Annotated in this window: 52 protein-coding genes, 1 tRNA gene and 1 pseudogene (1 of these 54 running past the window's edge); 13 read left to right on the forward strand and 41 right to left on the reverse strand. The window is 72.1% G+C overall.

Going from position 1 to position 56,858, the window contains the following annotated elements:
- Positions 1 to 140 precede the first annotated feature (140 nt).
- From ACFYML_RS24325 to ACFYML_RS24340, 4 genes and pseudogenes are all read right to left on the reverse strand, one after another.
- Complete coding sequence (locus ACFYML_RS24325) at positions 141 to 734, reverse strand: ATP/GTP-binding protein (protein WP_242796714.1); 594 nt, start codon at positions 732 to 734, stop codon at positions 141 to 143.
- Between the two features lies 1 nt (position 735).
- Complete coding sequence (locus ACFYML_RS24330) at positions 736 to 1,113, reverse strand: DUF742 domain-containing protein (RefSeq protein ID WP_357437898.1); 378 nt, start codon at positions 1,111 to 1,113, stop codon at positions 736 to 738.
- Between the two features lie 100 nt (positions 1,114 to 1,213).
- Positions 1,214 to 1,618, reverse strand: coding sequence for a roadblock/LC7 domain-containing protein (locus ACFYML_RS24335; RefSeq protein ID WP_073839925.1), 405 nt, complete (start codon positions 1,616 to 1,618; stop codon positions 1,214 to 1,216).
- Positions 1,615 to 5,108: pseudogene (locus ACFYML_RS24340) on the reverse strand (nitrate- and nitrite sensing domain-containing protein). The gene ACFYML_RS24335 and the pseudogene ACFYML_RS24340 overlap by 4 nt, the downstream one beginning before the upstream one ends.
- 502 nt (positions 5,109 to 5,610) lie before the next feature.
- Here ACFYML_RS24340 and ACFYML_RS24345 point away from each other — a divergent pair.
- The gene (locus ACFYML_RS24345; RefSeq protein ID WP_387422834.1) at positions 5,611 to 5,910 is read left to right on the forward strand and encodes a hypothetical protein; all 300 of its coding nucleotides are present in this window, start codon (positions 5,611 to 5,613) and stop codon (positions 5,908 to 5,910) included.
- Here the strand turns inward: ACFYML_RS24345 and ACFYML_RS24350 are convergent, their stop codons facing one another.
- A complete protein-coding gene (locus ACFYML_RS24350; protein WP_387422835.1) occupies positions 5,911 to 6,987 on the reverse strand; it encodes an adenosine deaminase in 1,077 nt (358 codons plus the stop codon). It abuts the gene before it with no gap.
- A gap of 45 nt (positions 6,988 to 7,032) precedes the next feature.
- Entirely contained in the window at positions 7,033 to 7,446 is a 414-nt protein-coding gene (locus ACFYML_RS24355) for a PPOX class F420-dependent oxidoreductase (RefSeq protein WP_387422836.1), read from the reverse strand.
- A 57-nt stretch (positions 7,447 to 7,503) separates the two neighbouring features.
- Here ACFYML_RS24355 and ACFYML_RS24360 point away from each other — a divergent pair, with 57 nt between their 5' ends.
- On the forward strand, positions 7,504 to 7,980 hold the full coding sequence (locus ACFYML_RS24360; RefSeq protein ID WP_073839929.1) for a MarR family winged helix-turn-helix transcriptional regulator: 477 nt from the start codon (positions 7,504 to 7,506) through the stop codon (positions 7,978 to 7,980).
- 1 nt (position 7,981) lies between these two features.
- A complete protein-coding gene (locus tag ACFYML_RS24365) occupies positions 7,982 to 8,902 on the forward strand; it encodes a putative RNA methyltransferase (protein ID WP_387422837.1) in 921 nt (306 codons plus the stop codon).
- 7 nt (positions 8,903 to 8,909) lie between these two features.
- Here ACFYML_RS24365 and ACFYML_RS24370 read toward each other — a convergent pair whose 3' ends face one another.
- The 9 genes from ACFYML_RS24370 to ACFYML_RS24410 all read right to left on the reverse strand — a co-directional run bounded on the left by ACFYML_RS24370 (position 8,910) and on the right by ACFYML_RS24410 (position 19,066).
- A complete protein-coding gene (locus tag ACFYML_RS24370) occupies positions 8,910 to 9,590 on the reverse strand; it encodes a DUF4272 domain-containing protein (RefSeq protein WP_387422838.1) in 681 nt (226 codons plus the stop codon).
- 114 nt (positions 9,591 to 9,704) lie between these two features.
- On the reverse strand, positions 9,705 to 10,985 hold the full coding sequence (locus ACFYML_RS24375; RefSeq protein ID WP_387422839.1) for a thymidine phosphorylase: 1,281 nt from the start codon (positions 10,983 to 10,985) through the stop codon (positions 9,705 to 9,707).
- Positions 10,986 to 11,125: 140 nt separating this feature from the next.
- Positions 11,126 to 11,833, reverse strand: a complete 708-nt coding sequence (locus ACFYML_RS24380; protein WP_357437549.1) for a cytidine deaminase — start codon at positions 11,831 to 11,833, stop codon at positions 11,126 to 11,128.
- Between the two features lie 12 nt (positions 11,834 to 11,845).
- Positions 11,846 to 13,126 (reverse strand): ABC transporter permease, encoded by a 1,281-nt coding sequence (locus ACFYML_RS24385; RefSeq protein ID WP_387422840.1) that lies wholly within the window; start codon positions 13,124 to 13,126, stop codon positions 11,846 to 11,848.
- Positions 13,127 to 13,129: 3 nt separating this feature from the next.
- Positions 13,130 to 14,485, reverse strand: coding sequence for an ABC transporter permease (locus ACFYML_RS24390; protein WP_073839935.1), 1,356 nt, complete (start codon positions 14,483 to 14,485; stop codon positions 13,130 to 13,132).
- A gap of 76 nt (positions 14,486 to 14,561) precedes the next feature.
- A complete protein-coding gene (locus ACFYML_RS24395) occupies positions 14,562 to 16,115 on the reverse strand; it encodes an ABC transporter ATP-binding protein (RefSeq protein ID WP_387422958.1) in 1,554 nt (517 codons plus the stop codon).
- 196 nt (positions 16,116 to 16,311) lie between these two features.
- Positions 16,312 to 17,382, reverse strand: a complete 1,071-nt coding sequence (locus tag ACFYML_RS24400; RefSeq protein ID WP_387422959.1) for a BMP family protein — start codon at positions 17,380 to 17,382, stop codon at positions 16,312 to 16,314.
- Positions 17,383 to 17,659: 277 nt separating this feature from the next.
- On the reverse strand, positions 17,660 to 18,001 hold the full coding sequence (locus tag ACFYML_RS24405; protein WP_387422841.1) for a hypothetical protein: 342 nt from the start codon (positions 17,999 to 18,001) through the stop codon (positions 17,660 to 17,662).
- 57 nt (positions 18,002 to 18,058) lie between these two features.
- The gene (locus tag ACFYML_RS24410; protein ID WP_387422842.1) at positions 18,059 to 19,066 is read right to left on the reverse strand and encodes a hypothetical protein; all 1,008 of its coding nucleotides are present in this window, start codon (positions 19,064 to 19,066) and stop codon (positions 18,059 to 18,061) included.
- A gap of 96 nt (positions 19,067 to 19,162) precedes the next feature.
- On the opposite strand from ACFYML_RS24410, the gene ACFYML_RS24415 reads away from it, so the two are divergent.
- A complete protein-coding gene (locus tag ACFYML_RS24415; protein ID WP_387422843.1) occupies positions 19,163 to 19,777 on the forward strand; it encodes a TetR/AcrR family transcriptional regulator in 615 nt (204 codons plus the stop codon).
- Between the two features lie 52 nt (positions 19,778 to 19,829).
- On the opposite strand, the gene ACFYML_RS24420 is transcribed toward ACFYML_RS24415, so the two are convergent.
- The 4 genes from ACFYML_RS24420 to ACFYML_RS24435 form a co-directional block, all read right to left on the reverse strand.
- Positions 19,830 to 21,641: a glycoside hydrolase family 13 protein gene (locus ACFYML_RS24420; RefSeq protein ID WP_387422844.1), complete on the reverse strand. Its 1,812-nt coding sequence runs from the start codon at positions 21,639 to 21,641 to the stop codon at positions 19,830 to 19,832.
- Between the two features lie 182 nt (positions 21,642 to 21,823).
- The gene (locus ACFYML_RS24425; RefSeq protein ID WP_387422845.1) at positions 21,824 to 22,723 is read right to left on the reverse strand and encodes a sugar ABC transporter permease; all 900 of its coding nucleotides are present in this window, start codon (positions 22,721 to 22,723) and stop codon (positions 21,824 to 21,826) included.
- The gene (locus ACFYML_RS24430; protein WP_387422846.1) at positions 22,720 to 24,363 is read right to left on the reverse strand and encodes an ABC transporter permease subunit; all 1,644 of its coding nucleotides are present in this window, start codon (positions 24,361 to 24,363) and stop codon (positions 22,720 to 22,722) included. Before ACFYML_RS24430 ends, ACFYML_RS24425 begins: the two co-directional genes overlap by 4 nt.
- Complete coding sequence (locus tag ACFYML_RS24435; RefSeq protein ID WP_387422847.1) at positions 24,363 to 25,613, reverse strand: extracellular solute-binding protein; 1,251 nt, start codon at positions 25,611 to 25,613, stop codon at positions 24,363 to 24,365. Before ACFYML_RS24435 ends, ACFYML_RS24430 begins: the two co-directional genes overlap by 1 nt.
- A gap of 197 nt (positions 25,614 to 25,810) precedes the next feature.
- On the opposite strand from ACFYML_RS24435, the gene ACFYML_RS24440 reads away from it, so the two are divergent.
- From ACFYML_RS24440 to ACFYML_RS24450, 3 genes are all read left to right on the forward strand, one after another.
- Positions 25,811 to 26,896, forward strand: a complete 1,086-nt coding sequence (locus ACFYML_RS24440; RefSeq protein WP_387422848.1) for a LacI family DNA-binding transcriptional regulator — start codon at positions 25,811 to 25,813, stop codon at positions 26,894 to 26,896.
- Positions 26,897 to 27,235: 339 nt separating this feature from the next.
- On the forward strand, positions 27,236 to 28,870 hold the full coding sequence (locus tag ACFYML_RS24445) for a glycoside hydrolase family 13 protein (protein WP_387422849.1): 1,635 nt from the start codon (positions 27,236 to 27,238) through the stop codon (positions 28,868 to 28,870).
- Between the two features lie 186 nt (positions 28,871 to 29,056).
- Entirely contained in the window at positions 29,057 to 29,422 is a 366-nt protein-coding gene (locus ACFYML_RS24450) for a VOC family protein (RefSeq protein ID WP_387422850.1), read from the forward strand.
- Between the two features lie 6 nt (positions 29,423 to 29,428).
- Here the strand turns inward: ACFYML_RS24450 and ACFYML_RS24455 are convergent, their stop codons facing one another.
- The 6 genes from ACFYML_RS24455 to ACFYML_RS24480 form a co-directional block, all read right to left on the reverse strand.
- Positions 29,429 to 29,872 (reverse strand): hypothetical protein, encoded by a 444-nt coding sequence (locus ACFYML_RS24455; protein WP_073839946.1) that lies wholly within the window; start codon positions 29,870 to 29,872, stop codon positions 29,429 to 29,431.
- A gap of 144 nt (positions 29,873 to 30,016) precedes the next feature.
- Positions 30,017 to 30,385, reverse strand: coding sequence for a GntR family transcriptional regulator (locus ACFYML_RS24460; protein WP_387422851.1), 369 nt, complete (start codon positions 30,383 to 30,385; stop codon positions 30,017 to 30,019).
- Position 30,386: 1 nt separating this feature from the next.
- Complete coding sequence (locus ACFYML_RS24465; protein WP_387422852.1) at positions 30,387 to 31,322, reverse strand: YhjD/YihY/BrkB family envelope integrity protein; 936 nt, start codon at positions 31,320 to 31,322, stop codon at positions 30,387 to 30,389.
- Positions 31,323 to 31,375: 53 nt separating this feature from the next.
- A complete protein-coding gene (locus tag ACFYML_RS24470; protein WP_387422853.1) occupies positions 31,376 to 31,921 on the reverse strand; it encodes a 2'-5' RNA ligase family protein in 546 nt (181 codons plus the stop codon).
- A gap of 60 nt (positions 31,922 to 31,981) precedes the next feature.
- Complete coding sequence (trpS, locus tag ACFYML_RS24475) at positions 31,982 to 33,007, reverse strand: tryptophan--tRNA ligase (RefSeq protein ID WP_387422854.1); 1,026 nt, start codon at positions 33,005 to 33,007, stop codon at positions 31,982 to 31,984.
- A gap of 33 nt (positions 33,008 to 33,040) precedes the next feature.
- Positions 33,041 to 34,051: a hemolysin family protein gene (locus tag ACFYML_RS24480; RefSeq protein WP_387422855.1), complete on the reverse strand. Its 1,011-nt coding sequence runs from the start codon at positions 34,049 to 34,051 to the stop codon at positions 33,041 to 33,043.
- A gap of 228 nt (positions 34,052 to 34,279) precedes the next feature.
- Between ACFYML_RS24480 and galE the strand changes: the two genes are divergently transcribed.
- Together galE and galK are read left to right on the forward strand one after the other, a co-directional pair.
- Entirely contained in the window at positions 34,280 to 35,209 is a 930-nt protein-coding gene (gene galE, locus ACFYML_RS24485) for a UDP-glucose 4-epimerase GalE (protein WP_387422960.1), read from the forward strand.
- A complete protein-coding gene (gene galK, locus ACFYML_RS24490) occupies positions 35,206 to 36,399 on the forward strand; it encodes a galactokinase (protein WP_387422856.1) in 1,194 nt (397 codons plus the stop codon). Before galE ends, galK begins: the two co-directional genes overlap by 4 nt.
- A gap of 133 nt (positions 36,400 to 36,532) precedes the next feature.
- On the opposite strand, the gene cysN is transcribed toward galK, so the two are convergent.
- The 9 genes from cysN to ACFYML_RS24535 all read right to left on the reverse strand — a co-directional run bounded on the left by cysN (position 36,533) and on the right by ACFYML_RS24535 (position 44,785).
- Positions 36,533 to 37,843, reverse strand: coding sequence for a sulfate adenylyltransferase subunit CysN (gene cysN, locus ACFYML_RS24495; RefSeq protein WP_387422857.1), 1,311 nt, complete (start codon positions 37,841 to 37,843; stop codon positions 36,533 to 36,535).
- Complete coding sequence (cysD, locus tag ACFYML_RS24500; protein WP_387422858.1) at positions 37,843 to 38,754, reverse strand: sulfate adenylyltransferase subunit CysD; 912 nt, start codon at positions 38,752 to 38,754, stop codon at positions 37,843 to 37,845. The genes cysN and cysD overlap by 1 nt, the downstream gene beginning before the upstream one ends.
- Before the next feature lie 75 nt (positions 38,755 to 38,829).
- Positions 38,830 to 39,663 (reverse strand): 3'(2'),5'-bisphosphate nucleotidase CysQ, encoded by an 834-nt coding sequence (locus ACFYML_RS24505; RefSeq protein ID WP_357437487.1) that lies wholly within the window; start codon positions 39,661 to 39,663, stop codon positions 38,830 to 38,832.
- A gap of 92 nt (positions 39,664 to 39,755) precedes the next feature.
- Complete coding sequence (gene pth / locus ACFYML_RS24510; protein ID WP_387273115.1) at positions 39,756 to 40,346, reverse strand: aminoacyl-tRNA hydrolase; 591 nt, start codon at positions 40,344 to 40,346, stop codon at positions 39,756 to 39,758.
- Positions 40,347 to 40,565: 219 nt separating this feature from the next.
- Entirely contained in the window at positions 40,566 to 41,264 is a 699-nt protein-coding gene (locus ACFYML_RS24515) for a 50S ribosomal protein L25/general stress protein Ctc (protein WP_387422859.1), read from the reverse strand.
- Positions 41,265 to 41,561: 297 nt separating this feature from the next.
- On the reverse strand, positions 41,562 to 42,542 hold the full coding sequence (locus tag ACFYML_RS24520; RefSeq protein WP_387422860.1) for a ribose-phosphate diphosphokinase: 981 nt from the start codon (positions 42,540 to 42,542) through the stop codon (positions 41,562 to 41,564).
- Positions 42,543 to 42,595: 53 nt separating this feature from the next.
- The gene (gene glmU, locus ACFYML_RS24525) at positions 42,596 to 44,122 is read right to left on the reverse strand and encodes a bifunctional UDP-N-acetylglucosamine diphosphorylase/glucosamine-1-phosphate N-acetyltransferase GlmU (protein ID WP_387422861.1); all 1,527 of its coding nucleotides are present in this window, start codon (positions 44,120 to 44,122) and stop codon (positions 42,596 to 42,598) included.
- 104 nt (positions 44,123 to 44,226) lie between these two features.
- A tRNA-Gln gene (locus ACFYML_RS24530) sits at positions 44,227 to 44,298 on the reverse strand.
- A gap of 232 nt (positions 44,299 to 44,530) precedes the next feature.
- Complete coding sequence (locus ACFYML_RS24535) at positions 44,531 to 44,785, reverse strand: hypothetical protein (protein ID WP_387422862.1); 255 nt, start codon at positions 44,783 to 44,785, stop codon at positions 44,531 to 44,533.
- 225 nt (positions 44,786 to 45,010) lie between these two features.
- On the opposite strand from ACFYML_RS24535, the gene ACFYML_RS24540 reads away from it, so the two are divergent.
- The gene (locus tag ACFYML_RS24540; RefSeq protein ID WP_387422863.1) at positions 45,011 to 45,991 is read left to right on the forward strand and encodes an acyl-CoA desaturase; all 981 of its coding nucleotides are present in this window, start codon (positions 45,011 to 45,013) and stop codon (positions 45,989 to 45,991) included.
- Positions 45,992 to 46,180: 189 nt separating this feature from the next.
- Positions 46,181 to 46,867, forward strand: a complete 687-nt coding sequence (locus tag ACFYML_RS24545; RefSeq protein ID WP_073839963.1) for a TetR/AcrR family transcriptional regulator — start codon at positions 46,181 to 46,183, stop codon at positions 46,865 to 46,867.
- 12 nt (positions 46,868 to 46,879) lie between these two features.
- On the opposite strand, the gene ACFYML_RS24550 is transcribed toward ACFYML_RS24545, so the two are convergent.
- The 6 genes from ACFYML_RS24550 to ACFYML_RS24575 all read right to left on the reverse strand — a co-directional run bounded on the left by ACFYML_RS24550 (position 46,880) and on the right by ACFYML_RS24575 (position 53,003).
- A complete protein-coding gene (locus ACFYML_RS24550; RefSeq protein ID WP_387422864.1) occupies positions 46,880 to 47,353 on the reverse strand; it encodes a DUF4383 domain-containing protein in 474 nt (157 codons plus the stop codon).
- 112 nt (positions 47,354 to 47,465) lie between these two features.
- Entirely contained in the window at positions 47,466 to 47,921 is a 456-nt protein-coding gene (locus tag ACFYML_RS24555; protein ID WP_387422865.1) for a DUF4383 domain-containing protein, read from the reverse strand.
- Between the two features lie 93 nt (positions 47,922 to 48,014).
- The gene (locus tag ACFYML_RS24560) at positions 48,015 to 49,814 is read right to left on the reverse strand and encodes an ABC-F family ATP-binding cassette domain-containing protein (protein WP_387422866.1); all 1,800 of its coding nucleotides are present in this window, start codon (positions 49,812 to 49,814) and stop codon (positions 48,015 to 48,017) included.
- Between the two features lie 305 nt (positions 49,815 to 50,119).
- Positions 50,120 to 51,073, reverse strand: coding sequence for a 4-(cytidine 5'-diphospho)-2-C-methyl-D-erythritol kinase (locus tag ACFYML_RS24565; protein ID WP_387422867.1), 954 nt, complete (start codon positions 51,071 to 51,073; stop codon positions 50,120 to 50,122).
- An 84-nt stretch (positions 51,074 to 51,157) separates the two neighbouring features.
- Complete coding sequence (gene rsmA / locus ACFYML_RS24570; RefSeq protein ID WP_387422868.1) at positions 51,158 to 52,027, reverse strand: 16S rRNA (adenine(1518)-N(6)/adenine(1519)-N(6))-dimethyltransferase RsmA; 870 nt, start codon at positions 52,025 to 52,027, stop codon at positions 51,158 to 51,160.
- Positions 52,028 to 52,094: 67 nt separating this feature from the next.
- A complete protein-coding gene (locus ACFYML_RS24575; protein WP_387422869.1) occupies positions 52,095 to 53,003 on the reverse strand; it encodes a TatD family hydrolase in 909 nt (302 codons plus the stop codon).
- A gap of 158 nt (positions 53,004 to 53,161) precedes the next feature.
- Here ACFYML_RS24575 and ACFYML_RS24580 point away from each other — a divergent pair, with 158 nt between their 5' ends.
- A complete protein-coding gene (locus ACFYML_RS24580; protein WP_387422870.1) occupies positions 53,162 to 54,400 on the forward strand; it encodes a hypothetical protein in 1,239 nt (412 codons plus the stop codon).
- Positions 54,401 to 54,458: 58 nt separating this feature from the next.
- The gene (locus ACFYML_RS24585; protein WP_387273083.1) at positions 54,459 to 55,310 is read left to right on the forward strand and encodes an alpha/beta fold hydrolase; all 852 of its coding nucleotides are present in this window, start codon (positions 54,459 to 54,461) and stop codon (positions 55,308 to 55,310) included.
- A gap of 60 nt (positions 55,311 to 55,370) precedes the next feature.
- Here ACFYML_RS24585 and metG read toward each other — a convergent pair whose 3' ends face one another.
- Positions 55,371 to 56,858: the 3' portion of a methionine--tRNA ligase gene (gene metG, locus ACFYML_RS24590; RefSeq protein ID WP_387422871.1), read on the reverse strand. Its footprint extends 315 nt past the window's final position; the window shows 1,488 of its 1,803 coding nt (coding positions 316-1,803); the start codon falls outside the window, past its right edge — the gene reads right to left on this strand; it ends in the stop codon at positions 55,371 to 55,373.

A 56,858-nucleotide genomic window follows, 5' to 3' on the forward strand; every position in this document is an offset into this window, starting at 1 on the left:
GGGGGGGGGCCCCCGCGCTGTTTGGGGGGGGGGGGCGCGCCCCGCGGGGGGGGGGGGGCGGGGGGCGGGGGGCCCCCCCCGGGGGGCGGGGGCCCCCGCGGGGGGGCCCCCCCCCCCCCCCCCCGCTTCTGTAACGCCGGTCAGGCGGGGGCTACCGCCCGGGAACGCCGCATGGTCAGCACATACTCGACCAGCGAGATCAGCACATGCTTGGTCGACTCCCGGTTGCGGGCGTCGCAGGCCACCACCGGCACCTCGCTGGAGATGGCCAGCGCGTCCCGGACGTCCTGCGGGTCGTGGTACTGCATGCCGTCGAAGCAGTTGATGGCCACCAGGTACGGCAGCCGCCGGTGCTCGAAGAAGTCGATCGCGGCGAAGCAGTCGGCCAGCCGGCGGGTGTCGACCAGCACCACGGCACCGATGGCACCCCGGACCAGCTCGTCCCACATGAACCAGAACCGCGTCTGACCCGGCGTACCGAACAGGTACAGGATCAGGTCGCGATCGATCGAGATACGACCGAAGTCCATCGCCACCGTGGTCGTCGTCTTGCCCGGCACCTGCCGGGTGTCGTCGACGCCCACGCCGGCGGAGGTCATGATCGCCTCGGTGGTCAGCGGCGTGATCTCCGAGACCGAACCGACCAGCGTCGTCTTGCCGACGCCGAACCCACCGGCAATAACGATCTTCGCCGACGTCACGCGCCCACTCGGGGCCGGCGGCCGGTGCGACATGTCAGAGCCTGCGAAGTCCACTCAGCACCCTCTCCAGCAGTTCAGTGCCCACCGCGTCGTCGGAGTCGTCCAGAATGGTCGGCTCGTGGACCGCGACCAGGCCGTCCGTCGCCATGTCGGCGATGAGCACCCGGGCCACGCCGAGCGGAAGCTGCATCCGCGCCGCGATCTCGGCGAGCGACTGCACGCGTCCGTCACACAGCGCAGCGATGTACTGGTGCTCACGACCCTGGCCGCCATTGCCATTGGCAACGGCCCGGCCGCGCACCGTCGTCTCGACGAGCGCCTCCAGAGCGATCTCGAGTCGGGGACGGGTACGACCGCGGGTCACGGCGTATGGACGGACCAGCGCTCCGGTCGGCTCGTCACGATCGGCCATGTCGCCGCTCACCTCCTTCGTACCCGGCACCGGCTCGCCCCGGTGGAACTCGTCGTTGTCGTAGTCGTTCCCGCTTCTGACCCACCGGTCAGCGCGTCGATCAGCCCATCATCCCGACAGCCGTACGCGGCTGCGGGGTCAGGGCGTCGCCCACCCGGTCGACGAGCAGGGCCATCTCGTAGCCGACCTGCCCCACGTCGGAGCTGCGTGCGGCGAGTACCGCGAACGACGAGCCGTCCGAGATGGACATCAGGAACAGGAAGCCGTTGTCCATCTCGACGACGGTCTGCAGCACCGCCCCGCCCTCGAAGCAGCGCGCCGCGCCCTGGGTCAGGCTGACCAGGCCGGACGCGATCGCCGCGAGCTGGTCAGCGCGGTCCCGCGGAAGGTCACGGGACGAGGCGAGAAGCAGGCCGTCGGCGGAGACCGCGACCGCGTGCGCCACACCGGGCACCCGGTCGGCGAAGTTGGCGAGCAGCCATCCGAGATCCTGCGTACTAGTCATCGTTGTTGCTCCTTCTGTCCGCTCCCGGCCACGCGCCTGAGCCAGACTGCGAGGACTGCTGACCGTCCGGAGTGCCCTCCGAGCCGGCCGAGTTGCTGTCGGTCGGGTTGTTACGCCCCCGCTGCACGCCCCGGTGGTAGGCCGACAGCAGGCCCCGTACGCCTTCCGGCGTCCGGCGCTGCACCGAGGCGGACGGCTTCTCGATACCGCCCGGCACGAGCTGCGCCATCGGCACCCGCTTGGGGAGGCCCTTCTGGGTGGTCTCGGCGACCGGGACCTCGGTGGCCGCCGAGGCGGCCCGCCAGCCGTCGTCGGCCGCGGTCTGCCAGCCGGGAGACGGCTGTTGCGGCCGCCGGCTCGGCAGTGCTTCGGTGTGACCGGGACGGACGCCTTCGTTCGCCGATCCGTTGTCGCGAGGTGCTCCGCCAGCCGTCGGAGTGTGTGCCATCGGTGTGTTACCTGTCGTCCCGGGTGTTGTCTGCTGGACGGCCTGACCGGCGGCGTCGACCTTGGCGAACTGCTGGGTGGCCGCACCGTTCGCCGCCGGGCCCTGCGTTGCGGCGGTCTCCTCCGGCCCGGGCTTGCGGGTGCGGAACCAGGCCGACTCCAGCTCCCGGAAGATCGGCAGCTCCATCGTCTCGTCCGCGTACCGCTGGCGGTTGGCCGTCGACTGCGGCGTGGTCGGCCGCGGCGCGGGGGCCGACGCGGGCCGGCTGAGCGCCGGCGGCGTCTCCGGCCGGGCGACCCGGGGCAACTCGGTGGTCATGTCCAGGCCGGCGGCGAGGCGTTCCGGCACCGGCGGTGCGGCGGCCGGGTCCGGCGCGGGAACCGGCGGCCACGCCGGCGGGGCGCCGAAGCTGGGCGCGGGGGTCGGCGGGGCCGGACGCGGCAGGTGGCTCGCCGGCGGCACGGAGACCGGCTGGCCGGGGGCGGGCGAGGCCGACACCGGCTGCGCCGAGACCGGCGCGGCCGAGACGGGGTGGCCCGAGACCGGCGAGGCCGAAACGGGTGCGCCGGATACCGGCGGCAGGGGCGGCGCGGAGACCGGCGGGAACGGCGGGCCGGAGACCGGCGGCGGGCTGTACGGCCACGCCTCCGGGCTGCTCGGCAGCTGCCGGGGGATGGGCGGCTGCTGGCCGGTGCTGGCCGGGTCGCCGTCGGCCGGGCTGCGCCGCTGCGGCAGCGGGTCGACCGGCTGGCCGTTCGACGTGCGGGGGGTGTAGCCGTCACCACCGGAGACGCCGCTGGCCCCGGTCAGGTCGGACCAGGCCGGCATCGAGCGCGCGCCACCCGGGCCGGCCGGGGTGCCGGCGCCGTTGCGCGGCGCCGCGTCGAAGGCCCGCCCACCAAATGTCACCTGGTTGCCGGACGAGCCCGGGCGCGGGGCCGGCGGGGTCTGCGGGCCGTTGTTGAGCGCGGCCACGGCGCCGAATGCGGCGGCCAGGCCGCCGCCCTGCTGCGGGCCGGCCGCGCCGGCCGGGAGGGCGGGCGCCGGGTGGCCCCGGCCGGAGAGGGCGCGCGGCACCAGGACCGAGGTCGGCAGCGCGACGTCGGCCACCATGCCCCGGTCGCCGCCGGGCCGCAGCTCGACCTTGACGCCGTGCCGGGCGGCGAGCCGCGCGACCACGACCAGGCCCATCATCCGGGAGACCGCGACGTCCACCTGCGGCGGAGTGGCGAGCCGCTCGTTCAGCTCGCGCAGCTGCTCGGCGCTGATGCCGATGCCCCGGTCCTCCACGTACAGCGTCGCGCGGTCGCCCACCCGGCGGGCCTCCACCATGACGTGGGAGTCCGGCGGGGAGAACGCGGTGGCGTTGTCGAAGAGCTCGGCGACCAGGTGCACCAGGTCGTTGACCGCGTGCGCGGCGACCTCGATGTCCCGGTCGATCACGCCGAACTCGATCCGGGTGTAGTGCTCGACCTCGGACTGGGCGGCGCGGAGCACGTCGATGAGGGCGGCCGGCTCGCGCTGCACGCGGGTGGAGTCGGCACCGGCGAGAACCAGCAGGTTCTCGTCGTTGCGGCGCATCCGGGTGGCGAGGTGGTCGAGCTGGAACAGCTCGGCCAGCCGGTCCGGGTCCTCCTCGCCGCGCTCCAGCCGGTCGAGGTGGCCGATCAGCCGGTCGACCAGGATCTGTGACCGGCGGGCCAGGTTGACGAACATCGTCGCGACGGACGCCCGGAGGGCAGCCTGCTCGGCGGCGGTCCGGACGGCCTCCAGGTGGACGGCGTTGAACGCCTCGGTCACCTGGCCGAACTCGTCCTTGCTGCGGACCGGCAGCGGCTCGGCGATCTGGTTGGCCAACTGCACCGGGGTGAGCTGCCCGGTGACCTGCGGGTCCCGCAGCCGGGCCACCGCCTGCGGGAGGCCGTACTGGGCCACCGAGAGGGCGCCCTGCCGCAGGTCGCGCAGCGAGCGGGCCATCGAGCGGGCGACCAGGTACGCGAAGAGGATGGCCAGCAGCAGCATGCTGAACAGCAGCACGGTCTCCAGGATCACCTGGCGCTTGGTGTCCGAGCGCAGGCTGTCGGCCTGCCGGACCACGTTGCCGTCGAGCCGCCTCTCCACGGTACGGAGCAGCTTGGCGTTGGCCACCATGGCCTTGTCCCACTGGTCCGTGTTGACCTGGACATCGGACAGTTTCGCGGCGCTGCTGATCTGACGCTGGTAGTTGAGCGACTCGCGCAGGTCGGGGCCGGAGACGGTCTGCTCGTAGAACGCGGCGTCGGCCTGGTTGGCGATCGCCTTGAAGTTCTCCTGCGCCTGGATCCCGCCGGTCCCGGTGGCGATGAACTTGTCGCGTAGCGCCGGGGTGAGGGCCCTGCCCAGCAGGGCCTGGTGAACGACCAGGCGGCGCTGGGACAGCCACTCCTTCTCCCGGGCGACGGCGGCACCGGCCCGCATCCGGTCGCTCAGGTCGTTGTCGCCGGCGAGCTGGGTGGCCGAGTCCCGGATCGAGATGAGGTCGTTGATCAGTCCCTCGTACGCCTGCTGCGCGTCGCTGATGGTCATCTTGCCGTTGAGCACCTGGCTCCGGGTCCCCGGCAGGTCGGAGAGACTCTTGTCGATCTTGCCGAGCAGGCGATCGAAGTTCGCCGGCAGGCCGTCGATCGCGTTCCGCTCCTGCCGGTAGGGCGTCTTCACCTGGTCGACGCGCTGGTTGGCCCGGTTGTAGGCCTCCTCGTACTGGGCCCTGGTCTGGACCTGGCTCGAGCCGAGCCACAGCACCGCGTTGACCCGCTCGTCCTGCAGGGTGTCGACCAGATCACCCGAGTAGCCGATCAGATTGGCCAGGTTGCCTGCCCGGTTGGCATTGTTGAGCGTCCCCAGGTGGTCGACCAGACCACTGGTGCCGACCACGACCGTGGCGATGGTCGGCACGATCATGATCAGACCGAGCTTGGACCAGATCGGCATGTCGCGGAGCCGGCTGGCCGGCCGGCGCAGCCGCGACAGGAAGGAGCCCGCCGTCGTTGGCCGTTTGCTCACGTCACCGCCCTCGCATTACCGCGTCCGGACGTCGCCGTTGGGCAACGCCGAGCGACCGACCCGGCGGGTCGGACCTCCGAGATTCCATCACGCCGCCCGGCAAACGGAAAGCCCAGGTTGTCCGTCGCCGTTGGTGTGATGAGATGTTGATGCAATTTGGCAGCAATCTGTCTGGCCGGAGTCACTGAAAGTAATGGAACACCCTCACCGCGTCGTCCTCCTCGCTGGACCTTCCGGCTCCGGAAAGTCGTACATAGCCGAGCGAACCGGACTTCCTGTGCTCTGCCTTGACGACTTCTACAAGGACGGCGATGACCCTACGTTGCCGCGCCGGAACGGACAGGCCGACTGGGAGTCGCCCCTGTCGTGGGACGCGGACGCAGCGGTGGACACGATTGCCCGACTGGCCCGGGACGGCAAGGCCGAAGTGCCGGTTTATGCGATCGGCGCAGACCGTAAGGTGGCCACCCAGCCATTTGATCTCGCCGGATCGCCACTTTTCGTGGCCGAAGGGATCTTCGCCGCCGAGATCGTCGACGAGTGCCGGCGCCGCGGCCTGCTCGCCGGGGCGTACGCGCTGCGCCGGCCGCGGGGGGCGACCTTCGTCCGCCGACTCGCCCGCGACCTCTCCGAGCAGCGCAAGGCGCCCCGGGTGCTGATCCGGCGCGGGGTGGCGCTGCTCCGCGCGGAGCCCGCGGTGCTGCGCCGGCAGACCAGGCTGGGCGCCGAGGCGGCCCGGGCCGGCGAGGTGCTGCGCCGGGTGGCCGCGCTGCTCGCCGGCCACCCGCACCAGCATCCGTGATCAGCCGATCAGCTTGGCGTACGCCGGCTTGATCACCTCGTCGATGATCGCCAGCCGCTCGTCGAACGGGATGAAGGCGCTCTTCATCGCGTTGATGGTGAACCACTGGAGTTCCTTCCAGCCGTAGCCGAAGGCCTCCACCAGCAGCGCCATCTCCCGGGACATCGAGGTGCCGCTCATCAACCGGTTGTCGGTGTTGACGGTCACCCGGAAGCGCAGGTCGCGCAGCAGCCCGATCGGGTGCTCGGCGATCGACGGCGCCGCCCCGGTCTGCACGTTCGACGACGGGCAGAGCTCCAGCGGGATCCGCTTGTCCCGGACATAGGCGGCCAGCCGGCCCAGCACCGGCGGCGACCCGGGGGTGATGTCGTCGACGATCCGGACGCCGTGCCCGAGCCGGTCGGCGCCGCACCACTGGATCGCCTGCCAGATCGACGGCAGCCCGAACGCCTCGCCGGCGTGGATGGTGAAGTGGAAGTTCTCCCGCTGGAGGTACTCGAAGGCGTCCAGGTGCCGGGTGGGCGGGAAGCCCGCCTCCGCGCCGGCGATGTCGAAGCCGACCACCCCGGTGTCCCGGTGCCGGACGGCCAGCTCGGCGATCTCCTGGGAGCGGGCGGCGTGCCGCATCGCGGTGAGCAGCGTGCCGATCCGGATCGGGGTGCCCGCCTCGGCGGCCAGGGCGCTGCCTTCGACGAAGCCGGCCACCACGGCCTCGACCACCTCGTCCAGGGTCAGGTTCCGCTCCAGGTGCTGCTCGGGGGCGAACCGGACCTCCGCGTAGACCACCCCGTCGGAGGCCAGGTCCAGCGCGCACTCGCGGGCCACCCGGCGCAGTGCGGGCGCGGTCTGCATGACTCCCACGGTGTGCGCGAAGGTCTCCAGGTATCGCTCCAGCGAGCCCGAGTTGGCCGACTCGACGAACCAGCGGCCCAGCGCCTCCGGGTCGGTGGTGGGCAGCTCGTGGCCGACCTCGGCGGCCAGCTCGACGACCGTCGCCGGCCGCAGACCGCCGTCCAGGTGATCGTGCAGCAGCGCCTTCGGGACCTTGATGATGTCCTCGTACCGGATTGCGACCATGCACAGACCCTAGTCACCGACCGCGCGGCGCGGGACGGGGCCGGCTCAGGGCCGCCAGCCGTACAGCCGCTCGACGGCGAGGCGGAGCACCAGGCGGCCGTCCGCGACCATCGCGGCCCGGTAGGCCGTCCAGTCCGGGTGCTCGCCCCGGATCCGCTGGTAGACCTCCACCAGCTCGTCGACCGTGGCGTCGTCGGTCGCCGCGGCCGGCGGGGTGACGGTCACGGTTCCCTCCGCGACCGCGTACGCCCCACCGTCCGGGGTGGTGACGTGGAAGCTCGCCCTCGGATCGCGCCGCAGGTTGCGTACCTTCGCCCGGTCGCCGGTGGTGGAGCAGCGGATCAGCCCCGGCTCGGCCAGGTAGTCCACGTTCGACAGCTGGGGCCGGCCGTCCCGGCGCAGGGTCACCAGCACCCCGCGCCCCCGCTCGCCGAACAGCTCCCAGAGTTCGGTTGACATGTCATCGACCGTAGGGCGACTTCGGTGACATGTCAACCAGTCGGGTAGGATCGCCGTATGGACGAACCACGCTGGCTGGACGAGCGGGAGGACCGCGCCTGGCGCGGCTACCGCCGGATGCGCCGGCTGCTCGACCTGACGCTGGCCCGCGAGCTGATGCAGGACGCGGGCCTCTCCGAGCCGGACTACGACGTCCTCTCCGACCTCTCCGAGGCGCCCGAGCAACGGCTACGGCTCAGCGAGCTCGCCGACCGCATGCTCTGGTCCCGCAGCCGGCTCTCCCACCACCTGTCCCGGATGCAGCAGCGCGGCCTGGTCACCCGCGAGGAGTGTCCCTCGGACGGTCGCGGATCGATCGTCGCGCTGACCCCGGCCGGCCGGGCCGCCATCGCGGCCGCCGCGCCGGGCCACGTCGCCGCCGTCCGCCGGCACCTGATCGACCTGCTCACCCCGGAGGAGGTCACCGCGCTGGGCGCGCTCACCCAGCGGGTGGTCGACCGCCTCGCCGGGCGTCCGGCCGTCCCGGAGGCCTGACATGGACCATCGCATCCTCGACCGGTTGCGCTGCCCGGTCTGCGCCGAACCGCTCGCGGAGACCACCGCCGGCACCACCCGGGCGCTGCGCTGCCCGCGCCGGCACAGCTTCGACCTCGCCCGCCAGGGGTACGTCAACCTGCTCGCCGGGCGCACGCCGCACTCCGGGGACAGCGCCGACATGGTCGCCGCCCGGGCCGACTTCCTCGCCGCCGGCCACTACGACACCGTCGCCACCGCGCTCGCCGCAGCCGCCGCCGAGGTGGTCGACCGGGTACGCGGCACCACGGACGCGGCGACGACGCGGGATGACCGTCGCGCGGACGACACCAGCGCGGCGGCGGCGCCGAGCCCGCTCGTGGTGGACGCCGGCGCGGGGACCGGCTGGTACCTCGCGGCGGTGCTGGCGGCGCTCCCCGACGCCGTCGGCCTGGCCCTGGACGTCGCCAAGCCGGCGCTGCGCCGGGCGGCCCGCGCCCATCCGCGCGCCGCGGCGGCGCTCGCCGACACCTGGCAGCGGCTCCCGCTGGCCGACGCCTCGGCCGCCGTGCTGCTCAACGTCTTCGCGCCGCGCAACGGCCCGGAGTTCCACCGGGTGCTGGACCCAGCGGGCGCGCTGCTGGTGGTCACCCCCGCCGAGGACCACCTGGCCGAACTGGTGGCCGCGCTGGACCTGCTCCGGGTCGACCCGGTCAAGGCCGACCGGGTGGCGGGCAGCCTCGGCAGCCACTTCGTCGAGGAGTCGGCGACCGTGCACCGGGCCCGGCTCGCGCTCACCCGGCCCGAGGTGGCCACCCTGGTCGGGATGGGCCCCAGCGCCTGGCACACCGACCCGTCCCGGCTCGCCGAGCGCATCGCCGCGCTGCCCGAGCCGGTGCCGGTGACCCTCGCGATCCGCCTCGGCCGGTACCGGCCGTGCTGACCGTCTCCTAGGTGGAGAGGTCGACCTCTTCCCAGCCGGGCGGCTCGTCGTGGTACGGCCCGCGCAGCACCACCGCCCACTCCAGCGCCCACCGGCGCTGTCCGATGGCGTTCGCGTCGACCAGCCCGGGCAGCGCCCGCCCGGCCTGCTCCGTCTCCAGGTACGCCCAGTCCAGGCAGTAGTGCAGGTCGAGCAGGGCGGCGGCGTCGGCCGGGTGCTGCGGGGCGGCCAGGATCCGGGCCCGCCACTGCGGGAAGGTCTCCCCCGCGACGAGATTGGGCATCCGCTCCACCAGCCGCTCGTCCACCGGCACCGTGGGGTCCAGTTCCTTGGCCAGTCCGAGCACCCAGGCCAGCGAGAAGAGCGCGTCGTGGTGCAGCACGAACGAACGGTGGTCGCCCTTGCCACCCATCACGAACTGCCACTCCGGCGGGGTCACCAGGTCAACCAGGTGCGACTCCAGCAGCCAGCTCATGGCGGCCTGCGCCGGCATCCCGAAGCACCGGGCCAGGATCACGTGCAGGATCGCGATCCGGGCCTCGATCTCGGCGGTGGGGCGCAGCTCGATCTCGTCGCCCGGTTCCCACACCAGCGGGAACTGTGGCGGCGGCAGCGGCAGGCCCAGCCGGGACAGCTCGTCGAGGCTCGCCTCACGGACGGCCCGCGGGTCAGGGGCGGGTACGCGCACGGCTCAGGGTCCTGTCTGCTCGCATCGGCTCATCGCCGGTCGCTATCCCCCCCTTGGCCAGGGAGGATAGCGGCTCGGCGGGCTCAGCACCACGGCCGGAGCCGGGCCGGACTCTCAGCCGATCCGGTCGATCACCAGCGGTGCCGCGGCCGGCGCGTCCGGCGCGATGCGGACCGCCCGCTGCGCCTCGGCGAGCGCGGCCGGAATCCGCTCCGCGTGCTCGGCGCGCAGCTCGTAGAGGGGCTCGCCGACGCGTACCCGGTCGCCGGGGCGCTTGTGCAGCACCACGCCGGCCGGGATGCTCACCGGGTCCTCCTTGCGGGCCCGGCCGGCCCCGAGCCGCCAGGCAGCCACGCCGATCGCGTACGCGTCCACCTCGGCGACGTAGCCGTCCTCGGCGGCGCGGACCACCTCGACCTCGTTGGCCGTCGGCATCGGGGCGTCCGGGTCGCCGCCCTGTGCCCGGATCATCGTCCGCCAGGCGTCCATCGCCCGGCCGTCGCGCAGCGCCGCCGCCGGATCGGCGTCCGGCAGGCCGGCCGCGTCGAGCATCTCCCGGGCCAGCGCCAGGGTCAGCTCGACCACGTCGGCCGGGCCGCCGCCGGCGAGCACCTCGACCGACTCGGTCACCTCGACCGCGTTGCCCACGGCCAAACCGAGCGGGGTGGACATGTCGGTGAGCAGGGCCACGGTTCGCACGCCGTGCGCCTTGCCCAGCTGCACCATGGTCCGGGCCAGTTCGCGGGCGTCGTCCACGTTCTTCATGAACGCGCCCGAGCCGACCTTGACGTCGAGCACCAGCGCGCCGGTCCCCTCGGCGATCTTCTTGCTCATGATCGAGCTGGCGATCAGCGGGATCGCCTCCACGGTGCCGGTGACGTCGCGCAGCGCGTACAGCTTGCGGTCGGCCGGGGCCAGCCCGTCGCCGGCCGCGCAGATCACCGCGCCGACGTCGCGGAGCTGGGCGATGAACTCGTCGTTGCTCAGCGCGGCCCGCCAGCCGGGGATCGACTCCAGCTTGTCGAGCGTGCCGCCGGTGTGGCCGAGACCCCGGCCGCTCAGCTGCGGCACCGCCGCCCCGCAGGCGGCGACGAGCGGGGTCAGCGGCAGGGTGATCTTGTCGCCGACGCCGCCGGTGGAGTGCTTGTCCGCGGTCGGCCGGGCCACGGTGGAGAGGTCCAGCCGCTCGCCGCTGGCGATCATCGCGGCGGTCCACCGCGCGATCTCCGGCCCGGTCATGCCGCGCAGCAGGATCGCCATGGCCAGCGCCGACATCTGCTCGTCGGCGACCAGCCCCTTGGTGTACGCGTCGACGACCCAGTCGATCTGCCCGTCGCTCAGCACACCCCCGTCCCGCTTGGTCCGGATGACATCAACCGCCGTAAAAGCACTCACCAGAAGTTCCTATCAATAGTTCGACAGCCGCGTCGGGCACGAAAACCGACGGCGGTGACCACCGAGGGATCGGGCCGACCGTGACCGGCGGAGGGATCAAGCCTGACCGCCCGGAGCCGGGCAGGGTCGGCCCGATCCCCCTAGCTCGACTCCCAGCGAACCGGGATCTCCAGAGGAGGCTCACCTTCACCAGCCCAGAAGATCGTGCCCGACGCGTCCACCACCACCACACGCGGTGTCCGCGCCAGCCCCCAGGTGATCGCCTCCGCCGGCTCGTCCCAGGTCGGGCCCTCCTCCAGCACACCGGTCTCGGCGCCCTCGGTGTCCCCGGCCGACCGCTCCCAGTACGCCGTCCAGACCTGCTGCCCGGCGGAGAGGTCCGGGTGCACGAAGACCGTGCCCCGCCCCCGCCAGGCGGCCAGCCGCTCCGGCACCACCGGCACCGGCGTCTCGCCGGTCACCGCCTCCAGGTCCTCGACGCCGAACGCGTGCGGCAGCAGCTCGGTCATCCGCAGCGGGCCGCCCTTCGCCTCGATCAGGCACTCCGGGCCGCCGTTCTCCCAGAGCAGCTGCCGGCACCGACCGCACGGCATCAGCGGCTCGCCGGTGGCGTCGACGCAGGAGAGGGCGACGATCCGGCCGCCGCCGGTGGCGTGCAGCGAGGAGACCACGCCGCACTCGGCGCAGAGAACCACGCCGTAGGCGGCGTTCTCCACGTTGCAGCCGACCACCACCCGGCCGTCGTCGACCAGGGCCGCCGCCCCGACCGGGAACTTCGAGTACGGCACGTACGCGTGCCGCATCACCTCGGTGGCGGCGGCCCGCAGCCGCTCCCAGTCGATCTCCACGTGCTACCTCCGTCAGCCCTTGATGTACGGCTTGCCGTCCGCCGCCGGCGCCCGGACCCTGCCGACCAGGCCGGCCACGGCCAGGATCGTCGCCAGGTACGGCAGCATCGCCAGGAACTGGCTGGGGATGCTGCTGCCGATCGCGCCGAGGTAGGTGGCGAGCTGGTCGGCGAAGCCGAAGAAGAGCGCCGCGAGCAGCGCGCCGGTCGGGCTCCACCGGCCGAAGATCAGCGCGGCCAGGGCGATGAAGCCCTTACCGCCGATCATGTTCTTGGTGAACGAGAAGAGCGCCAGGGTGTACGAGGCGCCACCCACGCCGGCCACCAGCCCCGCCATGATCACGTTGCGGTACCGCAGCCGCAGCACCTTCACGCCCAGGGTATCGGCGGCGGTGGGGTGCTCGCCCACTGACCGGGTCCGCAGCCCCCACCGGGTACGGAACAGCGCGAAGTGGATGACCAGCACCAGCAGCAGCCCGAGGTAGAGGAAGATGTTGCTGCGGAACAGCGCCGGACCGATCAGCGGGATGTCCTTGAGCAGCGGGATCTCCCAGGTGCCGAACCGGGGGGCGCTGTTGTACTTGGTCGCGTCGGTCTGCATCAGCCGCTCGTAGAGGAAGCCGGTGATGCCGACCGCGAGCAGGTTGAGCACGATGCCCATGACCACCTGGTCGACCAGGTAGCGGATGGCGAACACGGCGAGCAGCAGGGAGATGAACGCGCCGCCGATCGCGGCGGCCACCAGACCGACCCAGACGCTGCCGGAGATGCTGCCGAAGAGCGCGCCGGAGAAGGCGCCCATCAGCAGCTGGCCCTCGATCGCCACGTTGACCACGCCGGACCGCTCGCAGAGCACGCCGGCCAGCGCGCCGAAGATCAGCGGCAGCGCCAGGACGAAGGTGTTGCGGACGACGTTGACCAGCGGCATGAAGTTGCTCCCCGCGGGCGCCGCGGAGACCTGCCAGCAGAGGAAGCTGAGCACGAAACCGACCAGCCCGACGCCGAGCAGCAGGGTGAACCAGCGCTTCGGCACTCCGGCCAGCAGCGCGGCGCCGGCCGCGGCGGCGATCAGCCCGAACAGGATCGCCCCGACCGTACCGTTGATCTCCAGCGCCGCGCCGCCCTCGGTCTCGCTGAGCGTGAACCGGGCCTGCTGATCGGTGGCGAGCGCGCCGAAGAGCACCGCCGCGAGCAGACCCAGCGCCAGCACCACGGCGCCGGCCTTGCGGGTACGCGTCCAGAAACCCTCGTCGACCGCGGTGACGGCGACCTCGGGGACAGCCATGGTGGACATGCCTCACCAGCCCTTCGCGAGGCTCGTCTGCAGCCGGGCCGCGCGGGCCGCCCGGAGCTGGAAGATCGCCTTCACCAGGGCCGGCGCGGCGATGAAGATGACGATGAGCGCCTGGAGCACGGTGACCAGCTCCAGCGAGATCCCGGAGTACGACTGCATCCGGTTGCCGCCGGCCTGGAGCGCGCCGAAGAGCAGCGCGGCCATCAGCACACCCCACGGCTTCACCCGGCCGAGCAGCGCGACCAGGATGCCGTCGAAGCCGATCTGGGCGACCACCTGCGGGGTGAGCGCGTCCGCGGTGGAACCGAGCACCATGTTCGAGCCGCCGAGCCCGGCCAGCACGCCGGCGATCACCATGACCAGCACGAACGTCTTGGTGACGCTGATGCCGGCGGTGCGGGCGGCGTCCGGGTTGGCGCCGACCGCGCGCAGCTCGAAGCCGAGCGTCGAGCGGTTCAGCAGCCAGGCCACGAACCAGGTGGCCAGCACCGCGAGCAGGATGCCCGCGTGCACCCGCAGGTTGTCGCCGAGCAGCCGGGGCAGCTGGGCGGAGGCCTCGACCGGCTTGCTGATCGCGTCGGCCCGCCGCGGGTTCTGCACCCCGTTCTGGATGATGATCCAGGACAGGAAGTAGACCGCGACGTAGTTGAGCATGATCGTGTTGATCACCTCGTGGGCCCCGGTCCGCGCCTTGAGGATGCCCGGGATGAAGCCCCAGATCGCGCCGCCGGCCGCACCGGCGATCAGCGCGACGAGCAGGTGCACCCCCGGCGGCAGCGGCAGCGCGAAGCCGGCCGCCGCGGCCAGGATGACGCCGATGGTCGCCTGCCCCTGGGCGCCGATGTTGAACAGGCCGCCCCGGAAGGCGAGCGCCACCGACAGGCCGGTGAAGACCAGGGGCGCGGTGTAGGTGAGCGTCTCCGAGATCGGGCTCAGCGCGGCGGTGAAGCCGGACGCCTCCGGGTCGAAGATCGCGCCCTTGAACAGGTTCGCGTACGCCTCGCTGACCACGGTCCAACTGGAGTTGATCGCGTCCGAGGGCCGGGCGGTGATGTAGCCGTAGGTGGCCAGCACCGCCGGGTCGGACACGATGATCAGCACCGCGCCGACCAGCATCGCCAGCAGCACCGCGAGCACCGTCACGGTGACCGTGTTCGCCGCCCAGAGGTTGTCCAGGAACAGCCGGCCGAGCGAGGGGCGGGGCTCGGCCGGGGGCTCCTTGGTGGCGGTGGCGGCCACCGCACGCTCGGAGTCGCCCGCGGGCGCGGTCGGGTTCGCCCGCGCCTCGCTCCGCGCCTCCTGCGCCTCGGTCGCCGGCTCCTTGTCCGGGGAGCCCGACACCGGGTTCGGGTTGCTCATGCCGCCACCTCGCTGCGCTCGGCGCCGGCATGAGGCACCACTGCGCTGTACTGATGATTCGCTCGCTGGCGCTCGCTCATGCGTTGTCCTCGTTGCCAGGGCCCTCGGGGGCCGCCGCGGCGGTGTCCGGGGTGATGCCCGCCATCAGCAGGCCGATCTCCTCGCGCGGGGTGTCCGGGCTGACGACGCCGATGATCCGGCCGCGGTACATCACCGCGATCCGGTCGGCCAGCCCGATCACCTCGTCCAGCTCGCTGGAGACCACCATGACGGCGGTGCCGATGTCCCGCTCGCGGATCACCCGGCTGTGGATGAACTCGATCGAGCCGACGTCCACGCCCCGGGTCGGCTGCGCGGCGATGAAGAGCTTCAGCGGCCGGGACAGCTCCCGGGCCACGATCACCTTCTGCTGGTTGCCGCCGGAGAGCGTGCCCACTGGCGCGTCCGCCGAGGAGGTACGGACGTCGAACTGTTCGATCCGCTCCTTGGCCGACTGCGCGATGGCGTCCGGCTTGAGCGACAGGCCCTTGCCGAAGGGCGGCCGGTCGTAGATGTCCAGCACCAGGTTCTCCGCGACGGAGAACTCCTTGACCAGGCCGTCGACGCTGCGGTCCTCCGGCACGTACCCGACGCCGGCGCGGAGCACCTTCTTGGTCGGCCAGCCGTGCACGGCCTCGCCGTCCAGGGTCACCGTGCCGGCGAGCACCGGCCGCAGGCCCATGACGGCCTCGATCAGCTCGGTCTGGCCGTTTCCCTGCACGCCCGCGATGCCGAGCACCTCACCGGCGTGCACGGTCAGGTCCACGCCGTCGACCGCGCGCACCTGCCGGTCGTCGTCCACCACCAGGCCGGCGACCTCGAGGATCGGCTTGCCCGGGGTGGCCGGCTTCTTGTCGACGGTCAGCCGGACGCTGCGGCCCACCATCAGCGCGGCCAGCTCGTCCCGGCTGGCGCTCGGCGAGGCCGTGCCCACGGTCTTCCCGCGGCGGATCACCGTGATCCGGTCCGCGATCGCCTTGACCTCACCCAGCTTGTGGGTGATGAAGACGATCGACTTGCCGGCGGCCTTGAGCGACCGCATGACCGCGAGCAGTTCCTCGGTCTCCTGCGGGGTGAGCACCGCGGTCGGCTCGTCGAGGATCAGCAGGTCGACCTCGCGGGTGAGGGCCTTGACGATCTCCACCCGCTGCTGGATGCCGACCGGCAGGTCCTCGATCACCGCGTCCGGGTCGACCCGCAGGTTGTACCGCTCGGAGACCTCGGCGACCTCGCGCCGGGCCCGCCGCCGGTCCAGGAAGCCGGTGAAGCCGCCCTTGACCTGCTCGGCGCCGAGCATGACGTTCTCCGCCACGGTGAAGACCGGCACCAGCATGAAGTGCTGGTGCACCATGCCGATGCCGGCGGCGATGGCGTCCGACGGGCCCTTCAGCTTCAGCGGCCGGCCGTCGACCAGGATCTCGCCCTCGTCGGGCTGGTAGAGCCCGTAGAGCACGTTCATCAGGGTCGACTTGCCGGCGCCGTTCTCGCCGAGCAGGGCGTGGATCTCTCCAGGCTCCACCGTCAGGTCGATGTGGTCGTTGGCGACCAGATCACCGAACCGTTTGGTGATGCCGCGCAGTTCGAGTCTCAGCGCAACCTCCTGGAGTGCGAGCGATGGTGCAGCGTAGCCGCTGCCGCGACGGCCGCCTGACCGGGCCGGGGATGGTGCGGACCGGCCGCCCCGGCGGGCGCGGGAGATGTCCCCACGTGCGCCGAGGCGGCCGGATCGTCGTGCGTGGTGCCCGCCGGCCTCCGCGGCCGATGATCCGCGGCGGCCGGCGAACGGGTCACTTGGTCGGCTGGGCCTTCGAGGTGACCGTGATGGTGCCGGCGGCGATGTCCGCCTTGATCTTGTCGACCTCGGCCTTCAGGTCCGCCGGGACCTTGCTGTCGAAGTCGTGGAACGGGGCGATCGACACGCCGTTGTTGGCCAGGGTGCCGACGAAGCCCGGCGTGGCCTGGAGCTTCTCGCCACCGGCGGCCTTGAGCACGGCGTCCTTGACGGCGTCCTGGATGTTCTTGACGACCGTGGTCACCAGCGCCGGGCAGTTCGGGGTGCTCTTGCAGCCGTCGGTGTCGACCCAGATGACCGAGTACTTGCCACCGGAGGCCTGGGCCGCGGCGGTGGTGCCGAGGCCGGCGCCGCCGGCGACCGGCATGATGATGTCCGCGCCCTGGGCGACCAGCGCGTCGGACACCTTCTTGCCCTCGTCCTGCTTGGTGAAGTCGTTGGTGAAGGAGCCCTTCTGGGTCGCCTTGTCCCAACCGAGCACCTGGACGTTCTTGCTCTTGGTCTTGTTGAAGTACGCGACGCCGTCGGCGAAGCCGTCCATGAAGATGGTCACCGGCGGGATCGGTAGACCGCCGTAGGTGCCGACCTTGCCGGTCTTGCTCATCCCGGCCGCGAGGTAGCCGGCCTGGAAGGCGGCCTGCGCGGTGTCGAACTGCATCGGGTAGACGTTGGCCACACCCGGGTTCGAGTCGACGATGCCGAACTGCTGGTTCGGGTTCGCGGTCGCGGCCTTCTTGGTGGCGTCCGACATCAGGCCACCGACGGCCAGGATGAAGTCGCACTTCTGGTTGACGAACCCGGTCAGGTTGACCTCGTAGTCCGCCTCGGCCTTCGACGCGACGTACTTGATGTCGATGTTGTCGTTGGCCTTCTTGGCCTCCTGGAGACCCGCCCAGGCGGAGGTGTTGAACGACTTGTCGTCGATGCCACCGACGTCGGTCACCATGCAGGCGCTGTACTTCTTGGCACCGCTACCGGCGCCGTTGTTGTCCTTGGGGGCCTCACCACACGCGGCGGCGCCCAGCACGAGGCCACCCGCCACGAAGGCGGAGGCGACGATCCGCATCCCACGCACAGAGCGCAAGACGTCTCCTTCCCATTGCACACCGCGTTGTGCGCGGTGGCAGCCCTTTCGCCGGCCTGCGGTGTGCCCGCCGGCGTCCCACGTTACGGACGGGAGCGTACGCCCGCGCCCACCCACCGGCCGACAATCGTGCACGACTGTTGGGCGTCCGTTACCCCGGTGTAACCGTTGGGTGGGGCAGATCACTTCCCGTGCCGACGGGCCTCCGGAGAGGCGTCACCAAAGTCCGTTTTCCGGTGGCGTTCACACTGCTGACGGGCTACCGCCAGAAGACCGCCACCGCCGCGTTGACCAGCGTCAACGCGATGATGGCGAGGAAGTGGCCACGGTTGACCGACTCCCGTTTGCGGGAGAAGAAGACCATGACGAAGATCAGCAGCGCGAGCACCAACTTGGTAACAAGTTTGGCGGGTGCCGGCTCGTGCCCGTCGCGCAGCGGGGCGGACAGACCGATTCCGGTCAGCACCTGGATCACCGAGCCCCAGAGCATGGCCGCGTTGATCCGCAGCCGGCCGCTGACGTACTGGGCGATCGAGCCGCCGAGCAGCATCGCGAACCCGATCAGATGGACGTAGAGAAGTACCAGCCGAAGAGCTTCCACGCCGACCATCCTGCCCCAGCAACGACGGCTTGTAGTAGTCGGCCCCGGCAGCTGCCGTCATACCGTGACCTTGGTCGGCCGCGCTCCCGGCGCCGCGCTGCGCCCGTCGGCTCCGGCCCGCCGGCGACTGACCAGGACCAGACCGATACCGACCACCGCGTACCCTGCCAGCACGGCAAGGGGCCGGCTGCCGCCCGCGCCGTCGAAGAACGCCGCCGCGCGCAGCAGCGTGCCGCCGGCTCCGACCGGCAGGTACTGTCCGACGGCTCCCCACGGCTGGGGTAGCAGCTCCGGCGCCGCGCTGACCGCGGAGAGCGGGTTCCCGACCAGGAAGACCAGCAGCGCGCCGAGCCCGATGCCGGGACCGCCCAGCGCCGCCCCGAGTCCGGCCACGGTGCCGGCCGCGGCCAGCGCGAACAGCCCGATCGCGCCCGCCTCGCGCCACAGGTCCCCGGCCAGGATGCCGAGCCAGCCGTGCAGCACCGCCACCCCGGCCAGGCCGGCGAGGGCGGCGTAGGACACCAGCCCCAACAGCCGGGCGCCGCGGCGGGTCACCAGGAAGACCAGCAGTGCACCGGCCAGCATGCTGGTCAGCGCGAACGGCAGGAACCCGGCGGCGAACCCGGCGCCGCGCGGGTCGTCCGGGTCGGCCGGGACGACCTGCTCCACCGGCACCGGGCGGCCGCCGGAGAGCTGCGCGGCGGCCTCGGTGAGCAGCGCGGCCACCGTCGGGCTCGCCGCGGGGGCGGTGTGCAGCGCGATCCCGTCCGGACCGGCGACGAAGGCGGCGTACACCTCGCGGTCGCGGAGCGCCCGGTCGGCCGCCGCCGCGTCCGGCAGCGTGGTCACCTCGAACGCGCCGGGCCGGGCGGTGGCCAGCCGGGCGGCGAGTTCGGTGGTCGCGGGCGCCGGCCCGGCGACGGCGACCGGCAGGTCACGGGGGGCGAGATGCGCCGCCGGAGCGGCGAAGAGCGGTACGAGCAGCGCCTGGGCCGCCACCGCGAGGGCGGCCAGCAGGACGGCGAACAGCCAGGGCGAGCGGACCCGGGACGGGTGAGCGGACATCTCCGCCTCCTAAAACGAACGTTCATTCTCTTAGGTTGAGGATGCGCCCCGGTCGACCTCCGGTCAAGAACGAACGTTCGCTTTACACTGTCGGTCGTGCCACGCGTATCGGACGAACACCTCGCGGCCCGCCGCCAGCAGATCCTCGACGCGGCCCGGAGGTGCTTCCTGCGCGACGGCTTCCACAACACCTCGATGCAGGACGTGATCCGTGAGGCCGGGCTCTCGGTCGGGGCGGTCTACCGCTACTTCCCCAGCAAGTACGACCTGGTCACCGCGATCGCCCAGTCCGTGATCGGCGGGGCGGACCAGGTCTTCGCCGAGCTGGCCCGCCACGAGCCGCCGCTGCCGCTGACCGAGGCGCTGGCCCGGGCCCTGGCCTACGTCGACTCCCAGAGCGGCCCGGACGGCGTGCTGCGGCTGGCCATCCAGGTCTGGAGCGAGGCGCAGCGGGACCCGGCGCTGGCCGACTTCGTCCGGACGACGTACCGCGGTTTCCGGAACCACTTCGTGGCGATCGCCCGGCGGGCGCGCGAAACCGGCGAACTGCCGGCGGACACCGACCCGGAGGCGGCCGGGGCGGCCCTGTTCGGCCTGGTCCCCGGCTACTTCATGCAGCGCATCCTGACCGGTCAGCCGGACCGCCACACCTATCTGGCCGGCGTCCGCACGCTCCTCACCGGCAGCGCCACGTCACCCGTCAGCGGTTAGCAGGCGCCCCCTGGGCAACGGAATCCGTTGACAGGAGGCCGGTGCTCACACCTCAGGCGAGCCGCCAGACCTGGAAGGTGGGGCCGTCGGCGGGCAGCATCACCACGCCGTCGGCGGCGGGCCGCAGGGCGGGTGCGCCGCCGTACGCGTTCTCCCCGGCAGGCAGGCCGGCCAGCCGCACCGGGGTGCCGGCCGCACGGCGGGCCAGCACCAGCACCGTGCCGGTGGGCGCCTCGCGCAGGAAGACCAGGGTGTCGGCGTCCGCGTGCACCCAGCGCAGGCCGCCGTGCCGCAGCGCCGGCTCGCCGCGGCGCAGCGCCAGCAACGACCGGTACGCCTCGAACGTGCGCCGGTCCCAGCTCTCCGGCCGGTGCCACGGCATCGGGGTACGCGACCCCTCCCCGTTCGTGCCGGTCAGCCCCAGTTCGTCGCCGGCGAAGACCACCGGGGTGCCCGGCATGGTGGCGAGCAGCCCGGCGGCCACCTCCTGCCGGGCCGCGTCACCGACCACGGTCCGGATCCGGGCCGAGTCGTGCGAGCCGAGCAGCTGCCACGAGTGCACGTACGACCGCCAGGAGATCAGCGACCGGTAGCTGTTCATAGTGGCGAGCACGGTGCCCGCGTCCCGCCGCCGCACCCCGCCCGGGGTGCCGAGGAAGTTCGGCAGCGGGTCGTCGCCGTGGCGCAGCCAGGACCAGACCGGGTCGGTGAAGCCGACGTAGTTCATCGTGCCGTGCCAGCCGTCCCGGTCCAGGTCGCCGGTGTGGTCGTGGCCGTGCTCGGCCAGCAGCAGCCCGTCCGCCCGGGTCTCGGCCACCACCTCGCGCAGCAGGCGCGCCACCTCGTGGGTGTACGCGTCGGCGCCCCGCCGGCCGGTCATGTTCGCCACGTCCACCCGCCAGCCGTCCAGCCCGTACGGCGGGCGCAGCCAGCGGCGCAGCAGCGAGTCCTCGGCGGTGGCGAAGCGCCGGCGCAGCTCGGCGCTGCCCCAGTTGAGCTTCGGCAGCGACTTGACCCCGTTCCAGGACTCGTAGTCGGCGGTCGCCTCGTCGAAGTAGTACAGCTCCCGCTCCGGCGCGGTGACGTCGGAGGCGGCGGCGGTGAACCAGTGGTGGGCGTCGCCGGTGTGGTTGCTGGTGATGTCGCCGAGCAGCCGCCAGCCCCGGGCGCGCACGGCGTCGGCCAGCCGGGCGAGGGCGGCGTCCCCGCCGAGCAGCGGGTCGACGGTGTCGAAGCTGGACGCGTCGTACCGGTGGTTGGAGCGGGCCGGGAAGATCGGGGTGAGGTAGACGGTGTTGACGCCGAGCCGGTCCAGGTGGTCCAGGTGCTCGGTGACGCCGTCCAGGTCACCGCCGTAGAACTGGCGCGGCGTCTCCGGCCCGCGCCCGATGACGGGGGTGTCCCAGTCGCAGGGGATCGCCCACTCCGGTGGGGTCCGGCCGTCGGCGGCGGCGGACCGGGCGAACCGGTCCGGGAAGATCTGGTAGATCACCGCGTCCCGGGCCCAGGCCGGCGGCGGAGCGTAGCTGACCAACTTGAAGTCGCCGTGGTCCGGCACGTCGTGGTCGACCAGGCCGGCGGCGTTGAGCCACCGGTGGCCCGCGCGCCCGTCGAGCAGGAACCGGTAGTTGCTGACCGGATTACGGACCTCGACGTCGGCCCGCCACCACACGTCACCGCCCTCGGTGCGGTCGACCACGGCCTCGGCGAACCGCGGCTCGCCGTCGCCGGTGGTCCGGACGTGCACCTGGCGGACGTCGGTGCCGACCGGCACCCGGACGAAGACCGGGACGCGCCGCCCGAGCGCGGGCTCCTGCTCCGGCACGTAGGTGGCGGATCCGTCGTGGTGCGGCTGGAGGGACATGGCGAACCTTTCGCGTCGTACCGACGGGGAGAGGGAGGGGCCGCCCGCCGCGGCCGGTTCCTTGACCGCGGCGGTCGTCCCGTGACTGCTCCGGTGTACGTCGACCCGACGCCCTTGCCGCAGCGTGCTTCGGAGTGGCACCACTCGCCTCGGGCAGGACGGCGAGCGGCCACCTATCCGATTTATCCCTTGACCGCTCCGGCCGTCAGGCCGGAGACGATGTAGCGCTGGAGCAGTTGGAACACCAGCACCGTGGGAACCGCGGTGAGCAGGGTTCCCGCCGCGAACATCCCGAAGTTGTTGTTCCGCTCGCCGGCGACCAGACCGAACATGCCGACCGCCAGCGTCTTCGACTCGGTGTTGGTGAGGAACACGTTGGCGATCATGAACTCGTTGATCGTGCCGATGAACGACAGCAGCGCGGTCACCGCCAGGATCGGCGCCACCAGCGGCAGCATGATCCGGAAGAAGACCTGGGCGTGCGTGGCCCCGTCCATGGTGGCCGACTCGTCCAACTCCTTCGGCAGCGTGTCGAAGAAGCCCTTCATCAACCAGGTGTTGACGCCCAGCGCACCACCCATGTAGAGCAGGAACAGCCCCCACGGGGTGTTGAAGCCGATCGCCGGCCACAGGTCGGTGACCGTGGTGAAGATCAGGAAGATCGCCACGATCGCCAGGAACTGCGGGAACATCTGGATCAGCAGCAGCGTGAGCAGGCCGAACCGCCGGCCGGCGAAGCGCATCCGGGAGAACGCGTACGCCGCGAGCGCCGAGAGGAAGATCGACACGAAGGCGGCCATCCCGGCGATCAGCAGCGAGTTGAGGAACCAGTGGGCGAAGGCGGTCTTGCGGAACAGGTTCGCGAAGTTCTCGAACGACGCGCCGGTCGGCAGCAACTCGGTCGAGGAGAGGGTGCCGAGCGGGTTGAGCGCCGCCGAGAGCACGAACAGGATCGGGAAGAGGCTGAACATCACCGCCAGCACGCCGACCACATGTCGCCAGCCCACCTGCGCGAACCAGCGGTTGCGCCGCCGGCCGGTGGCGTTGCGGTCGGCCACCGGGGCGTCCGCGAGCGTCGTCACGAGTACACCTCCTCCTGCTTACGGGTACGCCGGAAGCTGATCGCCGACACGGTCGCCACGATCGCGAAGATGAAGATCGAGACTGCGGCGGCCATCCCGAACTCGGCGCCCTGGGCACCGAAGGCCAGCCGGTAGGTGTAGGTGATGAGCAGGTCGGTCGCGCCGTTGGTGGGGTTGTCCGGCGCGAACGGGCCACCCTCGGTGGTCATCCAGATCGCGTTGATGTTGTTGAAGTTGTACGCGAACGACGCGATCAGCAGCGGCGAGAGCGCGACCAGCAGCAGCGGCAGGGTGACCGCCCGGAACGACTGCCACGGCGAGGCGCCGTCGACCGAGGTGGCCTCGGTCAGCTCCCGGGGAATCGCCTGGAGCGCGCCGGTGGCCACCAGGAACATGTACGGATAGCCCAGCCAGAGCTGCACCAGCAGCACCGCGGCCCGCGCCGTCCAGGCCTCGCCGAACCAGTCGACGCCGAGGCCGAAGAGGTTGTTGACCAAGCCGAAGTCGGTGTTGAACATGTCCCGCCAGACCAGCAGCATCGCGAACGACGGCATGGCGTACGGCAGGATCAGCAGCACCCGGTAGAAGTTGGTGCCGCGCATCCGGGGCGAGTGCAGGGCGAGCGCGATGGCCATGCCGAGCAGGAAGGTGAGCCCGGTCGAGCCGATCGCGAAGGCGAAGTTCCAGAGCAGCGTGCCGAAGAACGGGCCGGAGATGTTGGGGTCGGTCAGCACCCGGCTGAAGTTCTTCAACCCCACGTTGACCTTCCAGCCCTGGGCCAGCCGCTCGCCGTCGGCGGCCACGAAGGAGCCGCTCGCCGGGTCGGCGGTCCAGGTCTTGCCGGTCTCGCTGTCCTTGACGCAGTCGCAGCCCTCGTCGTACGCCCGGATGGCCTTGCCCTCGTAGGCGCGGGTGAGGCCGTTGGAGCGGATGGCGCCGCCGGAGGTGGGCACCACCAGGGCGGTGATGGCGTCGCTGCGGCCACTGGCCTGACCGATGTTCAGCACGGTGTAGCCGTCGGCGGCGGTGACCTTGCCGCTGAGGTTGCTGACCGTCACCTGCCCGGCGTCGAGCTTGCGCAGCCCGTTCGCGTCACCCGCGAAGACCTCCTTGGTCTTCGGGTCGCTGAGCAGGAAGACCAGCGCACCGGTCTCGGGGTCGCCCTTGGTGGCGATGGAGAGGGCGTACTCGGTGGAGCCCGGAACCTGCTTCACCGAGGAGCTCTGGATGGCGACGATCGCGTCGTCCTTGCTGCCGCGGTGGCCGTCGCCGAAGTTCGTGAACGCGGTGCTCGCGGTGTAGAGCACCGGGAAGACCTGGAAGGCGATCAGGAAGAGCGTGCCGGGGACCAGGTACTTGGCCGGGACGTGCCGGCGGCCGAGGTAGAGGTAGAACAGACCAGCGGTGGTGATCGCCAGGATCGCCAGCCCGATCCAGTGCTCGGCCTCGATCAGCGGGAACGCCGCCCAGATCGCGATGCCGGCCACCAGGCCGAGCAGGATCACCTTGACGAGGAGGCCGGTCGCGGTGATCGGCGCGTGGTTCCGCGCGGTACGGGACGGGCGCGGGAGCCCGCGGCGAACGGGCTCCCGGCCCGGAGCCTGCGTGGCAGGCTCCGGGCCGGACAGCGACGTGCTCATTACTTGATCTGACCCGCGATGGTCTTGCCGGCGGCGGTGATCGTCTGCGCCGGGTCGGCGCCACCGATGACGGCGGCCTCCGCCTTGCCGAACGGGTCCCAGATCGCGGCCATGGCCGGGATCGCCGGGAGCACCTGGCCGTTCTTACCGGCCTCCTGGAACTTGGCCAGGTCCGGGTCCTCGCCCTTGACCTGGTCGAAGGCGGCGGTCAGCGCCGGCGGGCGCGGCTCGGCCTTGTACAGCGCGACGGCCAGCTCGGGCTTGGTCACGTAGTTGGTGACGAACTCCTGGGCCAGGGCCTTGTTCTTGCCCTTGGCGGCGACGTAGAACGCCTGGACGCCCACGAACGGCTGGGCCTCCTTGCCACCGGCGAAGCCGGGGACCGGGGAGATGTCGTACTTGATGTTGGCCTTCTTGGCGTCGGCGATGGCCCACGGGCCGGAGACCAGGTACGCGCACTTCTTGCCGGTGAAGGTGGCGATGGAGTTCTCGCCGGTGATCGAGCGCTTGAGCGCCCCCTCGCCCTTCTCACCCAGCTTCGCGATCTTCTGGAAGGCCGCGATCGACTCCGGCTTGCCGACGCCCAGGTCCTTGGGGTCGTAGTCGCCGTTGGCCGCGGTGCCGAACAGGTAGCCGCCGCCGGAGGTGTACAGCGGGTAGATGTGGTACGCGTCGCCGTTCTGGCCGGACTGGAGGCAGAGGATCTCGCTGGCCTTCTTCTGGGCCTTGAGCTGCTTGCCGGTGGCGACCAGCTCCTCGATCGTCTTCGGCGCCTCGGGGGCCAGCTCGGTGTTGCGGATCAGCGCGACGTTCTCGGTGGCGTAGGGGACGCCGTAGAGCTGGCCGTTGAAGGTGACAGCCTTGACCGCGGTCTCGTTGAACGCGCTCTTCTGCTCGGCGCCGAGCTGCACCGGGTCGATGGCACCGTTCTGGACCAGGTTGCCGATCCAGTCGTGCGCGCCGACGACGACGTCCGGGCCGCTGCCCTGCTGCGAGGCGGTGACGAAGTTGGTCTGCAGGTCCTTGGAGACGGCCTGGACCTCGACGGTGACCCCGTTCTCCTTGCCGAACTCCTCGGCGAACGGCTTGAGGGCCGCGGTCCGCTTGTCGTCGGCCCAGATGACCAGCTTGCCGCCCGCCGCCTTGGCGGACTCCTTGGCGGCCGGCTTGTCGCTGTCACTGCCACCGCAGCCCGAGGCGGCGAGCGCCAGGCCGAGGACAGCGACCACACCCGCGGTACGGATGCGCATCGGTACTCCTGTCGTCATGGCGGCCCGCCGGGGGAAGGGCGGCCCGCCAGTGGAAACCTCTGAAATTTCTTGCTGACCGGCGCTGGGTGCCGCGCCGCTGCTCTCGCGTGTTGCGGGGACGTTAGCAAGGCGTTGCAGAGAATGGAAGGTATTGCAGGAGTGTACGCAAGAACTTTCCCGTGAGCTAAAGTGCCGCCATGCGCGCTCGACTGTCCGACATCGCCCAACAGGCCGAAGTCAGCGAGGCCACGGTGTCGCGGGTGCTCAACGACCGCCCGGGAGTGGCCCCGGAGACCCGGCAGGCCGTCCTCACCGCCCTCGACGTGCTCGGGTACGAGCGCCCCGCCCGGCTGCGCAAGCGCAGCGCCGGCCTGGTCGGCCTGGTCGTGCCGGAGCTGGACAACCCGATCTTCCCGGCCTTCGCCCAGATCATCGAGTCCACTCTGGCGCAGAGCGGCTTCACCCCGGTGCTCTGCACCCAGACCCCCGGCGGCGTCACCGAGGACGAGTACGTCGAGATGCTGCTGGACCGGCAGGTGTCCGGGATCGTCTTCGTCTCCGGCCTGCACGCCGACACTGCCGCCAACCACGATCGGTACCGCGCGCTGATCGCCCGACCGCTGCCGATCGTCATGATCAACGGGTACGCGCCCGGCATCGCGGCGCCCTTCGTCTCCTGCGACGACGGGGAGGCCACCGAGCTGGCCATCGCCCACCTGGTCGCGCTCGGCCACCGGCGGATCGGCCTGATCACCGGCCCGGACCGCTTCGTGCCGGTGCAGCGCCGGGTGGCCCGCTTCCGGACGGCCATGACCCGGCTGGCCGGCGCGACCGAGGTGGAGGTCGGGGAACTGGCCGAACTCTCCCTCTTTGGCGTCGAGGGCGGGGAGGCCGCCGCCGGCCGGCTGATCGAGCGCGGGGTGACCGGCATCGTCTGCGGCTCCGACCTGATGGCGCTCGGCGCGATCCGGGCCGCCCGCCAGCGCGGGCTCGCCGTCCCCGACGACGTCTCCGTGGTCGGTTACGACGACTCCCCGCTGATGGCCTTCACCGACCCGCCACTGACGACCATGCGCCAGCCGGTCGCCGCCATGGCGGTGGCCGCGGTCCGGGCCCTGGTCGACGAGATCAACGGGCATCCCGCCCCGCACTCCGAATACCTGTTCCGCCCCGAGCTGGTGGTCCGCGGCTCCACCGCCGTGGTCCGCCCGGCCGACGCCGCTCCGGACAGCGGACCCGGGCGCCAGCGTCCGCCGACCTCCTCCCTCGCCGTCCCGGCCTGACCCGCCGAGCGCGCGGCGGCGGCCCGACGCCACCAGGTCGGCGAGGTGGCGCGATCCCGGCCGGCGAACACCGCTCCTTCGGCGAACCGGAGTGGATCACGGCACGCGGACGGCTGCCGTCGCGGTCCACGGCTCGGGTGGCGTGCGGGGTGGTGGGTCCCGACGGGTGGGACGGGTGGGGGTGGGAGATGAACCTGATCCGCGCTACTGCTGTCATTTCTTGCGCAAGGAATGCTTGACTCTTGCAGCGCTCGGGCGGCATCCTGCTCAGACACCGCGCCGTCACCCACACCGCGCGGGGTGTTGCCCTCCCGCGACAGAGAACGGGGATCGTCACCGATGACCGCCGCCACCAACCCCACGCCGCTGACCTCCGACGACGACTGGTGGCGATCCGCGGTCGTCTACCAGGTCTACGTCCGCAGCTTCGCAGACGCCAACGGCGACGGCGTGGGGGACCTCCAGGGCATCCGGGAACGCCTGCCGTACCTGCGCGACCTCGGCGTCGACGCGCTCTGGCTGACGCCGTTCTACACCTCGCCGCAGGTGGACGCCGGCTATGACGTGGCCGACTACCGGGACGTGGACCGACTCTTCGGCACCCTCACCGACTTCGACGCGATGATCACCGACGCGCACGCCCTGGGCCTGCGCATCATCGCGGACCTGGTACCCAACCACACGTCCAGCGCGCACCCGTGGTTCCAGGCGGCGCTCGCGGCCGGCCCCGGTTCGACCGAGCGCGAGCGCTACCTGTTCGCCGAGGGCCAGGGCGAGACGGGTGAGCTGCCGCCGAACGACTGGGAGAGCATCTTCGGCGGCCCCGCCTGGACCCGGGTCGCTGACGGCCAGTGGTACCTGCACCTGTTCGACCCGGCCCAGCCTGACCTGAACTGGCGCCACCCCGAGGTACGCGCCGAGTTCGAGGACATCCTGCGGTTCTGGCTCGACCGGGGCGTGGACGGCTTCCGGATCGACGTGGCGCACGGGATGATCAAGGCCGAGGGGCTGCCGGACGTCGGCTTCAACTCGATGACCACCGGCCAGCGCCAGTCCGAGCTGCTGGGCAAGGGCCGGCTGCCGTACTTCGACCAGGACGAGGTGCACGACATCTACCGCGCCTGGCGGCCGATCCTGGACAGCTACCCGGGCGGCCGGATGGCGGTGGCCGAGGCGTGGGCCGAGACCCCGCAGCGCCTCGCCCGCTACATCGGCCCGGACGAGCTGCACCAGGCGTTCAGCTTCGACTTCCTCGACGCCACCTGGTCGGCCGACTCGTTCCGCAAGGTGATCGACACCGCGCTCGCCGAGTCGACCATCGTCGGCGCGCCGACCACCTGGGTCCTCTCCAACCACGACCGGCAGCGGCACGTCACCCGGTACGGCGACGGGGAGGTCGGCCTGCGCCGCGCTCGGGCCGCCGCCCTGCTGATGCTCTCCCTGCCCGGCTGCGCGTACGTCTACCAGGGCGAGGAACTGGGCCTGCCCGAGGTGCTGGACCTCCCCGACGAGCTGCGCCAGGACCCGGCGTTCCTGCGCACCGGCGAGAGCCGGGACGGCTGCCGGGTGCCGATCCCGTGGAGCGGCGAGCTGGCCCCGTACGGCTTCGGGCCGGCCGGCAGCGAGCTGAGCTGGCTACCGGCGCCGACGACCTGGCGGGCCCTGTCGGTGGCCGCCCAGACCGGGGTGCCCGGCTCGACGCTGGAGCTCTACCGGGCGGCCCTGCGGATCCGGCACGAGCACCCGGCGCTGGCCGGCACCGACGGCATCACCTGGCTGGAGACCGAGCCCGGGGTGCTGGCGTTCCGCCGTACCGCCGGGGACGCCGAGTTCACCTGCGTGATCAACATCAGCGGCGCCGAGGTCACGGTCGCCGGCCACGGCCGGCCGATCGTCGCCAGCGCCGACCTCATCGAGCAGGGCGACGGGCACGTCCTGCCGGTGGACGCGGCTGCGTGGTTCGAACGGCGCTGAGCCGGGTAACCCGCCATTGACCTGGTCGTCCGTTGTGCTCCGCGCCGACGGGCGGCTGGGCTACCGACCCCTTGTGGTGGGGGGGGTGAGGTGGCGCCGGCGCCTCGGGGAGTCCGCTCCCCGAGGCGTCGGTGTCCATCTGGGACGCCACGTTCAGCGCCGGTCCGCACCGGGTAGCACCAGGTCATGACGGCACACGTGACGCAATACACCCTCGACGTCGACGACATCGAGCTGATGGCCTCCTTCTGGTCCCGCGCCCTTGGTTACCAGGTGCGGCAGGGGGACGACGGCAGCGCGAAGCTGTGGCCGCCGTCAGACCGGCCCGGCCCGACGGTCTGGTTGCAGGGCAGCGGCACGCCCAAGCGCGGGAAGAACCGGCTGCACCTCGACCTGGTGTCCGACGGGGACCCGCGGGACGAGGTACGCCGACTGCTCGCGCTCGGCGCCCGCCCCGCGGACGTCGGCCAGTCCGGCGAGGAGGGCTTCGTCGTCCTCGCCGACCCGGAGGGCAACGAGTTCTGCGTACTCGACCACGCACCGCGCCGGTGAGCGGGGTCAGTCCCCCTTGCTGGTGAGCAGCTCGGCGATCCGGGCGAAACCGGCCCGCACCTCGTCGCGGCTGGGCGGGGTCACCGGCTCGGCCGCCGGCTCCTGCTCGGCGGCGAGCTCCAGCTCCTCGTCGATGGTGTCCTCGAAGTCGCCGTAGAGGTCCGCCTGGTCGACCTGGGCCGTCTCTTCCTCGGCGGCGAGCTGGGACGCCGCGATCTCGCCGCGGATCTCCTCGGCGGTCAGCGCCGGCAGCAGCGGTTCGACCACCGCCATCAGCTGCTCCTCGGCCACCACCGCCTCGGCCAAGGCGAGCGCGTGTGGCCGCTCGTACGGGCCGCAGACCACCGGTTCCCACTCGTCGGCGTCGCCGAGCGGGCCGAAGGTGATGATCCACGGCAGGCCGAGCATCGGCGAGTCGTCCGGCAGGTCCAGCGTCACGAGTGCGCCCACTGGCCCATCATGGTCGCTCCCGCCCGGCAGCTCCGCCCAGATTCACGGAAAGTGTGGCCCCAAGACGTCGTGAGGCCCCAATTTCCCGGAAAGTGAGCGGGTCCCGGTCGAGCCCGCGGCGGCCCTGCGCGGGGTCCGCCGGCGTCAGGCCGGGTGGGTGGCGTCGAGGGCGGCGCGGACCACGGCGAGCGCGCGGTCCGGTGGGACGCCCAGGCGGACCGCCTCGGCGGCGTAGTCGGTGGCGGCGCGGTGCAGGCGGTCGGCGGCGTCGTCGCGCCCCGGCGCCACCACAGTCCCGTGCCGCCCCCGGGTCTCCACCAGCCCGGCCCCCTCCAGCTCCCGGTACGCCCGGGCGACGGTGTTCACCGCCAGGCCCAGGTCGCCGGCGAGCTGCCGGACCGCGGGCAGCCGGGTGCCGACCGGCAACCGGCCGTCACCGATCATCCCGGCGAGCTGCCCGCGCACCTGCTCGTACGGGGGCACCGCCGAGCCCGGGTCGATCCGGATCCGCATCTCAGCCCGCTCCTCCCGGCGTACCCGGCTCGGGCACCTCGTCGGCCTCCACGTCCACCTCCCGGGCCGCGCCGCCCTCGGCCAGGTCCACCACCCGGCCGTACCGGCTGGTGGCGGCCAGCGCCGCGCCGAAGAGCACCAACTGGTTGAGCAGGTAGAGGTAGAGCAGCAGCCCCACCGCGGTGGCCACCACCGTGTACGCCGGATTCCGCTCGGTGCGCATCACGTAGTAGCGGCCGACCGTGTTCAGCAGGGTGATGCCGACGGCGACCACCAGCACCACCGGCCGCAGCCGGCGACGGCTCATCCGCAGCCGGGGCACCGCCACCAGCAGCGCCACCGCCAGCACCGCGTTGATCACGACGCTGAGCACGGCGCTCACCGTGGTCAGCCCGACCGACCCGGTGCTGCGCAGCAGGAAGCGCAGCAGCGACTCCAGCGCGTCGACGGCGGCGACCGAGATGCCGAGCATCAGGAAGACCACCACCAGCACGCCCAGGTCGACCAGCCGGCGGACCACCAGATTGCCGGGCTGCTGGTTGAAGCCGTACATCAGCCGCTGCGAGGAGCGGATCGCCTCCACCCAGCCGATCCCGGTGACGACCAGGATGACCAGGCCGACCACCCCGACCGTGCCGCTGCTCTGCGCGATCTGGTCCGGCTTGAGGAACGGCAGATTCTCCCGGAGGAAATCCGCCGCCGCCCTGCTGACCTCGTCGTTGTCCTCGAGGATCGCGCCGAAGACCCAGTATCCGACCAGGGCCAGCGCGAAGACCGCGAAGAAGCCGTAGTAGGCGATCGCGGCGGCGAGCCGCCCGCCGAGCACCTCGGCGTAGAGCGCCCCGGCCCGCCACAGGTGGTCGAAGGCCGGCAGCCGGTGCCGGGCCACGTCGATCCGGCGACCCACCGCCGCCTCGATCCGGCCGAGCACGTTCACCACGTCATCCTCACCGATTCCCCGCCCGACGGCGGGCCGGCCACGCGCTCAGCTCAACCGCCCAGGCGGAAGTCGCGGCGGGGCTGCCACCGGGTCGCCCCGCTGTGCGAGAAGAGGGTGAACCCGTCCACCTCGAACAGCGCCGAGAAGTCGGCCAGATCCTCGTACACCTTGTCGAGCACCTCGGGCGGGACGTCCTGGGCCACCGTGACGTGCGGGTGGTACGGGAAGCGGGCCTCCCGGTGCAGCTCGGGGGCCGCGTTGATGGCGGCGGCGAGCAGCTCGCACTCGCTGATCCCGGCCGCCACCGCCACGAAGACCACCTGGGTGACCGGGCGGAAGGTGCCGGTGCCCCGCAGGTGCAGGGTGAACGGCAGGTGGGTGGCGGCCACCCGGGCCAGGTGCGCCTCGACCGCGGACAGCGCGCGTACCGGGATCTCGGTCGGCCCGAGCAGGGTGACGTGGGCCGGGACGGCCTGCGGGTCACCGGCCTCGACCCGGCGGCGGGTGAGCATCCCGCCCCACGGCTCGGGGATGTCCACCGCGATCCCGATCTGGATGGAGTCGTCGGCGTCCGGCGCCCCGTCCCTGCGATCCACGCTCCGCGCCACCCCTCCGGCCACCGACTGCGTCCACCCGTTCCCGTCGCGCCCGGGCCGCTACTCGAAGCGGACCGGGGGGAAGAACCCGATCCGCTCGTACGCCGTCCGCAGCGTCGCCGCGGCGACCGCCCGGGCCTTCTCGGCACCCTGGGCGAGCAGCTTGTCGAGCTGCGCCGGGTCGTCCAGGTAGCCGCGGGTGCGCTCCTGGATCGGCGTGACGAAATCCCGGACCACCTCGGCCAGGTCCTTCTTGAGGTCGCCGTAGCCCTTGCCGTCGTACGCGGCGACCAGATCGTCGATGCCCCGACCGGAGAGCGCGGAGTAGATGGACAGCAGGTTGGCGATGCCCGGCTTGCCCTCGGCGTCGAAGACGATCTCGCGGCCGGTGTCGGTGACCGCGGAGCGGATCTTCTTGGCCGAGCGGGCCGGATCCTCCAGCAGGTCGATGATGCCGGCCGGCGAGGAGGACGACTTCGACATCTTGGCCGTCGGGTCCTGCAGGTCGGTGATCTTCGCGGTGTCCTTGACGATGTGCGGCGCGGGCACCGTGAAGGTCGGGCCGAACAGCGTGTTGAACCGCTGGGCCAGGTCGCGGGAGAGTTCCAGGTGCTGCCGCTGGTCCTCGCCGACCGGCACCGCGTGCGCCTGGTAGAGCAGGATGTCGGCGGCCTGGAGGATCGGGTACGTGAAGAGGCCGACGCTGGCCCGCTCGTTGCCCTGCTTCTGCGACTTGTCCTTGAACTGGGTCATCCGGCTGGCCTCGCCGAAGCCGGTGATGCAGCCGAGCACCCAGGCCAGCTGCGGGTGCTCGGGCACCTGCGACTGGACGAAGAGGGTGCTGCGCTCCGGGTCGATCCCGACGGCGAAGAGCTGCGCGGCGGCGATCCGGGAGCGCTGCTTGAGCACCTTCGGGTCGTGCCCGGCGGTGATCGCGTGCAGGTCGACCACGCAATAGAAGGCATCGTGGCTGTCCTGCAGGGCCACCCAGTGCCGCACCGCACCCAGATAGTTGCCGAGGTGAAACGAGTCGGCCGTCGGCTGGATGCCGGAGAAGACGCGGGGGCGGGCGGGTACGTCGGACATGCCGGCAATTCTGTCAGCAAGGCCCGGCGTACGTCATGACGGGCCGGCGGGTCGGCGCTCGGCGGGCGCGACCGGGGTCGGGACCTCACGCCGCTGCTCGGGCAGCCGCGCGGCGGAGACCGCGAGCCGGGACACCCGCCGCCCGTCCAGCGCGAGCACCCGCAGCAGCCAGCCGCCCGGCGGGTCGTCCGGGTCGGGCCCGCCCGGGGCCACCGGCACCTCGTCCCCGGTCACCGGCAGCCGGCCCAGGGCGGCCATCACGAACCCGCCGACCGTCTCGTACGGCCCGGCGGGCAGCGGCACCCCGGTGCGCTCGGCGAAGTCGGCCAGGTTGAGCCGGCCGTCGACCACGGCGGGCAGGCCGGCGTGAGCCGGGTCGGGCGGGCCGTCGTACTCGTCGTGGATCTCCCCGACCAACTCCTCGACCAGGTCCTCGCACGTGACGATGCCGGCGGTGCCGCCGTACTCGTCGACCACCACGGCCAGGTGGTGCCCCTCCCGGCGCATCTCGGTGAGCGCGGCCAGCACCCGCTTGCTGCCCGGCAACCGCTTCACCTCGCGGATCAGCTCACCGACCGTGCCGTGGCGCTCGCGCTCGGGGCGGAGCAGCACGTCGCGCAGGTGCACGAAGCCGACCACGTCGTCGTGGGTGCCGTCGACCACTGGGTAGCGGGTGTGGGTCTCCACCCGGACCAGCCGCTCCGCCTCAGCGACGGTGAGCCCGGCGGACAGGAACTCCACTTCGGTGCGCGGCACCATCACCTCGCGGACCAGGCGCGCCCCGGCCACCAGCACCTCGTCGATGATCCGCCGCTCGTCCGGGTCGAGCACCGTGTTGGCGGCGACCAGGTCGCGCAGTTCGGCCTCGCTGATCCGCTCGCGGCCGGCCGTCGGGCTGGCCCCGAGCAGATCGGTGACCAGGCGGGTGGCGCCGTCGGCGGCGCGGACCACGAGCCGGGCCACGGTGCGCGCGAGGGGGCCGGGCTCGCGTCGCGGTCGCCCCGGAGGTCGTCGCCGGGGCCCGCGGCCGCCTGCCTCCCGCATGACAAGGATGGTAGACAGCGGGCAACCGGGCAGCGGGGGCAATGTTCGGATCTGTTCAATCATGGCGGGTCATGGTGGAATGACAGGAAGCCATGCGCAGCCACGGCCCGACCGGCGGCCTTAGGGTGATCACGGACGGCCGCCACGCGACGCGGCCAGGCAGGAGGACCCGACGTGAAACTGCTCGTCACCGGCGGCGCCGGCTACATCGGCAGCGTGGTGACCCGGATGCTGCTGGACCACGGCCACGAGGTGACCGTCCTGGACGACGTGCGCACCGGCCACCGAGCAGCCCTCGCCCCCGAGGCCACCCACGTCGACCTGCCGGTCCACGAGGTCGCCCGGGTGCTCACCCCGGACGCCGGCTTCGACGGCGTGCTGCACTTCGCCGCGCTGATCGCCGCCGGCGAGTCGATGGTCAAGCCGGAGCTCTACTGGGCGACCAACACCGTCGGCTCGCTCGCCCTGATCGACGCGGCCCGCGCCGCCCGGGTGCCCCGGCTGGTCTTCTCCTCCACCGCCGCCGTCTACGGCAACCCGAGCGAGGTGCCCATCCCGGAGACCGCCGTGAAGGCCCCCACCAACACGTACGGGGCGACCAAGCTGGCCGTCGACATGGCGCTCACCTCCGAGGCGATCGCGCACAACCTGGCCGCCGTCTCGCTGCGCTACTTCAACGTCGCCGGGGCGTACCTGCACGACGGGCAGGCCATCGGCGAACGGCACGACCCGGAGACCCACCTCATCCCGCTCGCCCTCGACGTGGCGGCCGGCCGGCGCGAGAAGCTCCAGCTCTTCGGCGACGACTACCCCACCGTCGACGGCACCTGCATCCGGGACTACATCCACGTCGAGGACCTGGCCCGGGCGCACCTGCTGGCGCTGACCGCCGCCGTCCCCGGCCGGCACCTGATCTACAACCTCGGCAACGGCAACGGCTTCACCAACCGACAGGTGATCGAGGTGGTCCGCGAGGTCACCGGCCAACCCGTACCGGTCGAGGTGGCCCCCCGCCGCGAGGGTGACCCGGCCGAGCTGGTCGCCTCCTCCGCGCTGGCCCGCGAGGAACTGGGCTGGGTGCCGCAGAAGCCCACCCTGCACGACATGATCGGCGACGCCTGGGCCTTCTACCGGGCGCACGTCCTGGGACAGCGGTGACCACCGCGACCCCCACCACCGCCACCGCGCCGTCCGGCGGCGTCGCCGCCCGCGCCTGGGCCGGCTTCCGGCAGCGGTACGACGCGGAGCCGGCCGGCCGCTGGGCGGCACCCGGTCGGGTCAACCTGATCGGCGAGCACACCGACTACAACGAGGGCTTCGTGCTCCCGTTCGCGCTGCCGCTGCGTACCGTGGTCGCCGCGGCCCCGCGGGACGACGAACGCTGGACGGTCTGGTCGGAGCTGGCCGACGAGCCGGTCGAGTTCGGCCCGGCCGAGGCCGACGAGCCCGGCCGGGTCACCGGCTGGGCCGCCTACGTGGCCGGGGTGGTCTGGGCGCTGCGGGCCGCCGGCCACCGGGTGCCGGGGGCCCGGCTCGCCGTCGCCTCCGACGTGCCGGTCGGCTCCGGGCTCTCCTCGTCGGCGGCCGTCGAGGCGGCGGTGCTGGCCGCCCTGGTCGAGCTGGGCGGGCTGGACCTGCCGGCCGACCGGTGGCCGCGGCTGGCCCAGCGGGCCGAGAACGACTACGTCGGTGCGCCCACCGGGATCATGGACCAGTCCGCCGTGATCCGCGGGCGCCCGGGGCACACCCTCTTCCTGGACTGTCGCACCGAAGACGTCGAACCGATCCCCTTCGACCTGGCGGCGGCCGGGCTGGCCATGCTGGTGGTGGACAGCCGGGCCCCACACCGGCACGCCGACGGCGAGTACGCCGCCCGCCGCGCGTCGTGCGAGCGGGCGGCGCGGACCCTCGGGGTGCCGGCCCTGCGCGACGTGACCGTCGCCGACCTCGACGCGGCGCTGGCGAGGCTGCCCGACGAGGAGACCCGACGCCGGGTCCGGCACGTGGTCACCGAGGACCAGCGGGTGCTCGACACGGTCGCGCTGCTGCGCGCCGGCCGGGTACGCGACATCGGCCCCCTGCTGACCGCCTCGCACGCCTCGATGCGCGACGACTTCGAGATCACCGTGCCGGAGGTGGACACCGCGGTCGAGGCGGCCCTCGCCGCCGGGGCGTACGGCGCCCGGATGACCGGCGGCGGCTTCGGCGGCTGCGTGCTCGCCCTGGTCGACGCCGACCGCGCACCGGCGGTCGCCGACGCCGTCACCGCCGCGTACGCCGAGCGCGGCTTCGCCGCCCCCGGCACCCTGACCGCCCTCCCGGTCGGCGGCGCCACCCGCCTCGATTGAGAAGAGTCCGGCCGGCGGCCCCACCCCCACGCCGACACGGCGTTGATCAAGAAGTTTGCGCCTCAAGCGAAGATCGACTTGGACGCGAACCTCTTGATCAACCTGGCGAATGGGGGCCGGCCGCCGGGTGGGGTCAGGTGGCTTCGACGATCATGCCGGCGCCGACGGTCCGGTTGGTGGTCTCGTCGATGATGACGAAGCCGCCGGTGGTGCGGTTGCGGCGGTACTCGTCGGCGAGCAGCGGCACCGTGGTGCGCAGCCGCACCCGGCCGATCTCGTTGAGCTTCAGCTCGCCGGCCGCCTCGTCGCGGTGCAACGAGTTGATGTCCAACCGGTAGTGCAGCCCGCGCACGATCGCCCGCGCGGAGCGGGTGGTGTGCTTGATGGCGTACTTGCCGCCGACCTGGAGCGGGCGGGTCTCGTCCATCCAGCAGACCATCGCCTCGATGTCCTGCGCGACCGCCGGGGCGTTGTTCGGCCGGCAGATCAGGTCGCCGCGCGAGATGTCGATCTCGTCGGTCAGCCGGACCGTCACCGACATCGGCGGGAACGCCTCGTTCACCGGGCCGTCGGCCGTCTCCACCGAAGCGATCCGGCTGGTGAAGCCGGACGGCAGCACCATCACCTCGTCGCCGGGCTTGAGCACCCCGGAGGCCACCTGACCCGCGTAGCCGCGGTAGTCGGTGACGGTGGTGGACTGTGGCCGGATCACGTACTGCACCGGGAAGCGCACATCGACCAGGTTGCGGTCGGAGGCGATGTGCACCCGCTCCAGGTGGTGCAGCAGCGACGACCCCTCGTACCAGGGCATGTTCTCCGAGCGGGCGACGATGTTGTCGCCCTTCAGCGCGGAGATCGGCACCACGGTCAGGTCCGGCACGTCGAGCTTCGCGGCGAACGCGGTGAACTCGTCGGCGATCCGCTCGAACACCTCCTGCGACCAGTCGACCAGGTCCATCTTGTTGACGCAGAGAACCAGGTGCGGCACCCGCAGCAGCGAGCAGAGGAACGCGTGCCGGCGGGACTGCTCCACCAGGCCCTTGCGCGCGTCCACCAGGATCAGCGCCAGGTCGGCGGTGGAGGCGCCGGTGACCATGTTCCGGGTGTACTGGATGTGCCCTGGGGTGTCGGCGATGATGAACTTCCGCCGCGGCGTGGCGAAGTAGCGGTACGCCACGTCGATGGTGATGCCCTGCTCCCGCTCGGCCCGCAGGCCGTCGGTGAGCAGCGCCAGGTTGGTGTATTCGTCGCCCCGGGCCGCGCTGACCGCCTCGACGGCGGCGAGCTGGTCGGTGAAGAGCGACTTCGTGTCGTACAGCAGGCGGCCGATCAGGGTCGACTTGCCGTCGTCGACGCTGCCCGCGGTGGCGAACCGCAGCAGGTCCATCTGCCGGGCCTCCGGCCCGGAGGCCGTCGCGTCCGGTGCCAGCGTCTCCGCGCTCATCAGAAGTAGCCCTCCCGCTTGCGGTCCTCCATGGCGGCCTCGCTGACCCGGTCGTCGCCGCGGGTCGCACCGCGCTCGGTGATCCGGGTGGCGGCCACCTCCTCGATCACCTTCTCCACCGTGTCCGCCTCCGAGCGGACCGCCGCGGTGCAGGAGGCGTCACCCACGGTCCGGTAGCGCACCTGGGCCTTGAACGAATCCTCACCGGCGCGTGCCCGGAAGAACTCGTTGACCGCGTAGAGCATGCCGTCCCGCTCGATCACCTCACGCTCGTGCGCGTAGTAGATCGACGGCAGCGGGATCCGCTCCCGGGCGATGTAGTGCCAGACGTCCAGCTCGGTCCAGTTGGACAGCGGGAACACCCGGATCGACTCGCCCGGGTGGTGCCGACCGTTGTAGAGCGCCCACAACTCCGGGCGCTGGTTCTTCGGATCCCACTGGCCGAACTCGTCGCGGAAGCTGAACACGCGCTCCTTGGCCCGGGCCTTCTCCTCGTCCCGGCGGGCACCGCCGAAGAGCGCGTCGAAGCGATGCTTCTCCACCGCGTCGAGCAGCACCGGCGTCTGGATCCGGTTGCGCATCCCGTCCGCCGACTCGCGGACCAGCCCCTTGGCCAGCGCCTCGGGCACGCTGGCCACGATGAGCTGCAGGCCGAGCTCGGCGACCCGCTGGTCCCGGTATTCCAGCACCTCGGGGAAGTTGTGCCCGGTGTCCACGTGCATCACCGGGAACGGGATGCTGGCCGGGGCGAACGCCTTCTGGGCCAACCGGAGCATCACGATCGAATCCTTGCCGCCGGAGAACAGCAGCACCGGCCGCTCCATCTCGGCGACGACCTCGCGCATCACGAAGATGCTCTCCGCCTCCAGCGCGTCGAGGTGGGAGACCCGGTACGCGGCCGGGGCCGTCATGACACGAACTCGATTCGCTCAGATCCGCACATCGGGATTCCAGACCTTTCCGGTCGGACTCGTGAAGAACTCAGGCTACCCGGAATGCCTCTGCAGCGCTGCAAGCAACCGGCTGGCGAGATCCTTGCGACAAACCAGCAGGTCGGGCAGGCGCGGGTCGGCCTCGTTGTATTTCAGCGCAGAACCGTCGATCCGGGAAGCGTGCAGGCCGGTGGCCGTCGCCACAGCGACCGGAGCAGCAGAGTCCCACTCGTACTGGCCGCCGGCGTGGATGTACGCGTCGACCTCCCCCGTGACCACCGCGGCGATCTTCGCCCCCGCCGAGCCCATCGGAACGAGATGAGCGCCGACGTCCTCTGCCAGATCGGTCAGAAAAACCGGCGGACGACTACGACTGGCCGCCAACCGGATGGTCCGCCCGCCGCCCGACGTGGCCGCCTCCAACGTCATCGGCGGGTACGCCGGCGGGTAGTCCGTGGCCAGCACCCGATGCTGCGCCGGCAGCCCCACCGCACCCGCCACCAGGCCGTGCGACGTCGGCGCGTTCCGCGCCCAGAGCGCCACGTGCACCGCCCAGTCCGACCGGCCGTCCTCCGAGAACTCGCGCGTGCCGTCCAGCGGGTCGATGATCCACACCCGGTCCGCGTTCAGCCGGGACACCGCCTCGGAGCTCACCTCCGCCGTCCAGGCCAGCCGCGAACCCTCGTCCTCCTCCGACAGCACCGCGTCGCCCGGGCGCCACTTCGCCAGCTCGGTACGGATCAGGTCGTGCGAGACCTTGTCCCCGGCCGACTTCAACGCCCCGGGATCGGCGAAGCCCATCTCCGCGCGCAGGTTCATCAGCGCCTGCCCGGCCCGCGCCGCCAACCACCGGGCGAAGGCACCGTCGATCATCGGAGGATTAGCCATCTTCTCCCGCTCCCGTCGCAGGCATCCGCCACGTCAGAAAGGCGCAGACTACCGGCCCCGACCAGCCGAACCCGGCACGCCCCGCCCGGCACTCAGACGCCGTGATAGAGGTTCTGCGTCGGCTCCACCCCGCGGGTGACCACCGACTCCACCACGTCCGCCGCCCGGTCCACCAGGAACTCCAACTCCTTGCGTTCCAGCGAGGAGAAGTCCGACAACACGTAGTCTGCCGGGTCCTGCCGCCCCGGCGGCCGGCCGATGCCGAACCGCACCCGTACGTAGTCCTTCGTGCCCAGCGACTTCGACATCGACCGCAGGCCGTTGTGGCCGCCCTCGCCGCCGCCACACTTCACCCGCAGCTGCCCGTACGGGATGTCCAGCTCGTCGTGCACGGCGATCACCCGCCCCGGCGGGATCTTGTGGAACTGCGCCAGCGCGACCACCGGCCCGCCGGAAAGATTCATGTACGTCAGCGGCTTCACCAGCACCAACTTCGGGCCGCCGAACCCGAGCCGCCCCTCGGCGGCCTCCGCCACCGCCCGCTTGTGCCGGCCGAACTTCGCGCCCAACCGGCCGGCCAGCAGGTCCGCCACCATGAAGCCGACGTTGTGCCGGTTGCCCGCGTACTCCCGACCGGGGTTGCCCAGGCCGACCACCAGCCACGGCCCCGCCTCGTCCGTCACGCCACATCCCTTCCGCTCCTACCACGACGACTCCAGCGCGGCGCGTCCACCGACCCGCCACCGCCCGGAGCCGTCGAGCGACAACACCAGCTCGGCGCGTCTGCCAGCGCACCACGACCTGGCGCCGTCGCGCGCGAAGCCGCCACCCGGCGGCCGGCTCCGAAACAGCGACAGGCGCCCCCGAAACCGGGGACGCCTGTCGCACAGTCTGCAGACCGATCAGGCCTCGGTCCGCTGCCCCTCGGCCGGAGCCTCCGCGCCCTCGGCGGCCGGAGCGCCCTCGGGAGCCTCAGCGGTCTCCTCGCCGACCTCAGCCTCAGCCTCCTCCTCGGCCTCCTCGACCTCGGGCAGGGTGGCCTCGAGCTGCTCGGCGGTCGGGGCGGCGGTCACCGTGGCGACCGGCAGCTCCGGGTCCGCGGCCAGCTCGACACCGGCCGGCAGCTTGACGTCGGCGGCGGTGACCTGGACGCCCGGCTGGGCACCCTCGATCGAGGCCTCCAGGTGGTCCGGCACCCGGGTGGCGTCGGCGGTCACCGACAGGGTGTCGTGGTCGTGCACGATCAGGGTGTCCTGCGCGGCCTCACCGGTCAGCTCGACCGGCACCTCCACGGTGACCTTCTCGCCACGGCGGACCAGCAGCAGGTCGACGTGCTCGAAGGTGTCCTTGATCGGGTCACGCTGGATCGCCTTCGGCAGCGCCAGCACCTGGGTGCCGTCGCTGACCTCGATCGCGAAGAGCTGGTTCGCACCGCCCTTGCGGATCGCGGCGGCGAACTCACGCGCCGGAAGCGCGATGTGCTTCGGCTTCTCGCCGTGGCCGTACAGCACGGCGGGCACCTTGCCGGCCCGGCGGGTACGACGGGCACCACCCTTGCCAAACTCGGTGCGGGGCTCGGCGCTGATCTTTACCTCGGACACGGGGAAACTCCTGATGCTTTTCGCTGCGGCGGCTTGTCGTCTTGCGGTGCTGGGGCGAGGGGCTCGCTGGGGCTCATGCGTCTAGTCGACTGCCCGGAGCACCGCGTCGATGACGGCGCCTCCGTGCGGTGCTTTTCAGCGGCCCGCCGGGCACCCTCGCCGTGGCAACCGCACCAGTCTACCCGAGCCGTTTCCCAGCAATCCGGCAGTCCCCATATCACCGTTCAGACGGGCCCGCAGGACAACCGGCACACCGCCGGCGACCGTCCGCGACGACCGCCGGGCGGCGGCGGTGGGTCAGCTCAGGCCACCGAACAGGGTGGTCACCGACCCGTCGTCGAAGACCTCCCGGATCGCCCGGGCCAGCAGCGGCGCGATCGACAGTACGGTGAGCTTGTCGAGCTGCTTCTCCGGCGGCAGCGGCAGCGTGTTGGTCACCACGACCTCGCTGATCGGGCTGTTCTTCAGCCGCTCCGTCGCCGGGTCCGACAGCAACGCGTGGGTCGAGGCGACCACGATCTCCGCCGCGCCGGACTCCTTCAGGATGTCGGCGGCCTTGCTGATCGTGCCACCCGTGTCGATCATGTCGTCGACGATCAGGCAGACCCGACCCTCAACCTCACCGACCACCCGGTTCGCCACCACCTGGTTCGGCTTCAGCGGATCCCGCGTCTTGTGGATGAACGCCAGCGGGCAGCCACCCAGCCGGTCCGTCCACCGCTCGGCCACCCGCACCCGGCCCGAGTCCGGCGCCACCACCGTCATCGGGCGGCCCGCGTACTTGTGCTCCACGTACTCGGCCAGCACGTCCATCGCGAACAGGTGGTCCACCGGACCGTCGAAGAAGCCCTGGATCTGCGCGGTGTGCAGGTCGACCGTCAGGATCCGGTTCGCGCCTGCGGTCTTCAGCAGGTCGGCCACCAGCCGCGCCGAGATCGGCTCCCGGCCCCGGTGCTTCTTGTCCTGACGCGAGTACGGGTAGTACGGCAGCACCACCGTGATCCGCTTCGCCGAACCGCGCTTCAGCGCGTCCACCATGATCAGGGTCTCCATGACCCAGGTGTTGACCCCGTGCGTCACGGACTGCACCACGAAGGCGTCCGAACCGCGCACCGAGTCCTTGTACCGTACGAAGAGCTCACCGTTGGCGAACTCGTACGAGTCGGTGGGCGTCGGCGCGACGCCGAGCACCTCACCGATCTCCTTGGCCAGCTCCGGAAAGCCACGTCCGGAGAAGAGCATCAGGCTCTTGCGGTTTTCGGCGACGATGCTGCCCATGGGCCCGTCTGCTCCCGTTTGTCGGTGGTTCCCGGCGGCGGTGGAGCCGGGGACTATTCGGTTGCAGTATCCCCCGCGTTAACCGGTCCTCCCACGGTCTCCGGCCCCTCGTGGATTGGCTCACCTTCCCTTGCGGGCGAGGCCGTACCCGACGCATCCTCGCGGGCCCGCTGCGCCGCCTCCGCGGCCGCCGTACCGGCGCGCTTGCGCAGCACCCAGCCCTCCACGTTGCGCTGCTGGCCCCGGGCCACCGCCATCGCGCCCGGCGGCACGTCCGCGACGATCACCGAGCCCGCCGCCGTGTACGCGCCGTCACCCACCCGCACCGGCGCGACGAACATGTTGTCCGCCCCGGTACGCGCATGACTGCCGATCGTCGTGTGGTGCTTGCGTACCCCGTCGTAGTTCACGAAGACCGACGCCGCACCGATGTTGCTGTGCTCGCCGATCGTCGCGTCCCCCACGTACGACAGGTGCGGCACCTTGGAGCCCTCGCCGATCGTGGCCTTCTTGGTCTCCACGAACGTGCCGACCTTCGCCTTGCGGGCCAGCCGCGACTGCGGCCGCAGGTAGGCGTACGGCCCGACGCTGGCCTGCGGGCCGACCTCGGCACCCACCGCGTGGCTGCGCACCACGCTCGCGCCCGCGCCGACCGTGGTGTCGACCAGCGTCGTGTCCGGGCCGACCAGCGCGCCCGCCTCGACCACCGTCGCACCCTGGAGCTGGGTGTTCTGGTCGATCACCGCGTCCCGCTCGACGGTCACCGTCACGTCGATCCAGGTGGTGTGCGGGTCGAGGATGCTCACCCCGGTGCGCATCCAGCCCTCGTTCACCCGGTCCCGCAGCAGCCGGCGCAGCCCGGCCAGCTCGACCCGGTCGTTGCAGCCCAGCGTCTCCACATGGTCGGGGGCGCAGTGCACCGCCACCGGCTCCCCGGCGTCCCGCAGCAACCCGAAGACGTCGGTCAGGTACTCCTCGCCCTGGTCGTTTTCGGTGGAGAGCTTGCCCAGCGCCTCCCGCAGCCGCACCACGTCGAACGCGTAGATGCCGGCGTTGATCTCCCGCAGCCCGCGCTGCTCCGCGGTGGCGTCGCGCTCCTCGACGATCTGCGCCAACCGCCCCTCGGCGTCCCGCACGATCCGGCCCAGGCCGGTCGGGTCGGGCACCTCGGCGGCGAGGACGGTCGCCGCCGCGCCGGCGCTCTCGTGCGCCTCGACCAGGGCCGCCACGGTCTCCGGCCGCAGCAACGGCACGTCGCCGTTGATGACCACGACCGTGCCGGAGGCCTCGGCGACGGCGTCCAGCGCGATGCGTACCGCGTGGCCGGTGCCGAGCTGCCGCTCCTGGAGCACCGGGGTGGTCTCCGGGGCGATCTCGGCCAGGTGCGCCCGGACCTGCTCGGCACCGTGCCCGACCACCACCACCGTGCGATCCGCGTGCAGCGGCTCAGCCGCCGCCAGCACGTGTCCGAGAAGAGTACGACCGAGCAGCGGGTGCAGCACCTTGGGCAGGGCCGACTTCATCCGCTTGCCCTCACCGGCGGCGAGCACGACAACGGTGCGGAGGCGGGGCTGGGACACGACGTGGCTCCCGTCGGGACGGCGACAGTCTCGCGGCCATGCTAACCAGACCGCGTCCGAAGCTGTCGAATACCCCGACAAGGGGCATCCGCACCATAAAGCTGCTCGGCCGCCAGGGTTCGAACCTGAAACACGGGTACCAAAGACCCGGGTGTTGCCAATTACACCACGGCCGAAGGATCGTTCACAGCTTAGCGCCTGGTGTCCGGTGCCAGGTTGCCCACACCGGGCCGCGGACCGGCCGCGAGGCCCTCCACCACGCCGGCTATCCAGAGATACAGCTCTCGGGACCTCGGCACTCGCACCACCAGACAGCCTCGGTAGTCCTCACCGACGTTGGTCCGCACCGTCGTAGGATCGTGCCGCTTCAACGTCGGACGCTGGAAGCAGCCGAATGGCAGGGGATCTTCAGCCGCTCGTCGACTCGTTGTGCGTGGCGGCGAAGATTCCGGAAACCAGTCCTTCGATCCGCCAGTACAGCTCGCGACTGCCCGGCACATTGATCACCAGACAGCCGTGGTAGTCGTCACCCGTGTTCCGCCGTAACGTGGCGATCCGGTGTCGTTTGATGGTCGAACGCTTGATGCGGTCGTCGGGAAGCTCGAGTCTCTCCATCCACCATCGGACCGCCGCCGCAGCGTCGGCCGATTCATGGATGCTCACCCGGTAGGTGGGCACTCCCCGCCCAGGCGGGCGCATATCGCACGGACGGAGAGCTGCTCCTCGACGCGCAGGCGGCGCGCCTCGTCGGCGAGCGGATCGGTCACGGTCGCAGGTTAGAACGTGCGTACGACAAGGAAGTCCATTCACAGACGGAACTGTCCACTGCGATCTAGGCCGCCGCTGGTTACGGTGACGTAGGCGTAACCCGTTCCGCTGGGAGGTGCCATGTCGACCGCCCTGACCGGCCCGGAGACCGGACCCAAGCCGCTGACCCAGGGCCACCAGTCCCGGGGCATCCTGATCGCCCTGTGGGCCTTCGTGGTCGTACCGTTCCTCGCTCTGCTCGCTGCCGTGCCGATGGCCTGGGGCGGCTGGCTGGGCTGGAGCGACCTGCTCGTGGCCGGCTTCTGGTACATGCTGTCCGGACTCGGCGTCACCGTCGGCTACCACCGCTACTTCACCCACGGCTCGTTCAAGGCGAAGCCGTGGGTGCGGACGGCGCTCGCGGTGGCGGGTTCGTTCGCCGTGCAGGGCGAGGTCATCCAGTGGGTGGCCGACCACCGCCGGCACCACGCCTTCTCCGATCTGGAGGGCGATCCGCACTCGCCGTGGCGGTTCGGGGAGAGCGTCGGGGGGCTGACCCGGGGGCTGTTCCACGCGCACGTGGGCTGGCTGTTCAACCGGGAGTTGTCCAACCGGGAGCGGTTCGCCCCGGACCTGCTCGCCGATCCGGCCACCCGCCGCGTCGACCGGCTGTTCCCGGTGCTGGTGGCGGTCTCGTTGCTCGGGCCGGCGGCGATGGGCGGGCTGCTCACCTGGTCGTGGCAGGGCGCGTTGACCGCGCTCTTCTGGGGCGGGCTGGTCCGGATCGCGCTGCTGCATCACGTCACCTGGGCGATCAACTCGGTCTGCCATGTCTACGGGGAGCGCCCGTTCGCGGTGCGGCAGGGTGACCGGGCGGCGAACTTCTGGCCGCTGGCGCTGCTGTCGTTCGGGGAGAGCTGGCACAACCTGCACCACGCCGATCCGACCAGCGCTCGGCACGGGGTGCTGCGGGGTCAGCTCGACCCGTCCGCGCGGGCGATCTGGCTGCTGGAGAAGGCCGGGGTCGTCTGGGCGGTGCGGTGGCCGAAGCCGGAGCGGATCACGGCGAAGCTGGTGGAGCCGGAGCGGATCGGGGCCCGGTCGGCGGGTCGGGAGCGATAACCGGTCGGTCGGGCGCGTCGCGGCCTGGCAGGATGGCCGGATGACCGACCTTCAGCGCCGCCGACCGGCCGGCCCGCCCGGCGGCCGGATCCGCAGCGGCCGCGACGCCGGGCCGCGGGTCCGCGGGGGGACGACATGAGCGCGCAACTCCCCCGCCAGGGCGGCACCGAGCGCCGGCGAGGTGACGAGATGACCGAGGTTCCCGGCAAGGACGCCGGCGCCGCCCGGCGGCGGGCGGTGCCGGCGGCGAAGTCGTCCTCCCGGGTACGGATGTCCGCGACGCAGCGCCGCGAGCAGTTGATCTCGATCGCGCGGCAGATCTTCGCGGAGCGCGGTTTCGACGCCACCTCGATCGAGGAGGTGGCCGCCCGGGCCAAGGTCTCCAAGCCGGTGGTCTACGAGCACTTCGGCGGCAAGGAGGGGCTGTACGCGGTGGTGGTGGACCGGGAGGTCCGCTCGCTGCTGGACCGGATCACCACGGCGTTGACCGCGGGGCATCCGCGGGAGTTGCTGGAGCAGGCGGCGTTGACGCTGCTGACGTACATCGAGGAGGAGACCAGCGGGTTCCGGGTGCTGGTCCGGGAGTCGCCGCTGATGTCGGCGACGGGCAACTTCAGCAGCGTGATGAACGACGTCGCCCATCAGGTGGAGCACATCCTGGGCGCGGAGTTCTCCAGCCGCGGGTACGACCCGAAGCTGGCCGAGTTGTATTCGCAGGCGCTGGTGGGGATGGTGGCGTTGACCGGCCGCTGGTGGTTGGAGGTGCGCAAGCCGCGCAAGGAGACGGTGGCGGCGCATCTGGTGAACCTGGCCTGGAACGGCCTGTCGCATCTGGAGGCGAAGCCCGGTCTGATCACGTCCCGGAAGCCGGGTTGAGCCGGCGGCGGGTCAGTGGTTGCCTTCTGCGACCGCGTGGCGGCGGCGGCGCATCTCCGCCTCGGCGTGCTCCGGCGGGCCGATCTTGTCATAGAGGCCGGTGGCGAGCAGGATCAGCCCGAACAGCATCGACACGATGACGGTCGACATCGAGAAGTTGAGGATGTTCGCCGTGGTCTGTAGCACGGACATCATCGCGATGCTGGTGACCAGGAAGACCACCCCGGCGGTCAGGTTCATGTAGTGGCCGAGGTTGGTGCGGCGGGACGCCCCGATCAGGAGGAAGGCGCCGAACAGCACCGACACGATCGAGAACGCGAGGTTGGTCCGGAGTCCGAGCGCCCAGTGGCTGCCGCGGGCGAAGAGCGACTCACCCGCGGTCAGGAAGACGCCGTACACGCCGAAGACCAGGATGTACAGCCCGATGACCCCGGAGAGGACCCGGTATAGCGGCCGGGCGGGATGGTTCACCGGTAGGTGCGGCATGGGGATCCTCCAGCCAAGGTGACCGATTTCCGGCAATTGTCACCCGCGCCGTTCGACCCCGTCCCCGAAACGCAAAAGGCCCGGCCGAAGCCGGGCCTTTCCACAGATGGGCTCAGAGCACGAGCCGAGCCTTCTCGAAGGCCTCCCGCTCCTCGTCGGTGCCGACCTTGCCGTACATGCCGGCCATCAGCAGCACCAGAGCGAGGAACAGCACCACGATGACCGTGGCGACGCTGAAGTTGAGGATGTTCGCGTCGGTGCGCAGGAACGCCAGTGCGGCCAGGCCGAGGGCCATCAGGGCGTACGACAGCCACTGGTTGATGATCACGTCGAGGTTCCGGCCGATCACGGTGCCGAGCAGGATCAGGGCGCCGACGATGATCGAGACGAGCGAGAAGCCGAGGTTGGTGCCCTGGCCGAGGACCGTGGTGTCGTCCTGGGCGAGGAAGTCGTTGCCGAGGCTGACGATGACGCCGAGCACGCCGAAGACGACGAAGTACAGACCAACGAGCCCGCCGATCGCCCGGTAGATCGGCCGCGCGGGGTGGTTGACGGGGGTGTGGGCCATCTCTGCGTCTCCAAGACCGAACGGAAAAGGGGTCGGGTGTGATTGTCCCGCACGACGAACTGTGACGCCGCACACCCCCCACCCGTGTCGAGGTCAGCCGGCCGGCAGTTCCTCGGCGAGGGTCAGCCAGGCCTCCTCGGTGCGTTCCCGCTCGGCCCGCAGCTCCTTCAGCTGGGCGTCCAGCTCGGCGACCCGGGCGTAGTCGGTGGCGTGCGCGGCGAGCTGGTCGAGCAGGTCGGCCTCCTTCTGCTCCAGCTTGGCGATCTGCCGTTCCAGCTTGCCGAGTTCCTTCTTCGCGGTGCGCACCTCGGCGGCCGACATGCCCTCGCGGGCCGGGGCGGCCCCGGCCGGGGTGAGGTCGGCGGGGGCCGGTCCGTTGCCCGCGGCGGCCCGGGCCAGATACTCGTCGACCCCGCCGGGCAGGTGCACGAGCCGCCCGTCGCCGAACATCCCGTACGCGACGTCGGCGACCCGCTCGATCAGGTACCGGTCGTGGCTGGCCACCACGATCGTGCCGGGCCAGGAGTCGAGCAGGTCCTCCAGCGCGGCGAGGGTGTCGGTGTCCAGGTCGTTGGTGGGCTCGTCGAAGAGGAGCACGTTGGGTTCCCCGGCGAGCAGGCGGAGCATCTGCAGGCGGCGGCGCTCGCCGCCGGAGAGATCGCTGACCGGGGTCCAGAGCCGGCGGTCGTCGAAGCCGAAGATCTCGGCGAGCTGGGCGGCGCTGATCTCCCGGTCGCCGAACTGGACGCGCCGGGCCACCTCCTCGACGGCCTCGAGGACGCGCAGGTGGCCGGGGAGTTCGGCGAGTTCCTGGGAGAGGAAGGCGGGCCGCACGGTCTGTCCGGTGGTGAGGCGCCCGCCGTCGGGCCGGGTGACGCCGGCCAGCATCCGCAGCAGGGTGGTCTTGCCGGCGCCGTTGCGGCCGAGGATGGCGATCCGGTCGCCGGGGCCGACCTGCCAGGTGGCGTCGTGCAGGATCTCCTTCGGGCCGGCGTGCAGGGTGACCTGGTCCAGGTCGTACACCTGCTTGCCGAGCCGGGCGGTGGCGAGCCGTTGCAGCGACATGGTGTCGCGCGGCGGCGGGACGTCGGCGATGAGCGCGTTGGCCGCGTCGATCCGGAACTTCGGCTTGGAGGTCCGGGCGGGCGCGCCGCGGCGCAGCCAGGCGATCTCCTTGCGGAGCAGGTTCTGCCGGCGGGCCTCGGTGGCGGCGGCGACCCGCTGCCGCTCGGCCCGGGTGAGGATCCAGGCGGCGAAGCCACCCTCGTACGCCCGGACGGTCTGGTCGGCGACCTCCCAGGTGGTGGTGCAGACGGCGTCGAGGAACCACCGGTCGTGGGTGACCACGACGAGGGCGCCCTTGCGGGTGACCAGGTGCCGGGCCAGCCAGTCGACGCCGCCGACGTCGAGGTGGTTGGTGGGCTCGTCGAGGATGAGCAGGTCGGCGTCGCGGACCAGCAGCGCGGCGAGCGCGACGCGGCGGCGCTCGCCGCCGGACATCGGGCCGACCGGCGCGTCGAGGCCGAGGTGCGGCATGCCGAGGCCGTCGAGGATGGCCCGCACGCCGGCGTCGCCGGCCCACTCGTGCTCGGCGCCCATGCTCTCGCCGAGCCAGGCGGTGCCGAGGACGACGTCCCGGACGGTGGCCTCGGGGGCCAGGTTCAGGCTCTGCGGCAGCCAGGACACGCGCAGGTCGCGACGGTGGGTGACCCGGCCGTCGTCGGGTTCCTCGGTGCGGGTGAGCAGCCGCAGCAGCGTGGATTTGCCGGCCCCGTTGAGGCCGACCACGCCGACCCGGTCGGCGTCGTCGAGACCGAGCGAGACGTCGGTGAGCAGCGGCCCGGCAGCGCCGTACCCCTTGGACACCCGGTCCAGGTTGACGATGTTGGCCACTCTCCCACCTTTCATGATCAAGGCGTCCCGGTGCGGGCGGGCACCTCGGGACGCCTGGCCCCTCAGGGTACGCGGGTCCGCCCGACGGACGTCAGGCCCCGACGCGGGTCAACGACCGCTGCCGCCCGGTTTGTTCCGGCCGCCGGATGGTCCGGCGCACGAGGTCGCCGACCCGGCGGCGTCCGGGCCGCCGGGACACCGCCACATCGGCGACGCCGAGTCGATCTTGCTCGACCGGGCGGGCCGGACCTGGCCAGGTCGGGTCGGGCCAGGTCGGGCCAGGTCGGGTTGGACGTCCGGCAGGCTCAGACGATGCGGGCGCCGGCCACCGGGCCGTGGGCGACCCGGGCCTCCCGGCAGACCCCGGCGGCCGCCAGCTCGGCGGCGATCCGCCCGGCGTCGGTCTCGTTCGCGGTGAGGAAGACGCAGGTCGGCCCGGAGCCGGAGACGATTCCGGCGAGCGCGCCGGCCGCCTCGCCGGCCTTGAGGGTCTCGGCGAGCGCGGGGCGCATGGTGAGCGCGGCGGCCTGAAGGTCGTTGCCGAGCGCGGCGGCGAGCACCCGGGGGTCGCGCTGGCGCAGCGCGGCGAGCAGCGTGTCGGTGCTGCCCAGCGGCTCCCCGGCGCTGCCGGCGTCGCGCAGCCGGTCCAATTCCCGGTAGGCGGCGGGGGTGGAGAGGCCGCCCTCGGCGATCGCCACCACCCAGTGCCACGACGTGGGGCGGGCCAGCACCGGGCTGACCGCCTCGCCACGGCCGGTGCCCAGCGCGGTGCCGCCGTGGATCAGGAACGGCACGTCCGAGCCGAGGTCGGCGGCGATGCCGGCCAACTCGTCGCGGGACAGCCCGGTGCCCCAGAGCGCGTCACAGGCGACCAGGGTGGCGGCCGCGTCGGCGCTGCCGCCGGCCAGCCCGCCGGCGAGCGGGATCTGCTTGCGCAGGTGCAGCCGGGCGTGCGGCGGGACGCCCGCGTACCCGGCGAGGGCGTGGGCGGCCCGGATCACCAGGTTCGTGTCGTCCAGGGCCAGCTCGCCGGTGCCCTCGCCCTCCATGGTGAGGGTGAGCGTGTCGCCCCGGCGGGCGGTCAACTCGTCGTGGATCGAGATCGCGTGGTAGACGGTGTTCAGCTCGTGGAAGCCGTCCCGGCGCAGCGGCCCCACCCCGAGATGAAGGTTGATCTTGGCGGGCACCCGGACCTTCACCGGCCCGCTGGCCCCGCGCCGCTGCCCGTCCTCGTCGTCCGGTCGCCAGGCCTCGGTCACGGGGCGATGTCCCGTGGGCGCAGGCGGATGTCGAACGGCTTCTCCACGATCAACTCCTCGGCGGGTCGGGCAACGGCGCCCAGCCTACTGGGCGACGGCGGGGACGGCCGGGGCCGACGCGGCGATGGCGGCGAACTGCTCCACGGTCAGCGACTCGCCCCGGGCGCCCGGGTCGACGCCGGCGGCGGTGAGCACCGCGGCCGCCCGGTCGGCGCCGCCGGCCCAGCCGGCCAGGGCGGCGCGCAGGGTCTTGCGGCGCTGCGCGAACGCCGCGTCGACCACCGCGAATACCGCCTCCCGGCGGACGTCGGCGCGGGGCGGCTCCCGGCGGGTGAAGGCGACCAGCCCGGAGTCGACGTTCGGCACCGGCCAGAACACGTTCGGCGGGACCTTGCCGGCGGCCCGGGCCCGGGCGTACCAGGCGAGCTTGACCGACGGGACGCCGTACACCTTGGAGCCGGGACCGGCGACGAGCCGGTCGGCGACCTCCTTCTGCACCATCACCAGGCCGTGCCGCAGGGTGGGCAGTTCGGCGAGCAGGTGCAGCACCACCGGCACGGCGACGTTGTACGGCAGGTTCGCCACCAGCGCGGTGGGGGCGGGTTCCGCCAGGTCGGCGGCGCTGATCCGGAGCGCGTCGGCGGGGTGGACGGTGAGCCGGGCGGCGTCCGGGCCGGCGAACCGGGCGGCGGTCTCCGGCAGCGCGGCGGCCAGCGCCGGGTCGATCTCCACGACGTGCACGTGTGCGGCGACCGGGAGCAGGGCCAGGGTGAGCGAGCCGAGCCCGGGGCCGACCTCCAGCGCCACGTCGTCCGGGGCGAGCCCGGCGGTGGTGACGATCCGGCGGACGGTGTTCGGGTCGTGCACGAAGTTCTGGCCGAGCTTCTTGGTCGGCGTCACGCCGAGGCGCGCGGCGAGCTCCCGGATCTCCGCCGGGCCGAGGAGGCCGGTCACGCCCCGTAGCGTATGCGGCCCGGCCGGGTGGCAAGGAGGGGCCCCGGTCGAGAACGGGCCCCTCCGGTCACCACGGGCCGAAGACGCGGTCGCCGGTCGCGGAGATCGTGGCGCAGAGCTCGTCGAGGTCGGTCCCGGTGGTCGCGGCCAGGAACCGGACCGTCAGCGGGATCAGGTACGACGCGTTCGGCCGCCCCCGGTGCGGCATCGGGGTCAGGTACGGGGCGTCGGTCTCCACCAACAGCTGGTCGACCGGGGTCACCGTGGCGGCCTCGCGCAGCGCGCCGGCACTGCCGAAGGTGACCGTGCCGGCGAAGCTGAGCAGGTAGCCCCGGCGGACACACTCGCGGGCGAAGTCGGCGTCACCGGAGAAGCAGTGCAGCACCACCGTGTCCGGGGCGCCCTCGTCGTCGAGGACGCGCAGCACGTCGGCGTGCGCGTCCCGGTCGTGGATGACGAGTGCCTTGCCGTACCGCTTGGCGATGGCGATGTGCGCGCGGAAGCTCTCCTCCTGGGCGGCCCGCCCTTCGTCCCCGGTACGGAAGAAGTCCATTCCGGTCTCGCCGACGCCGCGTACCCGGTCGCGGGCGGCCAGGGCCTCGATCTCGCGCAGCGCCTCGTCCAGGGCGGTCAGGCGGGGCGCCTCGTTCGGGTGCAGCGCGACGGTGGCCAGCACGGCTCCGTAGCGCTCGGCGACGTCGGCGCCCCAGCGGGACGACTCGACGTCCACGCCGACCTGGACCAGCCGGTCCACGCCGACGCCGGCGGCCACCGCGATGACCGCGCCGACCGGGTCGTCGACGGGGCCGCCCCCGGGTACGCCGGCCTCGCTGACGGTGATGTCGAGGTGGGTGTGGCTGTCCAGCACGGGACGGGGCAGCGCCTCGGGGGCGGGCGGGAACTCCCCGGCCCGGCGGGCGGCCCGTTGCTTGCGGGTCTCGGTCCGCTCGCTCAGCTGTTCGGTTGGCTCGGTCATCAACCAAAGGATCACACACTGGCCGGGTCCACCCGGCCGCCACCTCGTGTTCATCTCCGCTACCCAGCGCGAACCTACCGTCGCAGCGTGACTGAGCGGAGCGAGCGAACCATCGGGCACCGGAGCAAGCGGACGATCCGTGCGGCGATCGTGGCGCCATGAGTGTGACCCCTCAGGCTGGCGGGGCCGCCTCCGAGCGGACCGGCCTGCACGTCACGTACGAGGGCCGGGTGCACCCGGCGGAGGAGATCGCGCGGGGCGCGGCGTACGAGCTGTTCAGCGCCGAGGAGGTGGCCGGCTTCGAGTGGGCGCCCCGGCCGGGTGTGGCGTACCCGTGGCGGAAGTTCGTGCACGTCAGCGAGGTGAGCGCGGTGCACGGGGCGGCCGAGCCGACCGAGGACGCGGACCCGCCGCTGCTGATGCCGGTGCACCGCACGCAGGGCTGGGCCCACCTGCACCAGCTCAGCCAGCAGCCGGCCGCGGCCGGTGACCCGGCGCTCGCCGCGGTACGCGCCTCGGCGGTGATCCGGCCGGGCACCCGGATGGTGAAGGTGCTCTCCGCCCGCCAGCTCGCCGGCTATGTGCGGGGTTGGCTGCCGCACGGCTTCTGCTACCGGGAGCACGACGTGGCGCACCTGCGTACCCCGGCCGGGATGGCGGTGCTGCGCGGCGACGGCGAGGGCGGCGACGTGGCCTACGCGCTGCGCTGGCGGGCCGCCGACCCGGCCGACTTCGACGTGCCGGTCGGTCCGGCGCACCAGGGGCTCACCGCGCTGCCGCCGCGGGACCGGCTGGGGCCGCCGGTGCTGGGTACCGGCTTCGTGCCGAGCAACGGCCAGCTCGTCCCGGAGTTCGTCACCCGGGACTTCGCCGACCTGCCGATGCCGGCGAACGCCACCCTGCTCGCCTATCCGGCGGACGGGGTGGAGGTGGTGCTCTACACCTACCAGGCGGAGCAGCGGGGCTGGCTGCGCCTGGTCGGCCGGCAGTGGCGGCACCTGCTCGCGGCGGTGCCCGGGCTCTCCCCCGACCAGGAGTACGTGCCGACCGGTGACGCGCCACGCTCCACCCGGCTCGTCGGCGCGTACGGCGGCAACGAGTACGAGGCGGTGGCCGACCAGCCGGGCGGCTTCCGCGTCCTGGCGATGACCCGGGCGGCCCGCTATCCGGTGGAGTCGGCGGCCCGGCGGCTGCGGTACGCCACCTGGCGCGGGGTGCCCTGCCTGGTGCTGCGCGAGGAGTCGGGCTGGCTGCGGCTGCGGCTGTGCCGGCCGGATCCGGACGCGGTGGCCACCACCGGGGCGCAGTGCCACGAGCGGGGCGTCTACGAGGCCTGGGCGCCGGGCACCGAGGTGACCGACGACCGGGTGGTCGACCTGCCGTACCGCGCGGCATAACCGCCGTCGGCGCGGGAATCCGCCGGGGTCCGATGCTCCCCAGCTCAGGAGACCCGAGATGCCCTTCATCACCGTCGGCACGGAGAACTCCGCGCCCATCGACCTGTACTACGAGGACCACGGCTCCGGGCAGCCGGTCGTGCTCATCCACGGTTTCCCGTTCAACGGGGCGACCTGGGAGAAGGTGTCCATCCCGCTGTTGAACGCCGGATACCGGACGATCACCTACGACCGGCGCGGTTTCGGCAGTTCCGCCCAACCGACCGCAGGGTACGACTACGACACCTTCGCGGCCGACCTGGACGTGCTGATGACGGAGCTCGACCTGCGCAACGCGATCCTGGTCGGACACTCGATGGGCACCGGCGAGGTGACCCGCTACCTGGGTACGTACGGGTCGAGCCGGGTGGACCGGGCGGTGCTGCTGGCCCCGCTGGCGCCGTTCCTGATGAAGACGCCGGACAACCCGGAGGGTGTTGACAAGAGCCTCTTCGACGGTTTCCAGCAGGCCATCCTCAACGACCGCTTCGCCTACCTGACCCAGTTCTGCAACAGCTTCTTCAACTACGACGAGAACAAGGGGAAGTCGGTCAGCGAGGAGGCGTTCCGGGCGCACTGGGAGATCGGCACCCGGGCGTCGGCGAAGGGCAGCCACGACTCGGTCGACGCCTGGCTGACGGACTTCCGCGGCGACCTGGGCCGGATCGACGTGCCGGTGCTGATCGTGCAGGGCGACAAGGACGCGGTGCTGCCGTATCCGGTGACCGGGCAGCGGTTGCAGCCGATGCTGCCGGGCAGCCAGTTGATCACTCTGCGGGGCGCCCCGCACGGCATCCCGTGGACCAACGCCGCCGAGGTGAACAAGGCGATCATGGAGTTCATCGGCGCGCCGTCGATGGCGCGCGCCTGACCGGCGCGGACGACCGCGGCCCCGGGGAGGTGTCCCCGGGGCCGCGGTCGTCGGTCGGGCTCAGCCGGCGAGGCGGGCCAGTTCCTCGTCGACGATGGACGGGTCGAGCTTGCGGAACACCGGCTTCGGCGCCGCGAGCGGCCGACCCACCGCCAGGGGTACGGACTCCCAGCGCGCGCCGACCGTGTAGTCGCCGGTCAGCACCGGGTACGCCGGCCCACCGTCGAGGTCCCGCACCTCCTCGATCACCGGCATCGGCGCGTGCACGCCGGTGCCGCCGAGCAGCTCGTGGATCTTCTGGGCGGCGTGCGGCAGGAACGGGGTGAGCAGCGTGTTGGCGTCGCTGACCACCTGGAGGGCGACGTGCAGGATGGTGCCCATGCGGGGCTTGTCGTCCTCGCCCTTGAGCTTCCACGGGGCCTGCTCGGAGAGGTACTTGTTGGCCTCGGCGACCACCTTCATCGCCTCGCCGATGGCCTGCTTCTGCCGGTGCTTGGCAATCAGGTCACCGACGACGGCGAAGCCGGCCCTGGCGGTGGCGAGCAGCGCCTCGTCGGCCTCGGTGAGGCCGGCCGGGTCGACCGGTGGGATCGCCCCGAAGTTCTTCGCCGCCATCGAGACGGACCGGTTGACCAGGTTGCCCCAGCCGGCGACCAGCTCGTCGTTGTTGCGGCGGAGGAACTCCGACCAGGTGAAGTCGGTGTCGTTGCTCTCCGGGCCGGCGACCGCGATGAAGTAGCGCAGCGCGTCGGCGTCGTACCGCTCGAGGAAGTCCCGGACGTAGATGACCACCTTGCGGGAGGAGGAGAACTTCCGGCCCTCCATGGTCAGGTATTCGCTGGAGACCACCTCGGTGGGCAGGTTGAGCCGGCCCAGCTCGCCCGGCTCGCCGTCGCGCGACCCCTCGCCGGAGTAGCCGCTGAGCAGCGCCGGCCAGATCACCGAGTGGAAGACGATGTTGTCCTTGCCCATGAAGTAGTAGCCACGGGCGTCCTTGCCCTCCGCGTCGGCGGACCACCACTTGCGCCAGGCCTCGGGGTCGCCGGTGCGGCGGGCCCACTCGATCGAGGCGGACAGGTAGCCGATGACCGCGTCGAACCAGACGTAGATCCTCTTGTCGGCCCGGTCGCGCCAGCCGTCCAGCGGGATCGGCACGCCCCACTCCAGGTCCCGGGTGATGGCCCGGGGCTGCAGGTCGTCCAGCAGGTTCCGGGAGAACCGGAGCACGTTGGGGCGCCAGCCATCCCGGGTGTCCAGCCACTGGCGCAGCGCGTCGGCCAGGGCGGGCAGGTCGAGGAAGAAGTGCTCGGTCTCGACGAACTCCGGCGTCTCCCCGTTGATCTTCGAGCGGGGGTTGATCAGGTCGATCGGGTCGAGCTGGTTGCCGCAGTTGTCGCACTGGTCGCCGCGGGCGCTGTCGTAGCCGCAGATCGGGCAGGTGCCCTCGATGTAGCGGTCGGGCAGGGTGCGGCCGGTGGACGGGGAAATCGCCCCGGTGGTGACCTTCGGGACGATGTAGCCGTTGCGGTGCAGCCCGAGGAACAGCTC

It is taken from the genome of Micromonospora sp. NPDC007230 (assembly GCF_042869115.1).
In the GTDB taxonomy this organism is placed as follows: domain Bacteria; phylum Actinomycetota; class Actinomycetes; order Mycobacteriales; family Micromonosporaceae; genus Micromonospora.

Coding starts and splice junctions, on each gene's coding strand:
- ACFYML_RS24385 (WP_387422840.1), bottom strand. CDS start 13,126: ATGTCCACCATGGCTGTCCCCGAGGTCGCCGTCACCGCGGTCGACGAG.
- ACFYML_RS24520 (WP_387422860.1), bottom strand. CDS start 42,542: ATGGGCAGCATCGTCGCCGAAAACCGCAAGAGCCTGATGCTCTTCTCC.
- ACFYML_RS24505 (WP_357437487.1), bottom strand. CDS start 39,663: ATGGCTAATCCTCCGATGATCGACGGTGCCTTCGCCCGGTGGTTGGCG.
- cysN (WP_387422857.1), bottom strand. CDS start 37,843: ATGAGCGCGGAGACGCTGGCACCGGACGCGACGGCCTCCGGGCCGGAG.
- ACFYML_RS24325 (WP_242796714.1), bottom strand. CDS start 734: ATGTCGCACCGGCCGCCGGCCCCGAGTGGGCGCGTGACGTCGGCGAAG.
- galE (WP_387422960.1), top strand. CDS start 34,280: ATGCTGCTGGACCACGGCCACGAGGTGACCGTCCTGGACGACGTGCGC.
- ACFYML_RS24480 (WP_387422855.1), bottom strand. CDS start 34,051: ATGCGGGAGGCAGGCGGCCGCGGGCCCCGGCGACGACCTCCGGGGCGA.
- ACFYML_RS24335 (WP_073839925.1), bottom strand. CDS start 1,618: ATGACTAGTACGCAGGATCTCGGATGGCTGCTCGCCAACTTCGCCGAC.
- ACFYML_RS24365 (WP_387422837.1), top strand. CDS start 7,982: ATGGACCATCGCATCCTCGACCGGTTGCGCTGCCCGGTCTGCGCCGAA.
- ACFYML_RS24450 (WP_387422850.1), top strand. CDS start 29,057: ATGACGGCACACGTGACGCAATACACCCTCGACGTCGACGACATCGAG.
- ACFYML_RS24445 (WP_387422849.1), top strand. CDS start 27,236: ATGACCGCCGCCACCAACCCCACGCCGCTGACCTCCGACGACGACTGG.
- ACFYML_RS24440 (WP_387422848.1), top strand. CDS start 25,811: ATGCGCGCTCGACTGTCCGACATCGCCCAACAGGCCGAAGTCAGCGAG.
- ACFYML_RS24330 (WP_357437898.1), bottom strand. CDS start 1,113: ATGGCCGATCGTGACGAGCCGACCGGAGCGCTGGTCCGTCCATACGCC.
- ACFYML_RS24540 (WP_387422863.1), top strand. CDS start 45,011: ATGTCGACCGCCCTGACCGGCCCGGAGACCGGACCCAAGCCGCTGACC.
- ACFYML_RS24390 (WP_073839935.1), bottom strand. CDS start 14,485: ATGAGCAACCCGAACCCGGTGTCGGGCTCCCCGGACAAGGAGCCGGCG.
- ACFYML_RS24360 (WP_073839929.1), top strand. CDS start 7,504: ATGGACGAACCACGCTGGCTGGACGAGCGGGAGGACCGCGCCTGGCGC.
- ACFYML_RS24435 (WP_387422847.1), bottom strand. CDS start 25,613: ATGCGCATCCGTACCGCGGGTGTGGTCGCTGTCCTCGGCCTGGCGCTC.
- ACFYML_RS24430 (WP_387422846.1), bottom strand. CDS start 24,363: ATGAGCACGTCGCTGTCCGGCCCGGAGCCTGCCACGCAGGCTCCGGGC.
- ACFYML_RS24575 (WP_387422869.1), bottom strand. CDS start 53,003: ATGACCGAGCCAACCGAACAGCTGAGCGAGCGGACCGAGACCCGCAAG.
- ACFYML_RS24545 (WP_073839963.1), top strand. CDS start 46,181: ATGACCGAGGTTCCCGGCAAGGACGCCGGCGCCGCCCGGCGGCGGGCG.
- ACFYML_RS24420 (WP_387422844.1), bottom strand. CDS start 21,641: ATGTCCCTCCAGCCGCACCACGACGGATCCGCCACCTACGTGCCGGAG.
- ACFYML_RS24585 (WP_387273083.1), top strand. CDS start 54,459: ATGCCCTTCATCACCGTCGGCACGGAGAACTCCGCGCCCATCGACCTG.
- ACFYML_RS24400 (WP_387422959.1), bottom strand. CDS start 17,382: ATGCGGATCGTCGCCTCCGCCTTCGTGGCGGGTGGCCTCGTGCTGGGC.
- trpS (WP_387422854.1), bottom strand. CDS start 33,007: ATGTCCGACGTACCCGCCCGCCCCCGCGTCTTCTCCGGCATCCAGCCG.
- ACFYML_RS24350 (WP_387422835.1), bottom strand. CDS start 6,987: ATGGTCGCAATCCGGTACGAGGACATCATCAAGGTCCCGAAGGCGCTG.
- ACFYML_RS24355 (WP_387422836.1), bottom strand. CDS start 7,446: ATGTCAACCGAACTCTGGGAGCTGTTCGGCGAGCGGGGGCGCGGGGTG.
- ACFYML_RS24555 (WP_387422865.1), bottom strand. CDS start 47,921: ATGGCCCACACCCCCGTCAACCACCCCGCGCGGCCGATCTACCGGGCG.
- cysD (WP_387422858.1), bottom strand. CDS start 38,754: ATGACGGCCCCGGCCGCGTACCGGGTCTCCCACCTCGACGCGCTGGAG.
- ACFYML_RS24550 (WP_387422864.1), bottom strand. CDS start 47,353: ATGCCGCACCTACCGGTGAACCATCCCGCCCGGCCGCTATACCGGGTC.
- ACFYML_RS24410 (WP_387422842.1), bottom strand. CDS start 19,066: ATGTCCGCTCACCCGTCCCGGGTCCGCTCGCCCTGGCTGTTCGCCGTC.
- ACFYML_RS24460 (WP_387422851.1), bottom strand. CDS start 30,385: ATGCGGATCCGGATCGACCCGGGCTCGGCGGTGCCCCCGTACGAGCAG.
- ACFYML_RS24580 (WP_387422870.1), top strand. CDS start 53,162: ATGAGTGTGACCCCTCAGGCTGGCGGGGCCGCCTCCGAGCGGACCGGC.